The organism is Acinetobacter lwoffii, assembly GCF_022967985.1.
Lineage (GTDB): Bacteria > Pseudomonadota > Gammaproteobacteria > Pseudomonadales > Moraxellaceae > Acinetobacter.
Genome location: NZ_JALJVC010000026.1, coordinates 1 through 51177, shown reverse-complemented (window position 1 = coordinate 51177; position 51177 = coordinate 1). Strand labels below are relative to the sequence as shown.

General features: G+C 45.0%; 50 protein-coding genes and 1 rRNA gene. 23 read left to right on the top strand and 28 right to left on the bottom strand.

Features of this window, described 5'->3' with window-relative positions; translation table 11 throughout:
* The first annotated feature begins 133 nt into the window (after window positions 1–133).
* From rrf to MWG72_RS13720, 3 genes are all read left to right on the top strand, one after another.
* Window positions 134–248, top strand: a 5S ribosomal RNA gene (rrf, locus tag MWG72_RS13730).
* Between the two features lie 191 nt (window positions 249–439).
* Window positions 440–1612 (top strand): PQQ-dependent sugar dehydrogenase, encoded by a 1173-nt coding sequence (locus MWG72_RS13725; RefSeq protein WP_247144284.1) that lies wholly within the window; start codon window positions 440–442, stop codon window positions 1610–1612.
* A gap of 460 nt (window positions 1613–2072) precedes the next feature.
* The gene (locus MWG72_RS13720) at window positions 2073–2468 is read left to right on the top strand and encodes a tautomerase family protein (RefSeq protein WP_039902475.1); all 396 of its coding nucleotides are present in this window, start codon (window positions 2073–2075) and stop codon (window positions 2466–2468) included.
* Window positions 2469–2737: 269 nt separating this feature from the next.
* On the opposite strand, the gene MWG72_RS13715 is transcribed toward MWG72_RS13720, so the two are convergent.
* The 5 genes from MWG72_RS13715 to ribF all read right to left on the bottom strand — a co-directional run bounded on the left by MWG72_RS13715 (window position 2738) and on the right by ribF (window position 8330).
* On the bottom strand, window positions 2738–3280 hold the full coding sequence (locus MWG72_RS13715) for an NADPH-dependent FMN reductase (protein ID WP_004281216.1): 543 nt from the start codon (window positions 3278–3280) through the stop codon (window positions 2738–2740).
* 130 nt (window positions 3281–3410) lie between these two features.
* Window positions 3411–3893 (bottom strand): FKBP-type peptidyl-prolyl cis-trans isomerase, encoded by a 483-nt coding sequence (locus MWG72_RS13710; RefSeq protein ID WP_004281217.1) that lies wholly within the window; start codon window positions 3891–3893, stop codon window positions 3411–3413.
* The gene (gene lspA, locus MWG72_RS13705) at window positions 3886–4425 is read right to left on the bottom strand and encodes a signal peptidase II (RefSeq protein WP_004281218.1); all 540 of its coding nucleotides are present in this window, start codon (window positions 4423–4425) and stop codon (window positions 3886–3888) included. The genes MWG72_RS13710 and lspA overlap by 8 nt, the downstream gene beginning before the upstream one ends.
* On the bottom strand, window positions 4418–7264 hold the full coding sequence (gene ileS / locus MWG72_RS13700; protein ID WP_247144283.1) for an isoleucine--tRNA ligase: 2847 nt from the start codon (window positions 7262–7264) through the stop codon (window positions 4418–4420). The genes lspA and ileS overlap by 8 nt, the downstream gene beginning before the upstream one ends.
* Window positions 7265–7328: 64 nt before the next feature.
* Window positions 7329–8330 carry a bifunctional riboflavin kinase/FAD synthetase gene (gene ribF, locus MWG72_RS13695; protein WP_247144282.1) on the bottom strand — a complete coding sequence of 334 codons (1002 nt, stop codon included), beginning with the start codon at window positions 8328–8330 and terminating at the stop codon, window positions 7329–7331.
* 231 nt (window positions 8331–8561) lie between these two features.
* Between ribF and MWG72_RS13690 the strand changes: the two genes are divergently transcribed.
* Entirely contained in the window at window positions 8562–9125 is a 564-nt protein-coding gene (locus MWG72_RS13690; RefSeq protein ID WP_247144281.1) for a 5'-methylthioadenosine/S-adenosylhomocysteine nucleosidase family protein, read from the top strand.
* Between the two features lie 66 nt (window positions 9126–9191).
* Here the strand turns inward: MWG72_RS13690 and MWG72_RS13685 are convergent, their stop codons facing one another.
* From MWG72_RS13685 to ubiG, 14 genes are all read right to left on the bottom strand, one after another.
* Window positions 9192–9812 (bottom strand): TetR family transcriptional regulator C-terminal domain-containing protein, encoded by a 621-nt coding sequence (locus MWG72_RS13685; protein ID WP_004281222.1) that lies wholly within the window; start codon window positions 9810–9812, stop codon window positions 9192–9194.
* 323 nt (window positions 9813–10135) lie between these two features.
* Window positions 10136–10942 (bottom strand): ABC transporter ATP-binding protein, encoded by an 807-nt coding sequence (locus tag MWG72_RS13680; protein WP_247144280.1) that lies wholly within the window; start codon window positions 10940–10942, stop codon window positions 10136–10138.
* A 21-nt stretch (window positions 10943–10963) separates the two neighbouring features.
* Window positions 10964–11779: an aliphatic sulfonate ABC transporter permease SsuC gene (gene ssuC / locus MWG72_RS13675; protein ID WP_180038088.1), complete on the bottom strand. Its 816-nt coding sequence runs from the start codon at window positions 11777–11779 to the stop codon at window positions 10964–10966.
* A complete protein-coding gene (gene ssuD, locus MWG72_RS13670) occupies window positions 11779–12954 on the bottom strand; it encodes an FMNH2-dependent alkanesulfonate monooxygenase (RefSeq protein ID WP_114542062.1) in 1176 nt (391 codons plus the stop codon). Before ssuD ends, ssuC begins: the two co-directional genes overlap by 1 nt.
* A gap of 36 nt (window positions 12955–12990) precedes the next feature.
* Entirely contained in the window at window positions 12991–13986 is a 996-nt protein-coding gene (locus MWG72_RS13665) for an aliphatic sulfonate ABC transporter substrate-binding protein (protein WP_247144279.1), read from the bottom strand.
* Window positions 13987–14010: 24 nt separating this feature from the next.
* The gene (locus MWG72_RS13660; RefSeq protein WP_247144278.1) at window positions 14011–14967 is read right to left on the bottom strand and encodes a sulfonate ABC transporter substrate-binding protein; all 957 of its coding nucleotides are present in this window, start codon (window positions 14965–14967) and stop codon (window positions 14011–14013) included.
* Window positions 14968–15300: 333 nt separating this feature from the next.
* Window positions 15301–16644, bottom strand: a complete 1344-nt coding sequence (gene argA, locus MWG72_RS13655) for an amino-acid N-acetyltransferase (protein WP_247144277.1) — start codon at window positions 16642–16644, stop codon at window positions 15301–15303.
* A 132-nt stretch (window positions 16645–16776) separates the two neighbouring features.
* The gene (locus MWG72_RS13650) at window positions 16777–17163 is read right to left on the bottom strand and encodes an RcnB family protein (RefSeq protein WP_247144276.1); all 387 of its coding nucleotides are present in this window, start codon (window positions 17161–17163) and stop codon (window positions 16777–16779) included.
* Between the two features lie 242 nt (window positions 17164–17405).
* Entirely contained in the window at window positions 17406–17792 is a 387-nt protein-coding gene (locus tag MWG72_RS13645; RefSeq protein WP_004281230.1) for an RcnB family protein, read from the bottom strand.
* A 315-nt stretch (window positions 17793–18107) separates the two neighbouring features.
* On the bottom strand, window positions 18108–18263 hold the full coding sequence (locus tag MWG72_RS13640; RefSeq protein WP_004281231.1) for a hypothetical protein: 156 nt from the start codon (window positions 18261–18263) through the stop codon (window positions 18108–18110).
* Window positions 18264–18447: 184 nt separating this feature from the next.
* On the bottom strand, window positions 18448–18867 hold the full coding sequence (locus MWG72_RS13635) for a hypothetical protein (RefSeq protein WP_004281232.1): 420 nt from the start codon (window positions 18865–18867) through the stop codon (window positions 18448–18450).
* Between the two features lie 156 nt (window positions 18868–19023).
* Window positions 19024–19770: a YciK family oxidoreductase gene (locus MWG72_RS13630; protein ID WP_005094903.1), complete on the bottom strand. Its 747-nt coding sequence runs from the start codon at window positions 19768–19770 to the stop codon at window positions 19024–19026.
* A gap of 39 nt (window positions 19771–19809) precedes the next feature.
* Window positions 19810–20499, bottom strand: coding sequence for an HAD family hydrolase (locus MWG72_RS13625; RefSeq protein ID WP_247144275.1), 690 nt, complete (start codon window positions 20497–20499; stop codon window positions 19810–19812).
* The gene (gene ubiG, locus MWG72_RS13620; RefSeq protein WP_004729050.1) at window positions 20496–21224 is read right to left on the bottom strand and encodes a bifunctional 2-polyprenyl-6-hydroxyphenol methylase/3-demethylubiquinol 3-O-methyltransferase UbiG; all 729 of its coding nucleotides are present in this window, start codon (window positions 21222–21224) and stop codon (window positions 20496–20498) included. The genes MWG72_RS13625 and ubiG overlap by 4 nt, the downstream gene beginning before the upstream one ends.
* Before the next feature lie 227 nt (window positions 21225–21451).
* On the opposite strand from ubiG, the gene MWG72_RS13615 reads away from it, so the two are divergent.
* Window positions 21452–22066 (top strand): thiol:disulfide interchange protein DsbA/DsbL, encoded by a 615-nt coding sequence (locus MWG72_RS13615; RefSeq protein WP_004281236.1) that lies wholly within the window; start codon window positions 21452–21454, stop codon window positions 22064–22066.
* 53 nt (window positions 22067–22119) lie between these two features.
* Here MWG72_RS13615 and MWG72_RS13610 read toward each other — a convergent pair whose 3' ends face one another.
* Window positions 22120–22821 (bottom strand): TetR family transcriptional regulator, encoded by a 702-nt coding sequence (locus MWG72_RS13610; RefSeq protein WP_247144274.1) that lies wholly within the window; start codon window positions 22819–22821, stop codon window positions 22120–22122.
* Window positions 22822–23031: 210 nt separating this feature from the next.
* On the opposite strand from MWG72_RS13610, the gene rph reads away from it, so the two are divergent.
* Window positions 23032–23748: a ribonuclease PH gene (rph, locus tag MWG72_RS13605; RefSeq protein ID WP_004281238.1), complete on the top strand. Its 717-nt coding sequence runs from the start codon at window positions 23032–23034 to the stop codon at window positions 23746–23748.
* Window positions 23749–23928: 180 nt separating this feature from the next.
* A complete protein-coding gene (locus MWG72_RS13600) occupies window positions 23929–24129 on the top strand; it encodes a hypothetical protein (protein ID WP_004729054.1) in 201 nt (66 codons plus the stop codon).
* Window positions 24130–24228: 99 nt separating this feature from the next.
* Here the strand turns inward: MWG72_RS13600 and nadC are convergent, their stop codons facing one another.
* The gene (gene nadC / locus MWG72_RS13595) at window positions 24229–25074 is read right to left on the bottom strand and encodes a carboxylating nicotinate-nucleotide diphosphorylase (protein ID WP_247144273.1); all 846 of its coding nucleotides are present in this window, start codon (window positions 25072–25074) and stop codon (window positions 24229–24231) included.
* A gap of 182 nt (window positions 25075–25256) precedes the next feature.
* Between nadC and ampD the strand changes: the two genes are divergently transcribed.
* Both ampD and murJ read left to right on the top strand, forming a co-directional pair.
* The gene (gene ampD, locus MWG72_RS13590; RefSeq protein ID WP_247144272.1) at window positions 25257–25847 is read left to right on the top strand and encodes a 1,6-anhydro-N-acetylmuramyl-L-alanine amidase AmpD; all 591 of its coding nucleotides are present in this window, start codon (window positions 25257–25259) and stop codon (window positions 25845–25847) included.
* A 60-nt stretch (window positions 25848–25907) separates the two neighbouring features.
* Window positions 25908–27458 carry a murein biosynthesis integral membrane protein MurJ gene (gene murJ / locus MWG72_RS13585; protein WP_247144271.1) on the top strand — a complete coding sequence of 517 codons (1551 nt, stop codon included), beginning with the start codon at window positions 25908–25910 and terminating at the stop codon, window positions 27456–27458.
* Window positions 27459–27583: 125 nt separating this feature from the next.
* Here murJ and MWG72_RS13580 read toward each other — a convergent pair whose 3' ends face one another.
* Window positions 27584–27742 carry a DUF1328 domain-containing protein gene (locus tag MWG72_RS13580; protein ID WP_004647174.1) on the bottom strand — a complete coding sequence of 53 codons (159 nt, stop codon included), beginning with the start codon at window positions 27740–27742 and terminating at the stop codon, window positions 27584–27586.
* A 192-nt stretch (window positions 27743–27934) separates the two neighbouring features.
* On the opposite strand from MWG72_RS13580, the gene MWG72_RS13575 reads away from it, so the two are divergent.
* Window positions 27935–28387 carry a YcgN family cysteine cluster protein gene (locus MWG72_RS13575; protein ID WP_247144270.1) on the top strand — a complete coding sequence of 151 codons (453 nt, stop codon included), beginning with the start codon at window positions 27935–27937 and terminating at the stop codon, window positions 28385–28387.
* A 19-nt stretch (window positions 28388–28406) separates the two neighbouring features.
* On the opposite strand, the gene MWG72_RS13570 is transcribed toward MWG72_RS13575, so the two are convergent.
* Window positions 28407–30542: a putative bifunctional diguanylate cyclase/phosphodiesterase gene (locus MWG72_RS13570; protein WP_247144269.1), complete on the bottom strand. Its 2136-nt coding sequence runs from the start codon at window positions 30540–30542 to the stop codon at window positions 28407–28409.
* Window positions 30543–30805: 263 nt separating this feature from the next.
* On the opposite strand from MWG72_RS13570, the gene MWG72_RS13565 reads away from it, so the two are divergent.
* The gene (locus tag MWG72_RS13565; RefSeq protein WP_004281246.1) at window positions 30806–32080 is read left to right on the top strand and encodes a replication-associated recombination protein A; all 1275 of its coding nucleotides are present in this window, start codon (window positions 30806–30808) and stop codon (window positions 32078–32080) included.
* Window positions 32081–32383: 303 nt separating this feature from the next.
* Here the strand turns inward: MWG72_RS13565 and purC are convergent, their stop codons facing one another.
* From purC to dapA, 3 genes are read right to left on the bottom strand one after another with little or no spacing between them, the layout of a single operon-like run.
* Window positions 32384–33103 (bottom strand): phosphoribosylaminoimidazolesuccinocarboxamide synthase, encoded by a 720-nt coding sequence (gene purC / locus MWG72_RS13560; protein ID WP_004281247.1) that lies wholly within the window; start codon window positions 33101–33103, stop codon window positions 32384–32386.
* Window positions 33104–33138: 35 nt separating this feature from the next.
* Complete coding sequence (locus tag MWG72_RS13555) at window positions 33139–33744, bottom strand: hypothetical protein (protein ID WP_004647178.1); 606 nt, start codon at window positions 33742–33744, stop codon at window positions 33139–33141.
* A 14-nt stretch (window positions 33745–33758) separates the two neighbouring features.
* Window positions 33759–34658 (bottom strand): 4-hydroxy-tetrahydrodipicolinate synthase, encoded by a 900-nt coding sequence (gene dapA, locus MWG72_RS13550; RefSeq protein ID WP_247144268.1) that lies wholly within the window; start codon window positions 34656–34658, stop codon window positions 33759–33761.
* A gap of 724 nt (window positions 34659–35382) precedes the next feature.
* Between dapA and mhpT the strand changes: the two genes are divergently transcribed.
* From mhpT to ppk1, 4 genes are all read left to right on the top strand, one after another.
* Window positions 35383–36588, top strand: coding sequence for a 3-(3-hydroxy-phenyl)propionate transporter MhpT (gene mhpT / locus MWG72_RS13545; protein WP_247144267.1), 1206 nt, complete (start codon window positions 35383–35385; stop codon window positions 36586–36588).
* Between the two features lie 308 nt (window positions 36589–36896).
* Entirely contained in the window at window positions 36897–37526 is a 630-nt protein-coding gene (pncA, locus tag MWG72_RS13540) for a bifunctional nicotinamidase/pyrazinamidase (protein WP_247144266.1), read from the top strand.
* A gap of 126 nt (window positions 37527–37652) precedes the next feature.
* The gene (locus MWG72_RS13535) at window positions 37653–38600 is read left to right on the top strand and encodes a bile acid:sodium symporter family protein (RefSeq protein ID WP_005108188.1); all 948 of its coding nucleotides are present in this window, start codon (window positions 37653–37655) and stop codon (window positions 38598–38600) included.
* Between the two features lie 177 nt (window positions 38601–38777).
* Window positions 38778–40841, top strand: a complete 2064-nt coding sequence (gene ppk1 / locus MWG72_RS13530; protein WP_247144265.1) for a polyphosphate kinase 1 — start codon at window positions 38778–38780, stop codon at window positions 40839–40841.
* 94 nt (window positions 40842–40935) lie between these two features.
* On the opposite strand, the gene MWG72_RS13525 is transcribed toward ppk1, so the two are convergent.
* A complete protein-coding gene (locus tag MWG72_RS13525) occupies window positions 40936–42189 on the bottom strand; it encodes a hypothetical protein (protein WP_247144264.1) in 1254 nt (417 codons plus the stop codon).
* Window positions 42190–42266: 77 nt separating this feature from the next.
* Between MWG72_RS13525 and serB the strand changes: the two genes are divergently transcribed.
* The 3 genes from serB to MWG72_RS13510 all read left to right on the top strand — a co-directional run bounded on the left by serB (window position 42267) and on the right by MWG72_RS13510 (window position 44858).
* A complete protein-coding gene (serB, locus tag MWG72_RS13520) occupies window positions 42267–43487 on the top strand; it encodes a phosphoserine phosphatase SerB (RefSeq protein ID WP_005108185.1) in 1221 nt (406 codons plus the stop codon).
* Window positions 43488–43901: 414 nt separating this feature from the next.
* Window positions 43902–44237 (top strand): ciprofloxacin tolerance protein AciT, encoded by a 336-nt coding sequence (aciT, locus tag MWG72_RS13515; RefSeq protein ID WP_004647188.1) that lies wholly within the window; start codon window positions 43902–43904, stop codon window positions 44235–44237.
* Window positions 44238–44378: 141 nt separating this feature from the next.
* A complete protein-coding gene (locus MWG72_RS13510; protein ID WP_243474475.1) occupies window positions 44379–44858 on the top strand; it encodes an SCP-2 sterol transfer family protein in 480 nt (159 codons plus the stop codon).
* 93 nt (window positions 44859–44951) lie between these two features.
* On the opposite strand, the gene dtd is transcribed toward MWG72_RS13510, so the two are convergent.
* On the bottom strand, window positions 44952–45392 hold the full coding sequence (gene dtd / locus MWG72_RS13505; protein ID WP_247144263.1) for a D-aminoacyl-tRNA deacylase: 441 nt from the start codon (window positions 45390–45392) through the stop codon (window positions 44952–44954).
* Between the two features lie 227 nt (window positions 45393–45619).
* Here dtd and MWG72_RS13500 point away from each other — a divergent pair, with 227 nt between their 5' ends.
* From MWG72_RS13500 to asd, 5 genes are all read left to right on the top strand, one after another.
* Entirely contained in the window at window positions 45620–47134 is a 1515-nt protein-coding gene (locus MWG72_RS13500) for a catalase (protein ID WP_247144262.1), read from the top strand.
* 185 nt (window positions 47135–47319) lie between these two features.
* The gene (locus MWG72_RS13495; RefSeq protein WP_247144261.1) at window positions 47320–47850 is read left to right on the top strand and encodes an ankyrin repeat domain-containing protein; all 531 of its coding nucleotides are present in this window, start codon (window positions 47320–47322) and stop codon (window positions 47848–47850) included.
* Between the two features lie 119 nt (window positions 47851–47969).
* Window positions 47970–49175 carry a nicotinate phosphoribosyltransferase gene (gene pncB / locus MWG72_RS13490; RefSeq protein ID WP_004281262.1) on the top strand — a complete coding sequence of 402 codons (1206 nt, stop codon included), beginning with the start codon at window positions 47970–47972 and terminating at the stop codon, window positions 49173–49175.
* A 184-nt stretch (window positions 49176–49359) separates the two neighbouring features.
* Window positions 49360–50208, top strand: coding sequence for a sulfurtransferase (locus MWG72_RS13485; protein ID WP_224216512.1), 849 nt, complete (start codon window positions 49360–49362; stop codon window positions 50206–50208).
* On the top strand, window positions 50205–51056 hold the full coding sequence (gene asd, locus MWG72_RS13480) for an archaetidylserine decarboxylase (RefSeq protein WP_004729088.1): 852 nt from the start codon (window positions 50205–50207) through the stop codon (window positions 51054–51056). The genes MWG72_RS13485 and asd overlap by 4 nt, the downstream gene beginning before the upstream one ends.
* Window positions 51057–51177: the final 121 nt, after the last annotated feature.

Genomic DNA, 51177 nt, shown 5'->3' with positions numbered 1-51177 from the left:
ATTAAACAAAGTGACTTGATTTAGTTACGCTAAACGAACAAACTATCCAACTCAGATAAATCTGTTAATGAATTCTATTTGGTAGAAAGCAAGGCATCTCAATAAGACCTAGCAAGTATCCATAAACAGTTGTGCTGGCGACCATAGCAAGAGTGAACCACCTGATCCCTTCCCGAACTCAGAAGTGAAACCTCTTAGCGCTGATGGTAGTGTGGGATTACCCATGTGAGAGTAAGTCATCGCCAGCTCATTATTCCAAAATCCCCCTCTGCCTTGGCGGAGGGGGATTTTTTTATGTGTAAAAAATATAAATAAAACTTCAAAATTAAATCGTTTTATAGCTTTTAAAATGTATCTATTTACCTTTCTCTGCTGAATTTACATCAGGAATTCTGTATCTTGATTTTAATTTGAACAATAAATCAGTATGGAGAAGATAATGTTGTCGCAATTTAAAATAAAAATTCTACTCAGTTGTTGTGCTTTAGCGTTTACTGCCTGTCATGCAGAGAATTCATCTTCTAGAAGTACTCAAGAGACCTCTACATCAGCTGCCAAATCGGATGCAGTCTCTTCAAACTTGCAAAAATATAAGACCGAACAGGTTGCTCAATTTAATGAACCATGGGCGATTACTACTTTAAATGATGGCCGGCTATTGGTTACTGAGCGTAAAGGAAAATTGCAGCTCTTTGATCCAAACACCAAGAAAAAAATTGAAGTTAAAGGCATACCTCAAGTCGCATATGGAGGCCAGGGTGGTTTAGGTGAAGTGGCCTTACATCCAGATTTTGCAAAGAATCGGTGGGTATATCTGAGTTATGCCGAACAAGGCCAGGGTGGATATGGTGCAGTGGTAATCCGTGGCAAACTGGATTTAAATCAAGCCACCCCTCAACTGACACAAATTAAACGGATCTGGACGCAAGTGCCGAAATTTTCTGGCCAGGGACATTATGCCCATCGGATTGTATTTGGGTCGGATGGTAAGTTATGGATCAGTTCAGGAGAACGTCAGCAATTCAACCCTGCACAGGACATGCAATCTAATGCCGGTAAGATTATTCGCCTGAATGATGATGGCTCAATCCCTGCCGATAATCCGTTTATGACTCAGGGTAAAATTGCTCAGCAGGTCTGGAGTCTTGGACACCGTAATCCTCTAGGCATGGCTTTTGATCCGAAAGGGCAGCTTTGGGTGATCGAAATGGGACCGAAAGGCGGCGATGAACTGAACAAGATTGTCAAAGCTAAAAATTATGGTTATCCGTTAGTGTCTAATGGCAATCATTATGATGGCAAGCCCATTCCTGATCACAGTACCCGACCTGAATTTGAAGCCCCGGCACTGGATTGGACTCCGGTAATTTCTCCTTCAGATTTAATATTTTATACGGCTAATGTCTTCCCGCAATGGAAAAATAAGGCGATTGCGACCGGTCTGTCTTCCAAGGCGATTGTGATTGTGGATACGAACCAGACCCCAGTGAAAGAAGTTCAGCGTCTGGATATGAAAGAGCGGATTCGCGGGGTTGCTCAGGCACAGGATGGTTCACTGTGGGTGATTCAAGATGGTCCGCAAGCAGCTCTGTTAAAAATGACAGCACCTTAATCCTCTGCTTTTAGGATGCTTATCTAAATATGAAATATTGAATAAGCTGACCATCTGAATAAAAATTTTTTTAAGCTGATGCTGGCATGAAAGAAAAAGGCCTCTACATCCTGTGAAGGCCTTTTCATATTCTGTTAAAGGTATAATGTCTGTTATACCGATCAGCATCCTGCTACGTGAATTTTTTTATTTTTCTTACAAGACTTCCTGTCTTGGTATGATCTGAATATAGCCTGAAGCGATACAACGCAATAGGGCAGTTTAACTGCATGGATTGTGGGTCAAAGCCGACAGCCGAATTTTAAAAGATAATTTTAAAAATACTGTTTCAAAATGATCATCTGACCAAATCATAAACTGCGGTGATGATTTTGCTGTATGTTAGCGAGAGAAAACTCTTTTGATATGCATCAACTGATATAAATAAAAACGTCCATAAAATAATAAAAAGGAAACTCCTATGCCTACGATTCAAATTGAAGTTCGGCAACAATATCCTCAAGCAGTTGAGGAACAATTGCTTAACAGCGTATTTCATTGTGTGAAAACTGCCTTTCAGCTGCCTGAATATGATCGTAATATTCGTCTGGTCGTGCATGAAGCGCATCGTTTTCATTATATGAGCCATTTAGCTCAGCCTGAATATTTTACCTTGATCAGTATTGACTGTTTTGCTGGCCGCAGTCTGGAGACCAAGCGCAATTTGTATCAGCAGATGGTCAAAAGTCTCGGAGAAATCGGCATTCCTGCAGATCATATTCTGATTCATCTGAGAGAAAGTGCACTAGAAAATTGGGAGATCCGGGGAGGGCAGGCCGCCTGTGATGTTGATCTCGGCTTTAAGGTTGATGTTTGATGAATTCCGATCACTACTCTAGTTAAACCTAAAGTTTAAACAGAAAAGCCTCAACATCCTGTCGAGGCTTTTCTGGATTTGCTTTTCAGATCTGACTCCTGTCTAATCTGTCAACGTCCTGTTGATTGGCGCTTTTTATTGTTGTCGTATCGCTTAGCAGACTTCCTGTCTGTCTATGTACTTGACTATAGCCTCGCATAAAACGACCGCATAGCGGCTAAACTCTGCGCTGCATGTAGGCTAAAACGTACAGGGCTGTCGTCCAGTTATTAAGCACTGACATATTGAATCAGTCTATCCACTACAGCTTTTAAGTTTTTATTATCAAATTCATTGCCTTGGAAGGAATAATCTTTGTTGCGTGCAAAGATGTCACGGATTTCGATCACGGCATTGGTATCTACCAGTCCAAGTTGAGTGCCGACTTGACGAATCTGGTCAATCGAACGTGATCCGTTGGTCGCACCATAACCAATATAAGCTGCCGGTTTGCCTTGCCATTCCTTGCCGAGATAATCCAGGGCATTTTTCAGGGCAGGGCTATAGCCATGATTGTATTCAGGCGTGACAAAAATAAAGGCATCGCCAAGCGCAATCTTGTCGGCCCAATCTTGCTGTTTGGGCTGATCATAAATCCCGGTCAATGGGGGATGGGCACCAGAAAATAGCGGAAGATCCCATTCTTTTAGATCGACAATTTCAGTTTCCAAAGTGCTAAAGGCATAACTTTTAATTTCCTGCAGTACCCAGTGCGCCACTTTAATCGCAGTACGTCCCTCACGAACACTCCCAACCACAATATAAATTTTCATGTTTCATCCTTTCTTCGGGTCTGATCATCAAATTAATCAGATTTCAGGAAGGTGACTAGAGATGATTTGTATCCGGAAAATAAAAAGCTCCCGAAGGAGCTTTTTTAAAATCAGTTAATTAGCTGAGGTTTTACATCAGTTTAATGCCTTGCTGACCCGCAGGTGTCACTTTAAAGATTTCCACTTCAAAGGTGATGTTTTTGCCTGCCAATGGATGGTTAAAGTCCACTTCAGTGATGTCATCATTCACCGATCTCACCACGCCATACAGGGTGGCTTTGGCTTTGTCTTCAAACTCGATCATGTGACCTTCGATCGGACGTTCTCCGAACTTCACCGTATCAAATTTCTGGATGTTTTCTGGATTCCATGGACCAAAAGCATCTTCTGGCGGCAGGCTCACCGTACGACGGTCACCGGCACGTAAACCAAACAATGCTTTTTCAAAACCAGGCAGTAAATTGCCATCACCAATCACCAGGCTGACCGGTTCTTCACGGCTACGGGTATTGTCAATTTCCACGCCATTTTCGATTGCGACAGAAAAGTGCAGCTCGACTTTAGAACCGTCTGCAACCCGGGTTTCTTCGTTAGGATGAATAAAATCAGTCATGTTGTGCTTGCGCCCGTTGAATTCGATGTTTTTCTAAGAAAAAGGTATCAATCAGCATCAGAATAGTGCCTACAGTAATAGCACTATCTGCGATATTGAACGCAGGGAAGTGGCTGTTCTGGTAATACACATGAATAAAATCGACTACATAGCCAAGGCTGACCCGGTCGATTAAATTACCGATGGCACCACCCAGAATCAGGGCAATCGCCAATGGTAAAATTTTCATGTCTTTTGGCATGCGCATCAGCCAAAACACAAAGATTACAGACACTAAACCTGCCAGTGAAGTAAAGAAATAGCGTTGCCAACCACCGGCATCGGACAGAAAACTAAAGGCAGCGCCATAGTTATGTAGCAATGTCCAATTTAAAAAGGGCAGCACAGGAACAGGATCTGCATAGTTCAGATTTGTCACTGCAATCCATTTGGTCCATTGATCCAGAATGATCGCCAGAATGGCCAGTCCAACCCACCATAAATTATGTGGATAGAACTGGAATAAGCCCTTTTTGGTGTGGGTATTAGGCATATTTTCTCTCTTCGCCTTGGCCTGTAGGAAGGTTGATAATACAACGACCGCATAGACCAGGATGTGCAGAATGTGTATTTACATCTGGTAATACATGCCAGCAACGTACGCATTTTTCGCCATCAGCTGCTGAAACTTTCACATTCAAGCCTTCAAGATCAGACGCTTCACCTTGTGCCGCATCAAACTCATTCACCAGCACTTGTGATGTGATCAGGACGAAACGAAGCTCATCACTTAACTTATCTAGCACTGCTTTTAATTCAGCATTTGCCCAAAGTTCAACTTTGGCAGACAAGTTAGAACCGACAGTTTTTGCTGTACGTGCAGTTTCAATGAATTTGTTTACTGCAGATTTCACAGCAATGAGCGTTTGCCATTCAGCTTCAGATATTACATTTGCAGTTGAAGCCACAGGAATGTCATACCATTCAGCCGTGAACACGTATTTCTCTGATTGTTCAGGGATTAACGGCCAAGCTTCTTGTGCAGTGAAGCTTAAGATTGGTGACATCCAACGCACGAATGCCTGTACCAGGTGATACAACGCAGTTTGTGCAGAATGACGTGCTTGCGAATCCGCTTTCGTGGTGTATTGACGATCTTTGATAATGTCTAAGTAGAAACTACCCAAGTCATTGATACAGAAATTAGTCAGAGCAGTCGTTACGATATGGAAGTTCATATCTTCGTATGCTTTCTTAATGGTTTCTTGCACTTCAGATGCACGTTGCAGAATGTATTGATCCAGCGCGATCAATTGATCTACAGGAAGCGCATCTGTTGATGGTTTGAAGCCATTCAGGTTAGCAAGCAAGAAACGAAGCGTGTTACGGATACGACGATAACCGTCAGAGGCACGGCTAAAGATTTCTTTACCAGCGGTCATTTCATAACGGTAATCCGCAGAGGCGATCCAGAAACGTAAACCATCCGCACCCATATCTTTAATGATGTCTTGCGGCGTGATCACGTTACCGATCGACTTGGACATCTTGCGGCCTTTTTCATCCACGACGAAACCGTGAGTCAATAGACCTTTATATGGCGCACGTTCGTTAATCGCAATCGAGGTCAATAACGACGACTGGAACCAGCCACGGTGCTGGTCTGAACCTTCAAGGTACAAATCAGCAGGATCAGTCAGTTCTTCACGTTCACGCAGTACCGCATAGTGCGTTGTACCAGAGTCAAACCAGACATCTAAGGTGTCACGAACTGCATTATATTGCTCAGCATCCGCACCGATAAACTCAGATGCATCACGGTTGTACCAGCCATCAATGCCTTCTTGTTCAATCAGTTTGGCAACTTCTTCGATCAGTTCAGGCGTACGCGGATGCAATTCATTGGTGTCTTTGTGTACGAAGAACGGAATTGGCACACCCCAAGTACGTTGACGTGAAATACACCAGTCCGGACGACCTTCAATCATCGCCTGGATACGGTTTTTACCCCAGTCCGGTACAAAGCTGATATCGTTTTCAATCGCATTCAGTGCATTTTGACGCAGACCTTTGGCATCCATGCTGATGAACCATTGTGGGGTCGCACGGAAGATAATCGGGGTTTTATGGCGCCAGCAATGCGGGTAGCTATGCTTGATCACTACATGTGCCCAAAGCTTGGTTGTTTCAGTTAATGCTGCAATAATTTTTGGATTGGCTTTGTAGATATGCTCGCCCGGGAAGATTGGCGAAGTTGGTAAATACACACCATTACCACCGACTGGGTTTTCGACTTTGAGGTTGTACTGTAAGCCAACTTTATAGTCGTCCACACCGTGACCCGGTGCAGTATGTACAGCACCTGTACCGCTCGCATCGGTGACATGTTCACCCAAAATCACTGGCACTTGGCGTTCAGCAATTAAAGGATGTCGAAGAACTAAATTCTCAAGTTTTGCACCTGTGAATTCAGCAAGCACTTCAAACGCAGTAAAGCCATAACGCTGAGTCGCAGACTCAACCAATGATTTCGCCAAAATGAAGTTTTGTGCAGCTTTATCTTCGGCTGTTGCTTTCACCAGTTGGTATTCAAGCTCAGCATGTAATGCAACCGCTTGGTTGGCAGGCATCGTCCAAGGTGTTGTGGTCCAGATCACGATATCGGTACGATCAGCAACGTCTACGCCTAAACGAGCAGACAAATCAGCTAAATCAACAACAGTGAAACCGACATCAATTGCATCCGATTTTTTATCTTCATATTCAACTTCAGCTTCAGCCAATGATGAACCACAGTCCAGACACCAGTTGACTGGTTTAAGACCTGGCTCGATATGACCTGCTTTCGCGATTGCACCCAGTGAACGTACGATGTCGGCTTCTTGTTTGAAGTTCATCGTTAGGTAAGGATTGTCCCAATCACCGAACACACCCATACGTACGAAGTCTTTCTTTTGAAGCTCAACTTGGGTGTAGGCATATTCACGACACGCTTTACGGAAAGTTGAAGCATCAACTTTTACGCCGACTTTACCGACTTTTTCTTCGACTTTCAGTTCGATTGGCAAACCGTGACAGTCCCAACCCGGTACATATGGCGCATCAAAACCATCCATGACACGGCTTTTGATAATGATGTCTTTGAGTACTTTGTTGACCGCATGACCCAAATGGATTTGACCATTGGCATAAGGAGGGCCGTCATGAAGCACGTATTTTTTCTTGCCAATACGCGATTCACGAATCTGCTGATAAATGTTGTCGGCATACCACTCTTCTAACCATTTCGCTTCACGTACTGCCAAATTTGCTTTCATTGCAAAGTCAGTACCTGGGAGGTTTAGCGTGGCTTTATAGTCCACTGCATTTTCAGGAGTTTGCTTATCGCTCATGCAAGTCGTCTTCCAATCTAATCAGTTATGTCACTGACACGTTTTACAATAAAAATATGGGATATTAAAAGGGAAATGTGGGGTGATTTCGACGAAACTCAAGCAGTTTCTCGACATCATCATCAATTCCGGCTTTTAGCGCTTCAAGCGAAGGATAGTCCTTTTCGCCATGTAAATAGTTTAAGAACGTCACCCGCATCAACAGGCCATACAGATTAGCAGAAACATCTGGAAAATGTACTTCTAATCGCCACTCTGGGTGTGCTTGTTTGATGGCTGGACGTGTGCCGACATGACCTGCCCCAAACAGGGCAGTCGGGTCATAACCCGCAATACCGGTTTGCGTTGCAGAGTCGGCTTTTACTTTGTCTTTTAAGGATTGGGTTTCACAAATGACTTCCACCCCATAAATTCCTTTCAGGCAGGGCTTATGACGGTTGAGCCGTACATTAATGGTCGGGAAATCAATGGTTCGACCAATCTGATTGCCATATTGCACCCGCCCAGTAATGCTATAAGGACGACCCAGCAATTGTGCGGCCAAGGCTAAATCACCAGCTTGCAAGGTCTGGCGAATCCGGGTGGAACTGACCCGTTCACCATCTAGAGCAATGGTATTTAAATTGGTCACTTCAAACCCGTAATTGCGCAGGAATTCGCTGTTGCCTTGGCGGTTTTTACCAAAGTGAAAATCATCGCCTAAGACCAGATGCCGGGCATTCAGTTTTTCTTTTAAAATGTCGGCAAAAGCTTCTGCAGTCAGGCTGCGAAAAGTATGGTCAAATTTCGCCACTGCGATATAGTCCACACCCAGTTCAGTCAGATATTCAACTTTTTCACGCAATGATGAAATACGCGGTGGAGCATCATAACCCTGAAAGTATTCAAGTGGTTGCGGCTCGAAAATCATCACTACAGATTTTAAACCCTGTGCTTTGGCCACCTGTTGCAGCTGACGGATCATCGCCTGATGGCCTAAATGCACGCCGTCAAAATTACCGATGGTCACGGCAGTTTTGGGTAATTCAGAATGAGAGGCTAAAGCATTTAGACGGAGCAGCTGCATGGGCAAATCAAGTGCTTAGAAATATCGAGAGGCTATATATTGCCATAATCTCGCGCTTTCGTCTTGCTGTTGTGTTTTTATGCAATATTTTTCTTGAAAATTCATCTTACTTGGAATTGAGTCGGCTGGTTTTTCTACGCACTAAGTATGTTTGATCAGAGCACTGGTGCTTTTCATTCAGCCGGTTTTGTTTTCTAATGTCAGGGTTTTTTTTGATATCAGGTGTTTCGAATGTCCGATCTGGCGCTCATCATGGCTCTACCCAATGAATCCAAAGGCTTGTTTGAAGCAGAAGGCATTCAGGTGCATTACAGCGGGATTGGTAAAGTCAACGCGGCCTTTAAAGCCTTTGAGGTGATTCAGAATACTGGTTGCAATACCTTGCTGAATTTGGGTAGCGCGGGGAGTTCGCATTTCAATGCGCATGAACTGGTTGAAGTCACGCAATTTGTACAGCGTGATATGGATGTTTCACCCCTCGGCTTTGAGGTCGGTATGACCCCGATGGATCAGCATTTCCCGGGTGCGATTGAGCTGGAGTCTTACTTTGACCATTTGCCGAAAGGGATTTGTGGCACAGGCGACAGCTTTGAAACCGGTATTTCAAAAGTGGCGTGTAATTTGGTCGATATGGAAGGCTATGCCTTGGCCAAAGTCTGTAAAAAGCTGGGCGTTCGGCTGATTTCAGTGAAATACATTAGTGATGGAGCCAATGAGACTGCGCATCTGGATTGGGAAGAAAATCTGTTATTGGGTGCGAAAAAATTATTAGATTTATATCAAATGGTAAAATAAATAGGAAGGTCAAGTTTGCTCGGCGACCATAGCAGCTATGGTCGTGTGCCAATCAGAAGCGCTTGCTTATTTATCCGTGCGTGGAATCACGCCGTATAACATCATGTGTACCGTATGCTGGATAATGCGTTGCTGCATGCTGCGGTTACGCAAAGTTTTACCCGTGACCATTTCCATTTGAGTGGCAAAGTCTGCATAGTTCTGGGTAATCGCCCAAATATTCAGAATCAGTAACTCAGGATCAATATCTGCAGAAATCTTGCCTTGCTCTTGCCAGTTGGAAATTACTTTGGCTTTACGCTTGACCAGTTTTTTCAGCGGACCTTTTAAAATTTCCAGAATATGCGGTGCACCTTGAATCACCTCCAAAGCAAATAAACGAGATGCTTTAGGCTGGGTACGCGACACTTCAATTTTTTGCATCAAATAATTGGTGATCGCTTCTTCAGGTTCAAGTTCAGCTTCCAGGGTTTGTAAAGGCGCCAGCCATTTTTGTAGAACGGTGGTTAATACCTCGACATACAGGGCTTCTTTATTTTCATAATAATAGAAAATATTCGACTTATGCATTTCTGCAATTTGTGCGATTTCATCCAGACTTGCCCCATTAAAACCATATAGGGAAAATACGTCTAGTGCAGCATTTAGCAGCTGATTGCGTTTTTGAGTACTCTTTTTTTGTTCCATTAGCAAATATAAAAAACAATGAAAAAGGGAATCCTCAATTGTACGGCAAATCATCAGATTTGTGCACACAGTCACAGGCTAATTTTTTGAATAATGATGATTTATTCTCTAGATCAATATTTTAAACAGGCTAAATGCATCTATACCAGGAGAAAAATTCAAGTTTCTGAAAATACTTCATTTATTCATCTTTTTTCTTCATCAATTGAAGAGAAGAATAATACTGAAATGAATCTGATGAAAATGTATTCTTATGGAGATAAAAGTATTTTTTATAAAAATAAGACCCAAAACCATGCGCGATTTTGGGTTGGATTGGGTATTCAGGTCGCTAAAACTGCCTGCAAGACCTGCTGTTCCAGTTCTGCAAATGTCACACTTTTTTGCCGGGGACGAGGTAAGTCGACCCGAAATTCTTTGGCAATATGGCCTTTGTCCAGCAAGATAATCCGGTCTGCCAATTGCACTGCTTCACTGACATCATGCGTGACCAGAATGGCGGTAAAGCCTTGCTCGGTCCAGAGACGTTCAATCAGGTTCTGCATTTCCAGACGTGTCAGGGCATCCAGGGCGCCGAGTGGCTCATCCAGTAGCAGAATACGCGGCTGATGCGATAATGCCCGCGCCAAGGCGGTACGTTGCCGTTGTCCTCCAGAAAGCTGTGAAGGCCACAGTCCGGCTTTTTCTTTGAGTCCGACCTTTTCCAGCATTTGCGAGGCTTTGGCATGCTGCTCTTTGCCCAAGCCTAACTGTACATTCTGTTCGATGCTACGCCAAGGCAGCAGGCGTGGGTCCTGAAACATCACTCGGATATCATCGGCAGTAATGCCTTCACGGATATGCCGGGCTGACTTGAACTTGATTTCGCCGTAGCTTTGCTGTTCCAGATCGGCAATCAGGCGCAATAAGGTACTTTTACCACAACCGCTGCGACCGACAATTGCCAGAAATTCACCCGGCTGGATATGCAGTTCCAGATCTTCCAAAACCTTGACCGAACCGTAAAACTTGTGCAGCTGTTCAATGATAATTTCGGCACCGATCACTGCAGCAGGATTGATCTCTGCCGCAGGTTGGTCCAGTGGCACAATCGGGTCATTGGCATGACGCCCTAAACTGAGATCAGTCATCACATGCTCCTCATTTATTCTTTATTTTTGATAGCCGGCATGCCAGCGCAGCAGGAATCGCTCTAAGGCCACGGCCAGAACATCGGCCAGTTTGCCGAGCAGGGCATACAATAAAATACCTACCAGAACCACGTCAGTTTGCAAAAATTCACGTGCATTCATGGTCATATAACCAATACCAGACTGGGCGGAAATGGTTTCGGCCACGATTAACAATACCCAGACCAGACCTAGAGAAAAACGCAGTCCGACCAGAATTGACGGCATCGCACCCGGCAGAATAATTTCTTTATACAGTTGCCAGCGAGTTAAGCCATAGCTTTTGCCCATCTCGATCAATTGCGGATCGACGGAACGAATCCCATGATAGGTATTGATATAAATCGGGAAAAATACCCCAATCGCCACCAGAAACAATTTGGCAGATTCATCAATCCCGAACCATAAGATGACTAGGGGAATGAGTGCCAGTGCAGGAATATTGCGGATCATCTGCAAGGTGGTGTCGAGCAGGGTAGAGGCAGTTTTGGATGAACCATTTAACAGACCCAGCAATAGGCCCAAACCACCACCTACCAATAATCCGCTGATGGCACGTCCTGCACTGACTTGCACATGCGTCCACAGTTCACCGCTGAGCAATAAATTCCAGAAGGCTAAAACCACGGCACTCGGTGCAGGCAGAATCCGGCTTTCCAGCAGGCCTGTGCTAGAGGCAATTTGCCAAACTGCAATCAAAAAAATTGGAACCAGCCAGGGCAGCAGATGCTGCCCCAGAATTGTTCCACGTGAAACCTGCTTTTGGGTCAAGGTTTCAACGAAAACGACTTTTGACATTAAGCAAACTCCTTAATTTTCTCAGCCTGCTTGTTCTCGTCCGGTGTGTAGTTGTTCGCCACGATTTCGCCAAATGGACCGGTCAAGTTTGGTTGAGTGAGTTTTTGCTGGGTTTCCAGTGGAAGTAAAGGGAATACCAGTTCTGCAAAACGGATGGATTCTTCCAGATGTGGATAGCCTGAGAAAATAAAGGTGCTGATCCCCAGATCGGCATATTCCTGGATACGTGCAGCGACAGTTTCCGGATCGCCGACCAGTGCCGTACCTGCACCACCACGAACCAGACCCACACCTGCCCAGAGGTTTGGAGAAACTTCGAGTTTGCTGCGATCGCCATTGTGCAGTTCTGCCATACGGCGCTGACCGACCGAGTCCATGGATTTGAACTTGGCTTGGGCTGCAGCGATAGTGGCATCATCCACATATTGAATCAGTTCTTCAGCCGCCGCCCAGGCCTGCTCATTGGTTTCGCGTACGATCACGTGTAAACGGATCCCGTAATTCAGTTCACGACCTTTAGCTGCAGCCTTGGCTTTTACCACTGCAATTTTTTCTTTGACTGCTGCCGGTGGCTCGCCCCAGGTCAAGTAAGTATCGACCTGATCCGTGGCCAGCTCAATGGCATCATCCGATGAGCCACCAAACCATAAAGGCGGATGCGGCTGCTGAATGGGTGGATACAGCAATTTTGCATCATCGACACTTAAGCGTTCGCCATGGAAACTAAAGCTTTCACCGGTATGTGAGCGTTTTAAAATTTCACGCCAGATGGTGGTGTATTCGGTCGCCGTTTTATAACGGGTTGTGTGATCTTCATAGACGCCATCACCTTTTAGCTCCTGCTCGTCACCGCCAGTCACCAGATTCAGCAGTACTCGGCCATTAGACAAGCGGTCAAAGGTCGCGGCCATACGTGCAGCCAGTGCCGGCGTGGTCACGCCTGGACGCAATGCCACCAGGAATTTTAATTTTTTGGTCGCATCAATCAGGCTGGCTGCAGTTAACCATGGATCTTCACAAGAACGGCCAGTCGGAATCAGGACACCTTCATAACCAAGATTATCCACGGCAACGGCAATCTGCTTCATGTAGGCATGATCTACAACACGTGCGCCCTTGCTGGTGCCTAAGTAACGACTGTCGCCATGAGTGGGGATAAACCAGAAAATTTTCATGTAATATTCCTTAAATTAAATGATCTTGTTTGCTCATCAATGTGTGGCCGCTGGCGACCAGATCTGTTGCTGGACGCTGATGGTTTTGGGAATCAGTTGAACCTGCTGGAAGAGATCGGCAATATTCTGTTGAGCTTTGATCACTTCCGTCGTTAATGGTTGTACCGGCGAAGGTTTAAGACGACGCTCAAATGCAATCTTCGCTACATCCGGTTTCAGACCGGTACTTTTCTGATAAATATCTAGAGCTACAGCCTGGTTTTTAAGAATCCACTGGTCAGATGCATTTAAAGCCTGGATAAACTTCCCGGGGCTATCCGGATGCTTCTGAATAAATTCGGGATTGCCGATATAAAAGGAGTAGGTTTGTGGAAAGTCACTAGATTCAATCAGCACCTTAACCTTGCTGTCGAACTCGGCTGCACCCAGGAAGGGATCCCAGATTGCCCAGGCATCAATGGCTTTTTTGTCAAAAGCAGCACGTGCATCCGCAGGGGGAAGCCAAATGGCTTGAATCTCTGACCACTCCAATCCTGCTTTTTCCAGAGTTTTGGCCAGAAGTTCATGGGCACTTGAACCTTTTTGAACCGCGATCCGTTTTCCTTTCAACTGTTGAATGTTTTGAATCGCACTGTCTTTCGGCACGACCACGGCCAAAGAATTTCCCGCCACTTTTTCAAAGGCCACGTAGCTCAGGGTTTTGTCTGCCGCCTGTGCAAAAATAGGCGGAGTATTTCCCACATAGCCATAATCCACTGCACCGACCGCTAAGGCTTCCAGCATTTGTGGACCTGCCGGAAACTCTTTCCATTCAATTTTGGCATTCGGGAATTGTTGTTCTAATAGCTTTTCATCGCGTGCCACCAGCAGATTCAAGGCTGATTTCTGAAAGCCAATCGCAATGGTTTTTACCGGTTGTGTTGCTTTGGTGTCTGCAGCAGTCTTTTGCTGTGCTTCCTGTTTCTGACAGCCAGTCAGACTAAAGCTCAATAACGCTAAACTGATATAAGAAACTGTTTTTAAATGACTCATCTTTATTCTCGAATTATTCTGCTGTTATTTAATAATTGCTGCATCAATATTCAGCTTTTGTGGAATCAGCTGCTGCGCATAAAATGCATCGGCGACTTGTTGCTGTTTTTGAATCACGTCAGTGCTGAGAGGTTTAACGCCAAAGCCCATGCGTGAAATAGAGGTTTTCAAGACATCGACGGCCAGACCTGTCGGTTTTTGCAGGAGCTGAGCGGCAGCGTCCTGATTTTTTGCCACCCAGTCCGTGGTCAGATTCAGTTCGTTGACCACCGCCTGTACCACCTGAGGATGGCTTTCTGCGAACTTGCGATCTGCCAGATAGAACTGATGATTGCTCACCACATTTTCACCGCTGGCAATGACACGCGCACCAATTTGATGTTCAGCAGCTGCAAAGAACGGATCCCAGATCACCCAAGCATCGACTGCACCACGTTCAAATGCAGCACGTGCATCGGAAGGTGGTAAATAGATCACTTCGATATTATCAAGGCCAAGCTGGTTGGCTTCCAGAACTTTTAATAGTAAGTAATGCACGTTTGAACCTTTGTTCAGGGCTACCCGTTTGCCTTTCAGATCTTGAATAGACTGAATCGGCGAATCTTTCGGTACAATTAAGGCTTCTGCCTTAGGCGCTTGCGGCTGATTGGCCACATAGACCAGATTTGAGTTGGCCGCCTGGGCAAAAATTGGCGGTGCTTCACCGGCTTCACCAAAAGAGACGCTGCCAACATTCAGGCCCTCAAGCAGTTGTGGGCCGGCCGGAAATTCTACCCATTTCACATTGACCCCTTGCTGTTTTAAGCTGGTTTCCAGCGTGCCGCGTTCTTTTAAAATAGGTAATATGCCGTATTTTTGGAAACCGATATTCAGGGTAATGGTCTCTTCTTTTTTCGAGCAGCCTGAAAGCATCATGACACCAGCCATCGCGGTACCGAGTACCGCAGTCTTTGTTAAAAACTGAACATGAGATTGGCGCATGAATCAAAACTCCCGAAAGTGAAAAGCTAGTGAATGAAAACTTAGACACACGCTAATCGTTTTTGTTTTTCTAAAAAAATAACTATTCAGGAATTTCTAATGAAGAAAAAAGATAAATAAAAAAGCGCAAAACTTATGCAGAAAAGTGATTTATATAAAAATGAAGATTTAATATTTAAATTAATCAAACTTATGAAATTTATAGTTATTTTTTTAAATCTAATCTATTGATATGTTTAGCTAAAAACCAGTAATAGAATTTTAAAATTTAAAGCGAGATTGCCAGATATCTTTATCTAAAATTAAGCTAAAGCACTGAAAGAAAAAGCCACTTTAAAGTGACTTTTTGCAAACAATTGAATTACGTTGATAATTGTAAAATGCCTGACGGGCATCCGGCAGGTCATCGACTGAAGCCGGTTCAAAGCCTTGTTCCAGAAACCAGTGCGCGGTGCGGGTAGTTAAAATAAACAGTCGCTGAATCTGCATGCTTTTGGCTTTTTCTTCTAGATAATGCAGGATCTGGCTACCCCGATTAGACTTGCGATAACTGGGATGTACCGCAACACAGGCAATTTCTGCAGAACGCAATTCATCACCCGTAGTCGGAATCGGATAAAGGGCGGCACAGGCCAGAATCATGCCGTCCCGTTCGATTACGGCAAACTGGTTGATTTCATTTTCCAGACGTTCACGCGAACGATAAACCAGAATGCCTTCTTCTTCCAGTGGACGCAGCAAACCGATCAGACCGCCTACATCCTGAATATCGGCCATCCGCACTTCTTCATAATGCGCGTCAGTGACCAGAGTGCCGGAACCATCACGGGTGAAAAGTTCTTCCAGCAGGGCACCATCATAGGCATAAGAAATCAGATGCACCCGATGTACGCCGTTCATGGAGGCTTCCTGTGCGGCTTTTAATTGTAATCCTCTTTCCAGTGCATCTTGCTCGACCGGAATAAAATCATCCAGCTGTTGCGGTGTCACTTCACGTTTGAGCTGACCGTTACTGTCCATCAGGCCATGCTGCTTACCGAGAAAAATCAGTTTATCTGCCTTGAGGCGAATCGCAGTTTTGGTAGCAACTTCTTCAGCCAGCAGATTAAAGACTTCTCCTGTTGTGGAATAACCAGTCGGGCCAAGCACCACAATATTATGACTGTCCAGATGGCGCTGAATCGCGTCAGTATCAACTGCACGCACTTCACCGGTCAGTTGAAAATCAATACCATCACGAATCCCATACGGCTTGGCAGTGATAAAATTCCCTGAAACGGTATCAATCCGGGCGCCATACATCGGCGAGTTGGCCAGTCCCATAGACAGCAGTGCTTCAATTTGTAGGCGGATCGAACCGACGGCATTCATCACACAGCTTAAAGATTCACGTGTGGTGACCCGACGCTGCTGGTAAAAAGGCGTCGTAATCTGGCTTTGAGCCAGATTCTGGTTAATTTGCGGACGTGCACCATGTACCAGAATCAGCCGAATCCCCAAAGAATGTAATAAGGCGATATCGTGAATAATATGCTGAAAGTTATCATTTAAGACGGCTTCGCCATCAAACATGATTACAAAGGTTTTGTTGCGGTGCGCATTGATATAAGGCGCAGAATGGCGAAACCAGTGCACATATTGCAAAGTTGTGCTTTGTGACGTTTCTGCTGAAGTCATGCTGTGCCCATTTCAATGATTGAAGATCCAGCTTTGATTCTAATGAAAAAAAATGCAAGTGGAAGTGTAGATATAAAAAAACACCTGAAGGGGGCTTCAGGTGTCTGCAAGACGAGCAGTAATGGAGAAAGCTTAGTTAATGATTCGTACAATTTTGCTGGTACGTTCATTCACTAGAACATAGTCATTGTTGACTTTGTACCATTGCTGGAAACGGCCGGTATTTGGTAAACGACGTGCTTCGCGATCACTGACTTCAAAACGGTTGTTGTCATATTGACGAGGTAAAGTTTGTCCTACGCGCCAGTCACGGCTTGGGTTGACCATACGGTTGTTATGACGGCGGTCATCATTCCAGCGACGGTCGTCATTCCATTTCTTGCTATCTTTGGCATTCCAGTGTGGCGCTGATTTATGCGAATTATGGTCATAACGCGAGTCATGCTGTGGTGCTGCCATTGCAGAAGTAGCTAACAAAGCACTTAGAGATAACGCGATTGTAGTTAAGACTTTTTTCATGGCTCTCACCTTAAGATGTATATCTAATTTCGATGAGACTAAATTAGCGAACAAGTACATAGAAAGCGTGAGGGCTATTTAGTTAAATTGTTAAATTCATGAAGAAATTTAGTAGATGAATCACGCAGTTTGAAAACTGGAAAAGCCGCGAGATTTTGGGTTAAAAATTTTCAGCCAGTGAAATAAAAAAGCCCAAACATCGTTGGGCCTTAAAGAAGATTAACTTTGAATGCACTTATGAACTAGTCACCCACAATCCGGATAATGCTGTTGTTTTCAGAATCCACCAGAATATAGTCATTATTGACTTTGTACCATTGCTGCTTGCGGTCAGGTCGAGGCAGGCGATGGTCTTTATATTCAACTTTATAGCCATTGCCACGATAATGCTGCGGCATCACATAACCCGGCTGCCAGCGTAACTGTTGCAGGCGTTTCACCCCGCGTTCTTCACGCATACGGCGGTTATCCTGCTGATCTTCCTCTCGGAACTCACGGGCTTTCTTCTTGTCATGACCATGACGTGAATCCATACGGGATTCATCATTGAAATGAGGGGCAGCGATGACGACATTGCTCAGCATGAATGTACTGCAAGAAATTGCCAGTGCCACCAAAACCTTTTTCATGTTGAACCCTCATTAAATTGTTCATCTTCTACAGCACCTAATGTACGGAAAAATTGCAGAGAAACTGTGAAGAACAGGCACAATTTTTATAACAAATGCAGAGATATTATGATGATGTCATGTTTTTACATGACTATATGCGACGGCATCACTTCTATAAAGTAGCCTACCGAGCCATGTCCTTATCTCATCAAAGCAAGGGCCAACATGCAAGCGAAAATCGATGATTTAGCTCAAAAAAACAGCATTGAGTCAGCGAGAAAAAAGTTCATGATTTAATGAAACGACAAAGAATTTTGCCGGTTTAGTTTGAGATTAATTCCATTGCTCTGCCAAACCTTGCAAGGACTGAATCGCGTCAGCCACGGATTCAGCTTGTAGGGCGTCATCGAGTGCCACAATCAATGCTTCAGATAACTGCAACTGTTCAATCCGGTGAATTGTTTCAATTTTACGTTTTTGGTCAGCCATGCTGCGCTCCTGATTTGATCTATCTGTGATTCAAGAAAGCATAGTCCAATCAGTTTAATTTGGAAAACCGTATAATTTTATATATTTAATATGTAAATCCGATTTATTGTTATTTTTTGCAGGATTTTAAGAAAAAAAGGGCACTTTATCGAAAAGTGCCCAAGATTATTCAATGACCCGACTTTTAATAAGCGTAGTTCAGGTCAGTATAATCGTTGAGTGATTTCTGCACATGCGCCTGAATAAAGGCACGTACATCCTCGGCCGTCATGGCTTTGCCCTGATTGCTGATGACATGTTCGATTTCTGGCTGACCTTCAATTTTAATGCGATAAACAAAATGCTTGGCCAGACGATAACTGTCGTCTAATTTTTCAATGCCAGTCACATAATAATAGGCATGTTCAAAATTCAGATCCTGATGTGAAAATACAAATTGCTCGAACAATTTGAGTTTCTGAGCATTTTCGAGTGCTTTGATGTCATCCACGATACTGGCTTCAAACTTGGTGCCGTATTTCTCTGAAATAGGCTGTTGATCAATCAGCAGCGACACCATGCCATCGTCTAAATGGGTCACCGTAATATTGTTTAATTCAGTCATGATGCACTCGAGTGAAATATAGTGGGGCTTAGTATGCTGTTATTTTAATGAAACTCAATGCGAGCGGGGTGAACTTACTTAAGATTTATGCGCTGAATATGACTAAAAATGAAATAAAAAGGGAGCGATTGCTCCCTGAATGACAGACAGAATAATTTAATCCTGTGCATCAATACTCTGGCCATTCATATGCAGGCTGTCATTACCCATCAAATATAGATAAGCCGGCATGATTGAATCGGGGGTAGGCAGGGTTTTCGGATCTTCATTCGGATAGGCCTTGGCGCGCATGGCAGTCCGCGTTGCCCCGGGATTGATGCAGTTATAACGGATATTCGGATGTACCTGCTCTTTGGCAAATAACTGACTTACCGCTTCAATAGCAATTTTAGAAACCGAATACGCACCCCAGCGTTCGCGGGCTTCGCGGCCTACACCTGAGCTGGCAAAAACCACAGAAGCATGTTCGGATTTGGATAATAACGGTAACAGCGCTTGGGTCATGACAAAGGGTGCACGCAGATTGACCGCCATCACATCATCCCAGACATTGACCGGATAATCCGCCAAGGGAACCCGTTCGCCTAAAATGCCGGCATTGTGCAGAATGCCGTCCAGACGACCAAACTGACGGTCTAGCGTATCGAGCAAAAGCTCATAATCACGTTCTGACGCACTCGATAGTTGTAGCGGCAAGATGGCAGGTTGCGGCGCACCCAAACTTTCAATTTCATCATAAATGACTTCGAGTTTGTTTAAGGTACGCCCATGCAGCACCACAGTTGCGCCATGTAAGGCATAACTGATTGCTGCTGCACGTCCAATGCCATCGCCCGCACCTGTGATTAGGATGATACGATCCTTGAGCAGATCGGGGCGAGGTTGATATGCTGAATATTTCATTATCTACCTCCTCACTTCTTATTATTTAGTGTTAAGCGTTCAAGATACCGCAGTATGCTGCTTCAGTACTAGTGTCTGAATCAATTGATGTAATTCTGTCACAGTATGCACGATATGGTCGGCCTGCCAGGCGTTTAAATCGTCTTTGTATTGCAACGGCAAATAACCATAAGCAGCCAGAATGGTCAGCATCTGGGCATGACGGCCGGCATCAATATCTCGGGGATGATCTCCGACATAGATACAGTCTTCCGCGGCAAGATTCAGTTGCTGGGCTGCCAGATACATTGGTTCAGGATCAGGTTTAGTGCGTGTCACATCTTCCGGGCACACCAGCACCGCACAGCGTTCACTCAGATTCAGCGCTTGCAATAAAGCTTCACTGAGCCAGCGCGGTTTATTGGTCACAATGCCCCAAGGAATATCGTGGGCTTCAAGCTGTTCCAACAAAGGATACATGCCGTCAAACAGATCGGTATCGACCGCAATATCTGCGCCATACATGTCCAGAAAGCGCTGACGGTGTTGCAGAAAGACCGGATCTTCTAGTTGCAGTTCCGGATAAACCAGTTTCACCATAGCGCGAGCGCCTTCGGAGACCTGGGTACGAATCAGCTCGGGTGCAACCAGTGGGCGGCCTTCTTCACGGCACATCTGCTGGATAATTCGGATAAAATCGGCAGCGGTATCAATCAGGGTTCCATCTAGGTCAAATAAAACGGCTTTCATGCTGTGGTCTCTGCTGCGCTATCTTTCACGGTATAAACCATGTAGTTCACATCAACATTCGGTGCCAGCCAATAACGCTTGGTCAGCGGATTATAGTGCAGACCGGTCATGTCTTTGAGCTTTAAACCAGCGTTACGAATATCATGTGCCAGTTCAGACGGCTTGATAAATTTGCTGTAATCATGGGTGCCTTTGGCCAGCATGCGCAAGACATATTCTGCCCCGATAATCGCAAATAAATAGGACTTTGGATTACGGTTAATGGTCGAGAAGAATACATGACCACCTGGCTTGACCAGCTTGTGACAGGCCTGAATAATCGATGCCGGATCTGGCACATGCTCTAGCATTTCCATGCAGGTCACGATGTCATATTGGCCAGCCTGTTCCTCTGCCAGTTGCTCAACCGGCACCTGACGATATTCAATATTGTTCACACCTTCCTGTTCGGCATGGATGCGTGCCACATTTAAAGGGGCTGCGCCCATATCAATCCCGAGTACATCGGCACCGCGTCGCGCCATGCTTTCGGCCAGAATACCGCCACCACAGCCGACATCCAGCACTTTTTTGCCGCTCAGGCCTCCGGCATGTTCATCAATCCAGTTTAAACGCAGTGGATTAATCATGTGCAAGGGGCGGAACTCGGAATGCTGATCCCACCATATAGCTGCAAATGCTTCAAACTTGGCAATTTCTTGTGGATCAACATTCAATTGCGACATCGGTGTCACCTCAATCAGTCATGATTAGCTAAAAATATATATGTGCCGAATGGCCAGAGAAACTGATTTAAAACCTTGAAAATCAGTCCGATGGTTTAGTGTAGCGATTCTGGCAGAAAAAGCGATAAAAGCAGCAAAAAAGTTCACAGAATGAAAACGAAACCGGCATAATTGATTTATAGTGAACACATAAACTAAGCATAATGATTTAGAGGACGATAATCCGAATGAAAAAATTCCTTTTAGGCGCTGTTGCCGCATCTGTTTTGGCCTTTTCAGGCAATGCTATGGCCAATTTTGTGGCAGGTCAGGACTATCAGGTGGTTGCAAAACCAGTCAAAGTCGAAAAACCGGGCAGAATTGAGGTACGTGAATTCTTCTGGTACGGCTGTGGTCACTGTTTCGCGCTTGAACCACATATGCAGGGCTGGTTGAAAAAATTACCAAAAGATGTACGTTTTGTACGTACGCCGGCTGCAATGAATCCACTCTGGGAACAGGCAGCACGTGCTTATTATGTGTCTGAAGCATTGGGTGTGCGTCAAAAAGCACATTTACAATTATTCCATGATATTCATGACAAGCAACGTCCAATTTTAGAACAGGCACAACTGGCTAAGTTCTATACTCGCTATGGTATTCCTGAAGCAAAATTTAACAGCACCTATAAATCTTTCCCGATCACTTCGAAAATTGCCCAAGCCAAAAATCTGGCTGCTCAGTATCAGTTAAGTGGTGTTCCGGCAGTGACCGTGAATGGTAAATATATTGTGCAAGGTAATGATGCCAAAGTCATTCAGGTGGTGAATTACCTGATCGAAAAAGAGCGTAAAGCCAAATAAGTCTGAACTGACGATCAGTAAAAAACCTGCATCATGATGCAGGTTTTTTTTATTTAGACCGGAGGAGTGACCGCTTCATTGAACACAGGGCTTGCGGTTTCAACTGTTTCGGCAGGTCGCCGGTACCAGTGCAAAATGCCACGCAGCAAGAGCTGCATCTGTAATAGGCTTTGGGTTTTAAAGGCATTGGATTGGGCGCGGCGCAGCTCTGGATCAGCCTGATGCTGCAGATGAATCCAGCCCATGGCCCAGTTCAGGGACAGCTCAATCAGCATCTGTGCCAGAGCCTGCAAGTCCTGTGGCGCCTGAATATGTCGGGTAGATTGCATCTTGGCCAGTTCATGCATGACATCTTCAGCCAGAAAATGAATTTCCCGTTCAATGCCGGCACGTAATACGTCCGAACCGCCCCAACGTTCTGCCACAAAAAAAATCCAGGGTTCAGGATGGTATTCGACGCCCTGAAAAAATAGTTCCAGCCCGGTGTGGGTTCGGGTATTCGGCTGATACAAATAAGCCTGTCCCAGCTGATTGAGTACGCCCTTGATATGAATCGCAACCTGATCCAGCAATTCCAGACCCAACTGGTTCATATCCTGAAAATGCCGATAGAATGCCGTCGGCACCAGTCCGACTGCATTCGCAACTTCACGTAGGCTGATCGTGCTGAAAGCGCGGCCCTGACTGCTGAATGCCAGTGTCGCATCGAGTAACGCCTGATGACTTTGCTGCTTGCGATCTTCACGTAAGGACATAAATGGGTTTCCTATCACCGGCTTCCCTTATCGGGAGTTTTAGTCTAGCAAAAATTAAATTAAATCGTAGTGCCACAGATCGGCAGAATTTCGACAACTCGTAGCGAGCTGATGCATTGATTTTGTAAATGAATCGCCCGGCTGCCTAATCTTGGCAAAGGCTTCTGCTATACTGAGCCGCAATTATTTTGAACCCATACAGGACTTATTATGCGTATCGACCAACGAGCATTAGATCAATTACGTGAAGTGAAAATTACCCGTAACTATACACGTTATGCGGAAGGCTCTGTATTGGTTGAATTTGGTCATACCAAAGTACTCTGTACCGCTAGTGTGGATAGTTCTGTACCGCGTTTCCTCAAAGGTCAGGGCCAGGGCTGGGTGACGGCTGAATATGGCATGTTGCCACGTTCAACCCATACCCGTAGTGACCGTGAAGCGGCACGTGGCAAACAGAGTGGCCGTACCCAGGAAATTCAGCGTCTGATTGGTCGTAGCTTGCGCTCAATGGTCGATCTGAAAAAACTCGGTGAAAATACCATTACTATCGACTGTGACGTGATTCAGGCTGATGGCGGTACCCGTACTGCAGCGATTACGGGTGCTGCGGTGGCTTTGGTCGATGCCATGAACGTCTTGCTGGAAAGAAAAAAAATCAAACATGATCCATTAAAAGGTTTGGTGGCTGCAGTTTCTGTGGGCATTTTTAAAGATGAAGTATTACTGGATCTTTGCTATGAAGAAGATTCAAACTGTCAAACCGATTTGAACGTGGTGATGACTCAGGCCGGTGAATTTATTGAAATTCAAGGTACTGCAGAAGATAAGCCATTTACCCGCGCACAATCGAATGCCATGCTGGAAATGGCTGAGAAAGGCATTCAGGAACTGGTGAAAAAACAGCAAGAAGCTTTAGGCTGGTAATTCATCCCATGTTGAGAAACGCATCTACGGATGCGTTTTTTTATGCCTGAAATTTCAGCAATTACTGTATGAGAAACTGCATCACAAAGCTTCATCACAAAAATCCGACATGAATCGGCTATATCTGAACCGGTTTTGCATCGATATTGGATCAGGCGAGATCAAAATGAGGAATGCGGCATGAAACAGTGGCTTTGTGCAATTTCATTGCTGGGCGTGTTTGGATTAACTGCTGCCTGTGACTGGGGCAATAATCGTGAAGATGACGAGCGTTCAGTGTTAAATCAGGATCGTGATGAGGATAACGGAAGATATAACGACCGTGATGGTGACGATGATGACCGCGATCGCCGAGATAATCGGGACGACGATGATGATTAAGGTCTAAAATAGAAAATTGAGCAAAATATACGCAAAAAAATTTTCTAAAAATAAAAAAGGGTGCTTCGCACCCTCTACGGTCATCTATCCCATTTAGGTTTAAGCATTGAAACGCATCGACAGATCAATGGCTTTGATATCTTTGGTCAATACACCCATAGAAATATAATCTACGCCGGTACTCGCGACTTCACGTAAATTATCAATGGTGATGTTGCCAGAGGCTTCCAGTTTGCAGCGACCAGCTACGTGTTGCACTGCATCAATCATTTGCTGCTGACTGAAATTATCCAGCATTACAATATCAGCCTGGGCTTCGAGTGCCTGATTTAGTTCATCCCAGGTTTCAACTTCAACTTCGACAGGCTTACCCGGTGCAATTTGATGGGCCTTGGCAATCGCCTGCGCAATACCACCCGCTGCCATAATATGATTTTCTTTAATTAAAAAGGCATCGAACAGGCCCAGACGATGGTTCTGACCACCACCAATGGCTACGGCATATTTTTGTGCGATACGCAGGCCCGGCAGCGTCTTACGGGTATCTAATAATTTGGTGTTTAAACCTTGCAGCTCTTTGACATAATGGGAGGTTTTAGTCGCAACCGCAGACAGCGTCTGGACAAAGTTTAGCGCAGGGCGCTCCACGGTGAGTAAGCTGCGCGCAGATCCGGCCAGTTTTAAAAATGCTTCATTGGCTTGAACATGATCGCCATCATTTTTCAGCCAGCTCACTTCAATGCTTGGATCATAGGCCTGAATCAAGGCATTCACCCAAGGCTGACCAGCCAAGACCATGTCTTCACGGCTGATGATGGTGGCAGTGGCCTGTTCATCTTCAGGGGTCAGCAGGGCGGTAATATCGCCTTCACCGATATCTTCTGAAAGTGCTTGTTGAATATTGATCTGAATGGACTGGTCTAGCAAAGCTTGAGATATGCGCATGAGTATTTCCGTATCTTTTTTAAGCCGTGAAAATTGCGCCTTATCTTAGCACCGTTACATAAAAGATGAGCGATTTTTCATCCAGTTTGCTGGGATGAATTGAGATTTCTCCTTGAAAGTTTTAGCATGAAGCCGGCTGCAATGCTGATCTTGCAGATTTTATTTTTGGGGAGAACGGTTTTATGCAACAGGCAGCTGAGTTTCAGGTCAAGGACGGGCAACTAATCGGTGCACGTCAAATCCCGTCTCCCAATTTTGATCAGCGGCCAGAACAGACCGAGATTCAATTGCTGGTGATTCACAATATCAGCCTGCCACCTTCACAGTTTGGCGGTGGTTATATTGAACAGTTTTTTCAGAATCAGCTGGACTGGTCCGTACATCCTTATTTTCAAACCATTGAAGGGATGCAGGTGTCGACCCATCTGCTAATTTTAAGAACGGGAGAAGTACTGCAATTTGTTAATTTCAATGACCGTGCCTGGCATGCCGGCCGCTCGAGCTATTTGGGCAAAAAAGAATGTAATGATTATTCGATCGGGATCGAACTGGAAGGTAGTGATGACTTGCCTTTTGCAGCTGAACAATATCAGGCCTTGGTAAAAGTCACGGCCTGTCTGCAACAGCATTATTCCAAGATTCAGCAGCATATTGCCGGACATTCGGATATTGCACCGGGCCGCAAGACCGATCCGGGACCATATTTTAACTGGGCTGATTTTCGTGCACAGTTACAGCATTATAAAAACACCTCAAGCTCGCTTGAGCGATGAAATTAAGCAATGAACTTCTGACAAAAGTTTCATTACAATAACCACAAATTTATACATTAGGTGAAGAGGATGGCGCTTTGGCGTTCGACCGTCATTGTCAGTGCGATGACCATGTTGTCACGCGTACTGGGATTGGTTCGAGATATTGTTTTACTGAATGTCTTTGGTGCTGGTAAAGACTTCGATACCTTCGTAGTCGCATTTCGTATTCCAAACTTTTTCAGGCGTTTATTTGCCGAAGGCGCATTTTCACAGGCATTTATTCCGGTACTGACTGAATATAAAACCAGTCGCACGCATACCGAAGTCCAGATCCTGATTAGCCGGGTGTTTGGCTGTCTGGCCACGGTCATGACCACGCTGACCATGGTCGCGATCATTGCTGCGCCATTGATTATGTATATCTATGCGCCCGGTTTCCATAGCGATCCTGAAAAGTTCGCTCTGGCGACCGACATGTTCCGCCTGACCATTCCTTATTTGCTGTTCATGTCACTGACGGCTTTTGCCAGCAGTATTCTGAACAGTTATGGCTCTTTTAGTACCCCGGCATTTGCGCCGGTCTTGCTGAATGTGGCGATGATTGCCGGGGCGCTCTGGCTTACGCCTTATATGGCCGAGCCGATTATGGCGCTGGGCTGGGCTGTGATCATTGCCGGTATTTTACAGCTGGCGATCCAAATTCCTGAATTGTGGCGTAAAAATCTGCTGATTCCACCGAAAATTGACTTCAAGCATGAAGGCGTTGATCGCATCATGAAGTTGATGCTGCCGGCATTATTTGGTGTATCTGTCACGCAAATTAACCTGCTGTTAAATACCATCTGGGCCTCATTCATGCAGGATGGTTCGGTGTCCTGGCTGTACAGTGCCGAGCGTATGACCGAATTGCCGCTGGGTCTGATCGGTGTTGCAATTGGTACCGTGATTTTGCCGTCCTTATCGGCACGGCATACTGAGCAAAATCCGGAAAAATTCCGTGGCATGATGGACTGGGCAGCCAAAGTTATTGTGATGGCAGGCCTACCCGCCAGTGTTGCACTGTTTATGCTGTCGACCCCGATTATTCAAGCCCTGTTTGAACGTGGCCAGTTCACCTTTGAAGATACTCAAATGACGGCTTTGGCGCTGCAATGTATGAGCGGTGGTGTGATTGCCTTTATGCTGATTAAAGTCTTTGCTCCCGGTTTTTATGCAAAGCAGGATACCAGAACCCCGGTGCGTGTCGGTTTGATGGCTGTGGCGGCCAATGCGATTCTGAACGTGATTTTTATTGGTTTCTTCAAGCTGATTGACTGGGAAGCAGAGCATATGGCGCTTGCACTGGCATCGACGGGTTCAGCGATGGTCAATGCCGGTTTGCTTTATTATTATCTGCATAAGCGTGATATTTTCCGTTTTGGTTCGCACTGGAAAAAAATCTTCCTGCAATTCATGTTTGCCAATGTGGTGATGATTGCGGCTCTGGCCTATGCCCTGAGTTGGTATAACGCAGATGTATCACAATGGATGCGTGTTTTAGAAGTCGTGATCCTATGTGTCGTGGGTGTGGTGGCGTATGTTGCAGCCTTGCTGGTGGCAGGTTTTAGACCACGTCATTTAAAACCTTAAGTTCATATTGAAAGAAGTATTTTTGATCAAAACAGAGCATTAAAATACCCATAAAAAAACAAGAGCCAGAAGGCTCTTGTTTTTTTTGAAAGCTAACACTTGCTTTGAAAAGGTCTAGCGTAAATCTAGACCTTGCCGCGCGAAAGAAAACCAACGATCGCAAGAATCACCGCAATTACCAACAAGATAATCGCAAAATCCTTAGACAAGCCTGCGACGCCACCGAAACCAAGTAGACTCGCAATTAATGCAATAACAGCAAAAATAATAGCCCAGCGAAACATATATATTCTCCATGTGTTTTTATTTTCAAATTTAGTATAGAAATAAACGATTCCAGCGACTGTTAGTGTTTTGTTGATGAACTGTCTATGATTTAACAATAGTTTACGTGATAGTAATAAGAATTTGAGGCGGTAGGTCTGCAGGGTTCTGGCTGCTATAATAAGCTGATTTTTGAATGTGCCGACCTGATCATGAGCGATACTTTACGTCCCGAATTCTGGAAAAACTATTCACTTGCTGAACTGACGCAAGTCGAGTGGGAGGCCTTGTGTGATGGTTGCGGATTATGTTGTCTGATTAAACTGGAAGATGAAGATACTCAGGAAGTCGCATATACCAAAGTGGCCTGCAAATTACTGGATTGTAGCACTGCGCGTTGTTCCAATTATCCGGATCGCCTGCAATATGTGCCGGACTGTATTCAGCTCACGCCAGAGAAGCTGGAAACGATTCACTGGTTGCCTTCGAGTTGTGCCTATCGTCGGGTAGAGCAGGGTAAAAGCCTGCCATCTTGGCATTATCTGATTAGCGGTTCACGGGAAAGTGTGATTCAGGCACGCAAGTCGGCAGCAGGGCGCTGCCTGAGTGAAAGTGACATTCATGAAGATGACATCGAAGACTATATTGTACGCTGGGTGCGTTAAATCTGCCTGCGTGATTCGTTTATTGATCTGCCGGATGGAGTAGGGCCTGGGCCAAAGCACCGGCCATCGGGCGATAGAAATAGAATCCTTGTCCTATCCGACAGTCACAATGGATCAGGGTATCCAGCTGTTCTGTATTCTCAATCCCTTCCACCAGAACATCCAGTGCAATACTGGAGCCAATCTGAGTAATGGCTTTGACAATAGCCAGGGCAGATGGCTCACTGTTCATGCGCTCTACAAAGTTTCGGTCAATCTTGATGCAATCGACCGGATAGTCCTGCAAGCGGGTCAGCGAAGAATGTCCGGTGCCGAAATCATCCAGTGAGATCTGGATTCCGGCCTGTTTCAGCAGGTTCAGGGCACGGACCACATAATTGGCGCCATGTTCGGACAGGCTCTGTTCGGTAATTTCCAGTTCAACTTTGTGGGCCGGAATATCGAAATTGGACAGGCGTGCCAACAGTTTTTCGGCATAGTCATCGCGCAGGAATTCAACTGGTGCAGCATTGATTGAAATCGGTAACAGATCCAGACCTTGTGCCTGCCAGCGGCTCATATCTGCAAAGACTTTTAGCTGCATGGTCTCACTGATGCGTGAGGCCAGCTCATAGTCCTGAAAGGCACCAAAAATTTCGGAAGGTAACTGAATGTTCTGATTCTGATCTTGCCAGCGTAATAGCGCTTCAAAACCGATCACTGCACCATCAGAAAGACGGACCTTAGGCTGGTAATAGGGAATGATCTGATCGGCGAGAATAATCTTGCGAGCCAGAGTCAGCTGCTTGGTTATATTTTCCAGTGAACCGCACATTTCCTGATTAAACATGCGGATGCCACCACGACCACTATTTTTCAGGTCATTTAAGGCGATATCAGCACATTTCAACAGATTAGAGGTGTTGAGCGCATCTCGTGGATAGATGGCACAGCCAATACTCATGGCACTATTGAGGCTATTGCCAACATAATTGATCGGCTGATCCAGCTGGGCATAGGCCATTTGCGCCGTTGCCAGCAGTTGCTCTTCACTTTCCAGATTTTTCACCAGTACGGCAAATTCATCACCACCCAAACGGGCGATGATGGTATTCGGACCAAAACAGGTCTGGAAGCGTTTGCCTAAGACATGTAACAGATGATCGCCAGCAATATGGCCCAAGGTGTCATTAATATGCCGGAAATAGTCCAGATCAATCAGCAGTAAACCTGCCATGGTCTGTTGCTGTTTGGCTTTTAACAGTACCTGTTTAAAGGTTTTATAGAAGGTACTGCGATTATACAGGCCAGTCAATTCATCGCGTTTAATCACTTCTTTTAAACGGGTTTCTGCAATTTTTTGCTGACTGATATTGCGTGATACACAGAGGATATTTTGGGTAATATTCTGCTGATCCAGAATTGGCGTCAGCAGATGATCCCAATATTGGATCGGTTGATCTTCGATCTGGACTTTGCTGGAAAAACGGCTGTTTAAGCCTTGGGCCGCCTGTTTTAAAGCACGCTGCCCGGATTTTCGGGCTTCAGGGCTTAAACGATTTAGCCAGCACAATGAATGATCCTGATCTTGTTCTGCGGTCTGATTGGCTTGTGCCAGACAGCCAGAGTTACTATGCCGAATCTCGCCTTCAGGGCTGATAATGTTAATGCAGTCTGCGCTGGCATCCAGCATGTTTTCCTGGGTTGAAACAATCTGAGAAAGTTGCTGCTGGATTTCAAAATAATCATGCACATCGGTCAGGGAAACGGCCCATTGCAGCAAATGTTCAGGTTCATGATGAAATTTTACGGCTAGGGTACACATGCGATAATGGGTATCACTGCGTTTAATCCGGCACTGGGTTTCAAAATTCTGATGCTGATCCAGCGCAGCATGCCACTGCGCTAAAAATAGCTGCAAGTCCTCGGCATGGATAAAACTCTGCCATTGTGGATGACCCTGTTCATTCAGGTTCACGCCAAGATAATCAGTCAAGGCATCGTTAAAATATTGCAGATGTTGTTTGTTGCTGACCCACAAGGGTTGCGGTAAGGCATCGATCAGATTTTTTAATAAAACCGATTCAGACAAGTGAACGTGGGGTGCAATCAGTGATGATGACGTCAGTGGCTTAGACCGACTCAGAGCTCCATGTTCAAATTTATCATGCTTCATGCATTCACCACTACAACCCCAAAGTGCCCAAGGGGCGAGATAAGTTTCTTTTAATTAGAATAAACAATATGAAAATTACACTGTAATTAATTCACAATTAATCATGTTCAAATTATTCGCTTTTATAGAGATTAATTCATTCAGAATTAAAAAAATAGAGGATATCTCCATAAATTAATTTTTTATGCTTGATGTTTGCATTTTTGGAATCAAAACTGCTGGTGTTAGAATGAGATCAGAATTTAGTTTGAGCCAATAATAACATGTCAGATAGTCATATCCCGCTTCCAGAACGCTTACGGCCACGCGACCTTACACAGATTATCGGGCAGGAACATTTGCTGGGTGAGCAGGCGCCCTTACGCCAGATGATTGATCAGGGGCATCTACCTTCGATCATTTTCTGGGGACCTCCCGGAGTCGGAAAAACCACCATTGCCTTGCTGCTGGCTCAAGCGGTAGACCGGCCTTTTATCAGCCTGTCTGCACTGAATACCGGCGTGAAAGAGCTGCGTGAAATCATTGCAGAAGGTGGCGATTTGCTGACGCCAGTGGTGTTTATTGACGAAATTCATCGCTTTAATAAATCCCAGCAGGATGCTTTATTAAATGCGGTCGAGAAAGGGAAAATTACCTTAATTGGTGCTACCACGGAAAACCCGTCTTTTGAAGTGAATAGTGCCTTATTGTCACGTTGTCAGGTGTATAGCCTGAATGCATTGAGCGCTGAATCGATTCAGACTTTGTTGACACAAGCCTTGCAAAATGACTCTTTCTTGCAGGAAAGACATATCCTGATTGAAGAATTTGATGCCCTGATCCAGTTCGCAGCAGGAGATGCCCGCAAGGCACTGAATTTGCTGGATCTGATTGCCAGTACCTTTGAAGCGGATATGGAAAATATCATCACCAATGCGGTGGTGGTCAAAGTCGCACAGCAGAATATCGCCCGTTATGACAAGTCCGGTGAGCAGCACTATGATCTGGTCTCGGCCTTTATCAAGTCGATTCGCGGCAGTGATCCGGATGCAGCCCTGTACTGGATGGCACGCATGCTCAAAGGCGGCGAAGACCCGGTATTTATTGCACGCCGTATGCTGATTGCCGCATCCGAAGATATCGGCAACTCTAATCCAAATGCCTTGCTGTTGGCTGGTGAATGTTTCCGTTCGGTACAGGCGGTAGGAATGCCGGAATGTCGGATTATCCTAGGACAATGTGCGGTTTATCTGGCGACCAGTGCTAAAAGTAACAGTACTTATCTGGCGATTAACAAGGCGATGGAACTCGCAGATAAAACTTCAAATTTGCCAGTGCCTTTGCATTTAAGAAATGCACCAACCAAGCTGATGAAAGAGCAGGGCTATGGCGTGGATTATCTGTATCCGCATAACTATCCTGAGCATTTTGTGCTACAAGAATATATGCCGCCAGAACTGAAAGATACCAAACTGTATGAATCAGCACGTAATAAACGTGAAGTTGAAGGGGAGCGTTTACAGCAACGCCGTTGGCAACAGCAACAACAGCAGCAATAAAGCTGGGTATCTCAACCGATTGAACAAAGAAAAAAAAGCCCAATTCAAGGCGAATTGGGCTGAAAGTAGGATGTTTTTTGAGGGAGATAACATCCTAGAGGGTAGAGAAGAAATCTGGTCGGCAAATATGGAGTGAAGTGCATCAACTCACTGATTTGCCTGGTATGAGATGATATTAATGCATGTAGTTTTTGATGTAAAAACGATCATTTTAATAATAAAAATTTATTTTTCCGATTAAAAGCCGGAAATAAAAGAACCGAGCTAAAAAGCTCGGTTTTTTCGAATCTGTGCATTTACAGATTAGATGTTGTCTAGATTGATACCTAAACGGCCAGCCACTTCTTCATAGGCTTCAACCACGCCGCCTAAACCTTGACGGAAACGGTCTTTATCCAGTTTTTTCTTGGTGTCTTTGTCCCATAGACGGCAACCATCTGGAGAGAATTCATCACCAAGTACGATACGGTCGTGGAACACACCAAATTCAAGTTTGAAATCGACCAGAATCATGTTGCCTGCGTCAAACAATGCTTTAAGCACATCGTTCACTTGGTAAGTCAATTCTTTCATTTTCGCCAATTGTTCAGCAGTTGCCCAACCTAAAGCAATGGCTTGTGATTCATTGACCATTGGATCGCCAAGCGCATCATCTTTAAAGAACAATTCGAATGTTGGAGGCGTCAGTTCCTTGCCTTCTTCCACACCCAGGCGGCGGCATAAAGAACCTGCTGCATAGTTACGGATTACACATTCAACCGGGATCATATCCAGTTTTTTTACCAGCACTTCATTTGGAGTCAGCAGCTTTTCAAAGTGGGTCTCAATTCCTGCTTCTGCCAGTTTTTCCATGATGAAGGCGTTAAAACGGTTGTTCACCTTGCCTTTACGATCTAGTTGCTCAATTTTTTCGCCATTGAATGCTGAGGCATCATCGCGAAAGACTAAAATCAGATGGTCTGAACTGTCTGTGGTGTAGACAGATTTCGCTTTACCAGTATAGAGCAAGGTTTGTTTTAACATGAGGGAACCTTTTACAAAAAAATGCCTAGAAATGTCTAGGCTGGCCAATTTTGGTAAATCTGGTTGAGCAGTTCTGCGGCTTTTTCACGGTCGGCAAAACTGTTATCGGCATTGAACACAGCGAGGTTATTACTTGAACCGACAGAAGATAATCTTAATACATAGGTCTGCTGGTCGACTTTAATCGTGACTTCATAACGATTTTTGCTCTGCGCAACGATGCTATGATTCAGACTGCTGAGGGTGGCAAGTGTATATTGCCAAATTGTAGCAGAATTTCCCTCAATTTTAAGCAGCGGATTAAGATTTCCGTCAGTGACCAACTGTGGTTGACCCACCGTATTGGTTTCGGTTAGATCAGCTGTATTTGAGTTTTCAGTCTGGGCTTGTGGGCGTGGCAAGGCAAAACGGTTGCCACGCTGGTTTTCAAGCTTCGGTGCATGTTCAATTGCAAGCGGATCAACTGTTGGAGCAGGATACAATGGCGTTGCAGGACGAACCATGGCGCCTTCAGGATATTGTAAAGCTTCCAGGGTAGTAGTCTCTTTATAGTCTAAAGTGCCATTATTAAAGGCCATTGAACTACAACCTGCCAAACTGAATACTGAAAGTGTAAGGCTAAGTCCTAAACGTAATTGCATAATCTTGTGCTCTTTTATTTAATAACGCCCGCTTCGACCAGTGCTTCATGAAGTGGAGCGCGATATTGTTCTGCAAGTGGTGTTAATGGAAGGCGAATACCTGTACCAATTAAGCCCATATCATGGAGTGCCCATTTCACAGGAATTGGGTTCGATTCGCAAAATAAAATATTGTGTAAATTTGCAACCTGAGCATTTAACTGTTCAGCTGTAGCTGCATCACCGGCAATGGCAGCAGCACACACTTCGCTCATGGCTTTCGGAGCAACGTTCGCTGTCACCGAGATATTACCTTTGGCGCCATGACTGATCAGTTGATAGGCAGTTGCATCATCACCTGAATAAACAGTCATGTCTTTGCCTACAAGGCCTTGCAGCAGTTCAGCACCGCGCGGTACATCGCCAGTCGCATCCTTAATACCGATAATTTGTGGAATATCCGCCAGACGAATCACGGTTTCATTGGCCATATCCACACCGGTACGGCCTGGAACATTATAAAGAATCTGAGGAAGATCAACAGCTTCAGCAATGGCTTTATAATGTTGGTATAAGCCTTCCTGAGTCGGTTTGTTATAATATGGCGTTACTAGTAAAGCGGCATCTGCCCCCAGCTCTTTGGCTTCGCGGGTCAGTTCGATCGCTTCACGGGTCGAGTTCGCACCTGTGCCGGCAATAATAGGAATACGTTTGTTGGCCACACGAATGATTTCTTTGATCACCTGGGTGTGTTCACTCATGCTGAGAGTAGAGGCTTCGCCTGTCGTTCCAACGGCGACAATACTGTTGGTGCCCTCTGCAATATGCCATTCAACCAGCTTCTCGAGACCCTTCCAATCTACGCTGCCATCTTCAAACATAGGGGTGACGATTGCGACTATGGAACCTTGAATGGTCTGTGCTTGCTGAGTCATTTTAAAAAACTATCCTATTTGTCCATCCGAAAGGAATGAGAAAACATAAATTGGGATGGATTTGTATTTTGATTTATAGCAAATTCAATAGATTTGCATTGAATTGAATATTGCTTATGCAAATTATGACTGATCAAACGCATAAGAACAATATGCTTTAGTAAAAGCTACTGAATTCTTTATACAAAGCCTTTTGGAAACAATCAAGTAATAAATAAGATGATTTATAAAGCAAAATCCTGGGACCAAAGTTATGCCTCCAGTCTAGACAAAGGAGGATATTGCCCCAAATGAACCCGATAATGATAAGGCTTGTGCAAAAAGATCAGCTGAAAACTGCGATTTTTATGCCTTTTGATTTTTGATTAATAGTTATATTGGATAAATTGAGATCTCGTACATCTTGATCGCACTCTCGCACCAAAACAAATAAAGCCAAAAATGACTAAGACTAATCTTTTTTAAATATCAATAAATTGAGAATTTTTTTTCTTATCGGTTAATTTTTTAACTTGATGTATAAGCCTTAAAGTCTAAGTCTTGAACTTTATGGTGTTCTGATTAAGTGTTTTTGCGACTTTATCTGGTCTTATCCTATTTTTATCTGCCTCTACTCCTTTGGGAATATCTAAGCAAAACGTTCAACTTGTTGATAGTTATTTCTGCAATCAGGCTCATAGATGATGGCTGTCTTTTGTAACGCTGATTGAACAAGGATAATCCAATGGAAAAATCAGACAATAAGCATGCTATCGTCACGGTCGCGATCTGTTTTCTGATTGCGGTGATTGAAGGCTTAGATATTCAGGCAGCCGGAATTGCTGCTGCAGGTATTCGTGAGCATTTTGGTCTCGATAGTTCCCAGTTGGGTGTGTTTTTTAGTGCAGGGATTCTGGGTTTATTACCGGGTGCACTGGTTGGTGGGCGATTTGCGGACCGCATTGGCCGTAAGAAAGTCTTGATCTGGTCGACAGCAGTATTTGCTGTATTTACCTTATGTACCGTCTGGGTCAATAGCTTTAACAGCTTGCTGGCAGTGCGTTTCCTGGCTGGAGCAGGTCTGGGCGGCGCGATGCCAATTCTGATCACACTTGCTTCTGAAGCAGTCTCTCCACAAAATCGTGGCCGTGCAGTGGGCTTGATGTACTGCGGTATGCCAGTCGGTGCAGCGATTTTGTCTTTAATTGCAGCGACTGAATTTGGTGCTAACTGGAATAATGTTTTTTATCTCGGAGGTCTGTTACCGATTCTTGCCATTCCGCTGATGATGTTATTTTTGCCTGAATCGAAGGAATACCTGAAAGCACAGAACAAAACGGCTGCAGAACTTGCTGTTGCACCGCAGGGTTCATTCAAGGACCTGTTTAATTCGGACAACCTGTTACGTACGCTATGTATCTGGGTGAGCTACTTCTTTACCTTGATGGTGGTTTACATCATGTTGAGCTGGTTGCCATCATTGTTTATGGAACTTGGCTTCACACGTAAGGATGGTTCAACCGCACAGTTCTACTTCATGGTGACAGCGACGATTGGTACGATTATTTTGGGTATGCTGACCGACCGCTGGAAGAAAGCCTATGTGATCCTGTTGATGTACGGCGGTATTCTGGCAGGTCTACTGGCGCTGAATGGTGCAAGCTCGCTGAACCAGATGTATATGGCAGCAGCATTGGCCGGTGCCTTCGTGATTGGCTGTCAGGGTGTACTGTATGCCTTCGGTAGTATCGTTTATCCGACTGAGGTGCGTGGTACTGGTGTTGGTGTTGCATCTGCAGTTGGCCGTATCGGTGCCATGCTGGGGCCAGTCATTGCCGGTCAGTTATTGACAGCAGGTTTCGGTGCTGCGGGGGTCATTACTGCTGCGATCCCATGTATCATCATCTCTGCATTATGTATGCTGTTCCTGGTGAACCGCACTAAAGTGTAAGGTTCAACGATTTAAAAAAGCCTGCTCTTGCAGGCTTTTTTATTTTCAGAATTTAAGAATTAAATACACTGTTTTATTATTAAAAAGACTCATCACTTTATCTTAAAACTTATTTTTTTTGCAGAGATCTAGCTTGATACAAGCCCGGAACTCATCTCATATTTGTCAAAAACAATGAATCTATTGATCTGCTCATATACACATGCCGAGAATACACAGTCATGCCATTTTTAACCGTAGAGCTAAAAATCCTGAGGTATTTTGCGCTATGCTTGGGCATAAATCGAGATTTCAATGGATGAAAACAGATGCAGAATAATGTCGCTTTACTGGTCGTGGATGTACAGAGAGGATTTACCCGGGGAGGCAATCTGGCTGTAGCCAATGCTGACCAGATTATTCCAAATATTAATCTATTGGGGCAGCATTTTAAGCATATTATCCTGACCCAAGACTGGCATCCGGACAACCATATCTCTTTTGCAGACAACCATCCCGGCAAAGCAGCCTATGACAGCATTCAGCTGGATTATGGCAGTCAGGTTTTATGGCCAAAGCATTGCGTGCAAGGGACACGCGATGCCGAACTGCATCCGGATTTAAATTTACCGCAAGCACAACTCATCATTCGCAAGGGCTTTCATTCCCAGATCGACAGTTACTCGGCCTTTATGGAAGCCGACCAGAAAACCACTACCGGTCTTGCTGGTTATCTGCGTGAACGTGGGATTGATACCGTATTTGTGGTCGGGATTGCTACGGACTTTTGTGTGGCCTGGACTGCAATCGATGCCTGCAAACTGGGCTTTAAGACCTATGTGATTGCCGATGCCACCAAGGGCATTGACCTGAATGGTTCCTTGCAACATGCTTGGCAGGATATGCTGTCGCATGGCGTAAAACGTATCTATGTGAAAGATATTGTTCAAGCAGCTTAAAGCTGAATAGGGATAGAACTTAAATATTCCTTTGATCTTATTTATATTTAAATATAAAAATTCAGGCGTCAACGGGTGCCTGTTTTATCTTACTTTTTCTCCCTTAATGTCATCTGGATGAAACCCATGTCAGCCTTGCTCCAGTTTAGCCAATTTGTCCAAAAAACCTTTGCTTTATGGGTCGTATTTTTTTCCGGTATTGCCTTGATGATCCCTGATGCTTTTGTCTGGTTACGGGCTTATATTCCGTGGATGTTGGGCATCATTATGTTTGGCATGGGCATGACCATGACCGTGGGAGATTTTAAAAGTGTCTTGCAAAGTCCGAAAGCTGTGGCAATTGGTGTCGTCGCCCAGTTTATGGTGATGCCGGGTTTGGCCTTTTTGCTGTGCAAGCTGTTCCAGCTGCCACCAGAGATTGCCATCGGGGTAATCTTGGTGGGTTGCTGTCCGGGCGGAACTGCATCCAATGTGATTACCTATATGGCCAAGGGCAATACTGCCTTGTCTGTCGCCTGTACCTCGGTTTCTACGTTACTGGCGCCCATTCTAACTCCGGCCATTTTCTACTTGTTGGCCAGTCAGTGGATTGAAATCAATGCCTGGTCGATGCTGGTGTCGATCTTACAGGTGGTGTTATTCCCGATTATTCTGGGCTTAATCGTACGGGCGCTACTCAAGCAAAAAGTCACGGCCTATATTCAGGTAATGCCGTTAATTTCTGTAATTGCGATTGTGGCAATTGTCGCGGCGATTATTGCCGGCAGCAAAACCCAGATTCTGGAGTCCGGTTTAATGATTTTAGGAATCGTGGCCTTACACAATGGTATGGGCTATTTACTGGGTTATTGGGCCAGTCGTATATTTCACTTGGCAGAAATAGACTGTCGTGCAGTATCCATTGAAGTGGGAATGCAGAATTCTGGTCTGGGTGTGGCCTTGGCGGCAACCCATTTTGCCGCATCACCACTTACCGCTTTACCAAGTGCCATTTTCAGTCTGTGGCATAATATTTCAGGGCCAGCTTTAGCCACTTATTGGGCTGCCAGACAAACTGAAAAAACAGACACCTAATTGCAGTTTGAGGACAGCGCACAACAAGCCAGAGCATGATGTTTTATAATTTTAAAAATTAAAATATTAATTTATATGGATTTATCGAGCTTTGTAACATAAGTGTCATGAAGTCTGCCTAAGATCGCCCCTCAATGATGTGAAACAACAGACTGTAATCAGCAGCATTGAGAGGGCATGGAACAATTTCAGCATTCGTCAGCGACCTATTTTAATCGGGAACTTTCCTTATTTGAATTTCAGCGTCGTGTCTTGGCACAAGCACTCGATCCGAATTTACCGATTTTAGAGCGCTTAAACTTCCTGATTATTTTTTCCCGTAACCTGGATGAGTTCTTTGAAATCAGGATTGCCGGGCTGATGAAACAGCAAGACCTGAATGCGACTACCCGGACGCCTGATGCTGTACCCACCGAGCTGATTCTACAAGAACTGTCCCAGTCCATTCATGCCACAGTTAACAAGCAGTATGAGGTGCTGAATCATGCGATTTTGCCTGAACTTCAGGCGCAGGGTATCCAGTTTCTTCAATATCAGGATCTTCTGGAAAAAAACAAGGCGTGGATTGCAGCCTTTTTTGCCAAAGAAGTACAACCGGTACTGACCCCGATCAGCCTGGATCCTTCACATCCTTTTCCACGTTTGGTGAATAAAAGTCTGAACTTTATTATTAGCCTAGAAGGTAAAGATGCCTTTGGCCGTGAAATCGAGATGGCGATTGTGCCGGCACCACGTTCCTTACCCTGCCTGATTAAAATTCCGGAAGACGTCACCGGAAACAATACCACCCAGATTTTTCTGACTGCGATCATCCAGCAGCATATCAGTGATTTGTTCCCGGGCATGAAAGCGACCGGATGTTATGCTTTTCGGGTCACCCGCAACGCCGATCTGGTACTGTCAGAAGATGTTGATGATCTGGCAGTGGCTTTAAAAGACGAACTGTGTTCGCGCCGCTTTGGTCGTGCAGTACGTCTGGAAATTGAAAATGACTCTCCACAGAATATCATCGACTATTTGCTAGATGAATTTGATTTGACGGAACAGGAACTGTACCGGATTGATGGACCGATCAATTTGTCCCGTCTGAGTACCAGCTTTGAGCGTCCGGAATTAAAGTATCCGCATTTTAGTCCGGTCATTCCCAAAATTTTCCGTAAACAGAAAAGTATTTTTGAAATTTTAAAGGCACAGGATGTACTGCTGCATCATCCTTTTGATTCATTCCAGCCGGTGATTACTTTACTGCGCGAAGCGGCCAAGGACCCGGCGGTGCTGGCGATCAAGCAGACGCTGTACCGTAGTGGGCCAGACTCGGAAATCGTTCAGGTGCTGGCAGAGGCTGCACGGAATGGCAAGGAAGTCACGGCTGTGATTGAACTGCGGGCGCGTTTTGATGAAGAATCTAACATCATGGTGGCCAATATCCTGCAAGAAGCCGGCGCGGTTGTGGTCTATGGCATTGTCGGTTATAAAACCCATGCCAAAATGATTCTGATTGTCCGGCGTGAAAATCAGGAATTACTGCGTTATGCGCATCTGGGTACCGGAAACTATCATGCCGGTAATGCCCGCATGTACACCGATTATGGCCTGATGACCACACAGCCGGATATCTGTGAAGATGTGCACCGCATGTTCCAGGAACTGACTGGTATGGGGAAAATGGCCAAACTGAAAGCCTTGCTGCATGCACCGTTTACCCTGCATAGCGAATTGCTGAAACTGATTGAACAGGAAAAGGCATTTGCCCTGGCCGGCAGAGCCGCGCATATCATCATCAAAGTGAATGCACTTACCGAACCGCAATTGATTGCTGCCCTGTATCAGGCTTCGCAGGCTGGGGTAAAAATTGACCTGATTGTGCGTTCAATCTGCTGTCTGATTCCACAAGTTACCGGTATGTCTGAAAATATCCAGGTCCGTTCAATCGTAGGACGTTTCCTGGAACATACCCGGGTTTATTATTTTGAACATGGCGGTGCCAAGAAACTGTATTGTGCCAGTGCCGACTGGATGGGCCGTAACCTGTTTTCCCGGGTGGAAACCTGTTTCCCGGTGCTGGATCCAGAGCTGAAAAAACGGATTTATAAAGATGGCCTGATCAGCTATTTAAAAGATTGTCACAATGCATGGGAGTTAGATGCCGAGGGTCAGTGGCATAAAGTCCCCTGTCAGGATCCGGCCCAGCCTTATAATGTCCAGCAATATCTGCTGGAACAAAAACAGTTAAAAATTTAAAGGGTAGGCCAAGATACGCTGGCGTATTTGTTTTGTACCCATCAAAAAGCCAGATATTGAATCCGGCTTTTTTAATTGCAATATTCAGTGATATTTATGAGGCTTTGGACTGTTTGGATTTTAGAATTTCGGTTCTAAAAGTCTGTGCCAGCTCGGCGCTTTCAGCATCCATCCCATTCACCACAAAAGCATGACGGGTCAGGACATTGGTTGGATTCGGCATGCTGACCAGCTGGAAGTGATCACTCACATCTTTCAGCAAGCTATTCGGTACATGTAAGGCACTTTCTTTCGCGACCAGATGCTGAGTCAGACGCTCAGCGGCCTGTACCGAACTGAGCTGCATCTCCTCGACTTTAGAGGCAATCGCGCTGCGGGTTTGTAGCACAAAACGTTTTTCTTCACGATAACGTTTATACAGCACTTCCGAAAGCAGCTGGAACACGGCACTGATCATGGTCAGGCAGGCCAGGGCATTCGGTTTGTCTGCTGCGATACTGATGGTGGCACCTTTTTCATCAAATTTATGTACGGTACAAATATCAGAACTATTTAACTTATAGCGTTGCACACAGAGTTCAGTGGCTTTATTCAGGAAAATTTGACAGAGATTGAAATAAGGCACCGAAACGGTTTTATTCACGCTATCCAGTAACTGTTTTGGATCGTAGAACTGGATGTTTAAGCTCAGGCTATCGCTTTCCAGTATTGCCGGCTTATGTTCTTTTTCTTTGGCTTTGTTTTTCACTGCCTGTTGGGCTTGGGCAATCGCCAGTGCCGCATTATGCTTTTCCTGTTCCAATGCCTGGGTCAGGGTCTGAATCTCGAATTTCAGTCGCGATTCGTTATTGATGCGCGCCAGATATTCGGTTCGGCTTGGACGTGCCACGGCACGATAAGCGACCCAGAGCAGACCATGAATGATGAACGAGAACAGAATTGCCAGCCATTGTGTCCGCAGAATTTCACCAATACTTGGTTCAATCAGAGTGATTTCAATCACACCGACTTTTTTCTCATTTTGCAGCGCATCACGGACAAAAACTTCACCCTCGCGGGTTTTGGTCAGTCCGCCAGTGGCTAAAACCTGAGCTTTCGCATCTAGAATCCGGATGGAAGCGACACTTGGATTGGTGGCATAACGATTTGCCAGCAACGCCAGAGAAACGCGGTTGGGTGGTTCAAGCTCAGACAGGCTGTCTGTCACCAGTTGACTGGTGATCAGCTGTCCCTGATTGGCACGGTTTTCATTCAGTTGGTGAGTGGTTGCCAATACCAGTAAAAAGGTATGCAGAGCAAAACTTACAATCAATAGGCTAGCAAATAGCCCTTGTCTAGGCGCATTCAACGTAAACTTCCAAGGCAATTCTGTTCAATTTCGATTATGATTCTAACAATAGTTGTAGCTCAGACCCGAGTCAATTCATGCGAGAAATCATTCTTATATCATTCTTAGGACCTGACCAGCCTAATCAATTTACACGATTAATGCAGGTTTTGTCCGCCCATTCCCTACAGATTTTAGATGTAGGGCAAGCGGTTATTCATAATCAGTTAACCTTAGGTATTGTTGTAGCCTCTGAAGACCAGACAGCGACAGCATTAGCCATGAAGGAGATCCTGATTCTAGCACATGATATCGGGTTAACTGTGCGCTTTAAACCGATCTCTGCGACTGAATATGATCAGTGGGTCAAAGAGGGTGGACGCACACGTTATATCGTAACGGCATTGGCCCCTGAATTAAATGCCTCTCATCTGCAAGCCGTGACCCAGATTGTCTCGGGTCAGGGCTTTAATATTGAAACCGTGACCCGTCTGTCTGGTCGCCCCGCTTTAGATGGCCAGAGCAGCGGGCCAAAACGTGCCTGTGTCCAGTTCGGTTTAAGTGGACAAATGCTAGATGCAGCTGCCATGCGTGAGGCCTGTTTGCGTTTATCCACTGAACTTAATGTCGATGTCGCGGTACAGGAAGATAATGCCTATCGCCGTAACCGCCGTCTGGTTTGCTTTGATATGGACTCGACCTTGATCGAGCAGGAAGTTATTGACGAACTGGCAATTGAAGCCGGCGTCGGTGAACAGGTCGCAGAAATTACCGAACGTGCCATGCAAGGCGAGCTGGATTTCCAGCAAAGCTTCCGTGCCCGTGTCGCTTTATTAAAAGGCATGGATGCATCGGTACTTCCGAAAATTGCCGAGCGCCTGACCATTACCGAAGGGGCTGAACGCCTGATTTCGACTTTAAAAGCATTGGGTTACCGTACCGCAATCCTTTCAGGTGGTTTTCAGTATTTTGCGGAATATCTGCAAACTAAACTGGATATTGATGAAGTGCATGCCAACGCGCTCGATGTGCAGGATGGGGTCGTTACCGGTGAAGTCAAAGGCCATATCGTCGATGGCGCACGCAAAGCCTTCTTGCTCGGTGAAATCGCCCAAGAAATGGGGATTTCCCTGGAACAAACCATCGCAGTCGGTGATGGCGCCAATGACTTGCCAATGTTATCCATTGCAGGACTCGGTGTGGCTTTCCGTGCCAAACCATTGGTACGCCAAAATGCCAATCAGGCGATTTCTAGCGTCGGTCTGGATGGGGTGCTGTATCTGCTCGGCGTACATGATAAAGACCTGAACCGTGCATAAGTACAGGCTTTGATTGATTTTAAATGCGACCTTTGGGTCGCGTTTTTTATTGCTTATGATGTGAGTGATATAAGGAATATCTGAAATATGGCTACAAAAACATCGATCATCTTAAACGGAAAAATAATTTTTTCACTTAAAAAAACTACTGATAATTTTGTAATGACACGCCAACATTGGCGCAGTCATTGATCCACAAAAATGTGAAAAGCAAAAAATGTAATGACAATATAATATCGCGACAAAGTATGTCGTTAGGCTGGATGACAGGACTTTTTTTATGCAAAAAACTCAGCATAATGCAGGCATAGAGATACAAATCAACAGATTCCACTTTATTGATTTAACGAAATTCAATAGATAGAAGCGTTGCAATATCAAGCGGAAACTATCTATCTGGATGGAGGGGGTTATATGGTAACAGCGAATTTAGCAACGATTGTGGGCTTCAGTTTAGTCGCTGTAGCTGTGCTTGCTGTGTTCTTCTCGCCTTATCGTCGCTGGTTAAGCTTTATGGCGGCCGGGATGCTGGTATGGGGCCTGATCGAGGTGATTCGTGTAGGAACTCAAACTTGGTTTGAGCTACCAATGACGTATAGTTATCTGAGCGCGTTAACTGCGGTCATGATGGTGGTAACTGGCCTGTTGTTGCGTGAAGATCGTCGTGCTGAGCGTGCTTTGGCAAAACGCCGTTGCATCGAACATACGCCAGTGTATGAAGACGACCAGCAGCAGCTTTCAAGCCGTTAATTCTACAAGTTGCAATGAAAAAAATGCACCCACGGGTGCATTTTTCAATTTGGAAATATGATACAAACTGCATAATCCACCTAGCCCAGAACTATGCTAGGATATTTGTCAATTTTCGTACAATTAGAATAGGCATCCTCCATGAAACTGTCGTCCATTCCTGTGTTAAAACTTCCTCTTATTGATATGAGTACAGATCCGCTGGACTTACTGGTCGCAGGTTTAGCTTTACGTATGAAGCAGTTGGCACGTACCAGCCCAAAATTCATTGAACTGGTACATGGACGTCAATTCCGTATCCAGATTGGTACGGATGAAGGTATGGCTCGTCAGATCATTGTGGATAACGGTCATATCGATACCGTTTCTGGTGATGCTGAAAAAGCCGATTTTGTGTTGCAGTTTGCTGACAGTGAACAGGGTGTAAAAACATTGCTTAAAGGTGATCCAACTGCATTCATGACTGGTATGCAAAGTGGCACGATTAAAATGGAAGGCGATTTTGGTCTGCTGGTCTGGTTTAACCAGGTCGCGAAAATGATTCCGCCTAAACTGCCAAAACCGGTCAAAGAAAAAGTGAAAATGGTACGCCAGTTTATTAAAGAAAAAACTGGTAAATAAGAAACTTCCGCTTAGTTCCCCCTCCTTTTTAAAGGAGGGGCTAGGGGAGGATTAAATAGAAAAAGCCCTCAATTCGAGGGCTTTTTTACTGAATCATTCTACTTCCAGATTAAATGTCACCGGCCCATCATTGACCAGATGCACTTTCATGTCGGCGGCAAAAATACCGGTTTGTACATGTTCAAACTGGCTTTGGGCATACTCCACCAGTTGCTCATAAAGGGCTTTAGCCTCGGCAGGTGACATAGCTGGGCCAAAATCCGGACGTAAGCCTTTCTGGGTTTGCGCCACCAAGGTAAATTGGGACACCAGTAGTAAACCGCCACCGGCCTGACTGACATTCCAGCCCATCTTGCCTTGCTCATCATCAAAGAAGCGATATTTCAATATTTTATTAATAAGTTTTTTGCCCTTTTCCAGATTGTCTTCTTTACCGAGGCCCAGAAAAACTAAAATACCTTTGCCAATTTCTCCGGTGGTTTCACCATCGACCACTACTTTGGCTTCCAGTACCCGTTGTAATAATGCACGCATAATTAATTTCAGTCAGATTCAAAATTGCCGCCATTGTAGCAAGATCAGACTCATCTATTATTAAGTTTATGTCTAAAAAATGAGCTTAATTTATTGATTAGCATTGATAATATTTTAAACTATCTAAAAACACGATCATAATCATAAAAATTATCTGTTTTATCTATTTTTTGCTCTCAAGTATCTTAGCTGCATGCAGGAAAGGTATTAAATTGAGAGATTTAGAAATGTTTAAGCGTTCATTACTTGTTGCAATGCTTGCAACGGTGACAGCTGCACAAGCTGCACCATTAACCAAAGATAACGGGGCACCAGTTGGCGACAACCAGAACTCGATCACTGCGGGTCCACAAGGTCCAACTTTGCTGCAAGATGTGCAACTGGTTCAAAAACTACAACGTTTTGGTCGTGAGCGTATTCCTGAACGTGTGGTTCACGCACGTGGTACAGGGGCTTATGGTGAATTCGTTACTACGAAAGATCTGTCTGATTTAACAATTGCTTCTTTATTCAAGGCCGGTACCAAAACTCCAGTTTTTGTGCGTATGTCTACCGTCATTCATGGTAAAAGTTCACCAGAAACCCTACGTGACCCTCATGGTTTCGCCATCAAATTCTATACCCAGGAAGGTAACTGGGACTTAGTCGGTAACCAGACGCCAGTCTTCTTTATCCGTGATGCGATCAAATTCCCGGATTTCATCCATGCGATGAAACCAAGCCCGGTCACCAATGTACAAGATGCCAACCGTGTATTTGACTTCCTGTCTAGCCAGCCTTGGGCAACCAACATGCTGACTTATGTTTATGGCAAGCAAGGTGTCCCAACCAGCTACCGCGAACAGGACGGTTTCGGTGTACATGCCTACAAACTGTATAACGACAAAGGCGAATACAAGTACGTGAAATTCAACTTCCGCTCTAAACAGGGTGTGAAGGGCTTGAACGTCAAAGAAGCGGCTGTACAACAAGGTAAAGATTTCAATCACTTGACCAATGATCTTTATAACAACATCTATGCAGGTAATTTCCCGAAATGGGATCTGTATATTCAGGTGCTTGATCCTAAAGATCTGAACAGCTTTGATTTCGATCCGCTAGATCCAACCAAAATCTGGCCAACCAATCTGGTTCCAGAAGTGAAAGTCGGTACATTGACGCTGAACCGTATGCCGAAGAACTTCTTCAACGAGACTGAACAGTCGGCATTTGCGCCAGGTAACCTGGTACCAGGCATCGAGCCATCAGAAGACCGTCTGTTACAAGGCCGTATCTTCTCTTACTCAGATACGCAAATGTACCGTTTAGGCGCCAACCACCAGCAAATTCCGGTGAACCGTCCAGTGGTAAATGTGAACAACAATAACCAAGATGGCTACATGAATATCTCTGAGCATGACTCGGATGTGAACTATGAGCCAAGCCGTAAAGAGCCAAAAGCTGCAACTGAAAAAGCACGTGCGGTTCAAACTCCATTATCTGGTCATGTACAGCAAATTGGCGTGAAAGAGCAGAACTTCAAACAGGCAGGTGAGCTGTACCGTTCATACACGGCCAAAGAGAAAGATGACCTGATCATGAACCTTACTGCTGACTTAGGTGCAGTGAAAGATTCAGAAACCAAGCACATCATGTTGTCTTACTTCTACAAGGCAGATGCTGACTACGGTATGCGCATGACTAAAGCTGTAAATGGCGACATCTCAATCGTTAAAGCAAAAGCTGCAAAATTAAAAGACTAATCCCGATTGGTCTTGAGGAATTGGTGACTAGGGCATAGCGCATCACCTCCAAAAAGTCCTGTAATACTCCAAACCTTTCCTGCACCCTAGGGGGAGTTTTACAGGCACTCCGTTTTTCATCTCATCTCAGGATAATTCAGTTTTTCAGGACTTAAATTTCCCTTCGATTTCTGCTGGAGTTCATCATGAAAGTTATGTCATCTGTGTTTTTAGCCAGTATTCTCACGATAGGTTCCGCATTCGCAAACGTGACTGTCGCGAAGGAGATCTCCCCCGCTAAAACTGTGAACCATGTTCAGATGAACTCACAACAGGAATTGGTCAACCTGTTCTTTGCTGCTGCCAAAATTGGCAATAGCGAAGTTATCAACGAATTTTTAAAACATGGCTTTCCGGTCGATGTACGCAATAAAGACGGTTATACACCACTGATAATGGCGACTTATTATGGTCATCAGGATATTGTCACCCGCTTGCTTAAACATGGTGCCGACCGCTGTGCTCGAGACAATCGAGGCAATACAGCCTTGATGGGGGCTTTATTCAAGATGGAATTTGCGATTGCCAAGCAGCTGCGTCAGGTGGATTGTGATGCCCAGGCGAAAAAAACCGGACAAAAGACCACAGCCGAATTTGCTAAGGTCATTGGTCAGGAAAAACAGTTGCAGAAACTGATTCAGGAACAGGAAAAAGCTCAGTTCAAATCACAGAAATAAACCGGGTTATGCTTCTGATACTTTTGTCGCAAATACAGCCAGCTGTACGTAAATCCTGCATTATTGCACGACTTTTTATGCTTTAATGCAGAGATAAGCACAGCGATATTCCCTTAGTTATGGCTCCAATTATCCATTCTCTGTTAGATACTGACTTGTACAAATTCACCATGTTACAAGTGGTCTTACACAAGTTTCCGCAAACGCATAGTGTCTACCATTTCCGTTGTCGTAATCTGGAAGATACAGTCTATCCACTGACGGATATTCTGGATGACCTGAATCATCAACTGGACCTGCTGTGTCAGCTCAAATTCAAAGAAGATGAACTGCAATATTTAAGAAGCTTACGTTTTATCAAAAGCGACTTTGTCGATTATCTGGAACTGTTCCAGCTCAAGCGCCGTTTCATCAAGGCCAGTATCGACAGTCAAGGCCGTCTGGATATTGTTGTGGAAGGCCCGATGGTTCAGGCGATGATGTTTGAGATATTCGTTCTCGCTATTGTCAATGAACTGTATTTCAGCCGCATTCGCACGCCTGAAGTATTGGCAGAAGGCGAGCGCCGTTTAAAAGCCAAAATCGAGCTGTTAAAACAGTATGACGCTGCGCAAAACCCCAATGATCCACCATTCTTGGTGTCAGATTTTGGTACGCGTCGCCGTTACAGTTTCGATTGGCAAAAGCATGTGGTCGAAGAATTTCACAAAGCCGCACCGCATGTGTTCCGTGGGACCAGTAATGTACTGTTAGCCAAAGAGCTGGGCATTACCCCGATTGGTACCATGGCGCATGAATTCCTGCAAGCTTTTCAGGCGCTGGACGTACGTTTACGTAATTTCCAGAAATCTGCACTGGAAAGCTGGGTACAGGAATATCGTGGTGACTTGGGCATTGCCTTGACCGATGTAGTCGGGATGGATGCGTTCTTGCGTGACTTTGACCTGTACTTTGCCAAACTGTTTGATGGCTTGCGTCATGATAGTGGCGACCCTTATGAATGGGGTGACAAGGCCTATGCACACTACAAAAAGCTGAAAATAGACAGCAAAACTAAGATGCTGACCTTTAGTGATGGCCTGAATCTGGAAAAAGCCTGGAAATTGCATCAGTACTTTAAAGACCGTTTTCAGGTCAGTTTCGGCATTGGCACCAATCTGACCAATGATATGGGGCAAACCCCACTCAATATTGTGCTGAAACTGGTGGAATGTAACCGTCAGTCAGTAGCCAAAATCTCGGATAGTCCGGGCAAAACCATGACCGATAATGATACGTTCCTGGCCTATTTACGTCAGGTTTTTGAGATCAATGAACCTGCCTAAGTCAGTTTGAACAATTCATAATTTTAAAGAACCGTGTCTATGCAGATGCGGTTTTTTTATGCAAGAGTATTTAAGACTAGGGTTTAGCTAAAATCTTGCTAATCATCTGCAAAGAAAGCGCATAAGTCTAAAAACCAGCTGTGCTAAGATCAACAGGATTTGACCAATAATAGCCATGATAACGATGACCGCTGCAGCTTTTAATTTTGGCCTGCTGATTGAGGCAGAAGATTTAGTTCCCTATTTGGGCCATGAAAAACTTCGTATTGTCGACCTGAGCCGCGCCTCTGTGTATGAGCAGCTGCATATTCCGCATGCCTTGCATTTAAAGCCTAAACTTCTGGTGCGTCAGGAAGAAACGGCAATGGGACTGTTGCCGGACGCGGAAGGCTTGCAGACTCTCATTGATTATCTGAATATTTCTCCTGAACATCATGTGGTGGCTTATGATGATGAGGGCGGGGCATGGGCAGGGCGTTTGCTCTGGAACCTGCATTGTCTGGGCTTTGAAAATACCAGCTTATTGAATGGTGGGATTCATGCCTGGCTCGGTGCAGGCTTGCCGACTTCTTCCAGTCAGGAACAGTTTGCACCAGTGAAGAACGTGTTGCAGGTCAATCTTGAGCATCAGGCGAATTTTCAGATTGGCTATGATGAACTGCGCCAACAGGTTGAAAATCAACAGGTTCAAATTTGGGATTGCCGTACACAAGATGAATATACTGGCCTACGTTTAGCGGCTCGACGCGGCGGTCACATTCCGGGAGCACGTCATTTTGAATGGAGTACTGCCCTTAATCGTGAAAATCATTTAAAATTACAGCCTTTACCACGTACTCAGCAGCGTCTGGAACAACTGGGCTTTGATTTGAATCAACCCGTTGTGGTGTACTGCCAGTCCCATCACCGCTCAGGTTTGGCCTATATTCTGGGTCGTTTACTGGGCTGGAAAATTCGAGCCTATGATGGTGCGTGGAGTGAATGGGGCAACCGCCTCGATAGTCCAATCGCTACAGGGGAGCTGCCATCTTGAGCATCACATCACGTTTAAAACAACAGTTTTTTATTAAAGCTCAACGATTAGTACCGCAACATCGCTTGTCTCGGGTGGTGGGTAAAATTGCCGCCAGCGAAAACCCGATTATCAAAACTGCTGCAATTACTGCCTTTAAGGCGCAGTATGGTATTGATATGTCGATTGCTGAACAGGCCAATGCCCTGAAATTCAAATCATTTAATGAATTTTTTACCCGTGCCCTAAAAGAAGGTATCCGTGCAGTTGATCCAGATGCTACGAGCATTGTTTCGCCTGCAGATGGTGCGATTTCCCAGCTGGGTAAAATTGAAAATGGCGATGTGTTTCAGGCCAAAGGCCAGAAATTTACCGTTGAAGCCCTGATTGCTGATCCGCAACTGGCTGAGCCATTCAAAAATGGTGAATTCGCGACCGTATATTTGTCGCCACGTGATTATCATCGGGTGCATATGCCATTTGCCGGAACATTAACTGAAACGCTATATGTTCCAGGCGAGCTGTTCTCGGTAAACCAGGTGACCGCAGAAAACATTCCAGGCCTGTTTGCACGCAACGAACGTATGGTCTGCCTGTTTGATACTGAAATCGGCCGTATGGCGGTGGTATTGGTCGGCGCGATGATTGTGGCGGGTATTGAAACCGTGGCAACTGGCAAAGTGAAGCCTTCAGGACGAATCGAACTTAATCAGCATGATCTGTTCCTGGAAAAAGGGGCGGAGCTGGGGCGTTTCTACCTCGGTTCAACTGCAGTGATTTTATTTGAAGAAAATAAAATGCAGTGGGATGCCGCATTCAAGGCCAATTCTTTGGTGAATATGGGTGAAGCGCTGGGGCATACAGTTTAAAGATTTTAGCCTCCCTTTATTAAAGGGAGGTTGGAGGAATTAAATATTTTCTCGTTTAGAATAAATAAAAATCCCCCTCAGTCCCCCTTTTGAAAAAGGGGGATTTCCTCTCCTTATAGGA

Bases quoted from the DNA above. Each gene is read 5' to 3' on its own strand.
- MWG72_RS13725 (WP_247144284.1), top strand. From the start codon at position 440: ATGTTGTCGCAATTTAAAATAAAAATTCTACTCAGTTGTTGTGCTTTA.
- MWG72_RS13720 (WP_039902475.1), top strand. From the start codon at position 2,073: ATGCCTACGATTCAAATTGAAGTTCGGCAACAATATCCTCAAGCAGTT.
- MWG72_RS13715 (WP_004281216.1), bottom strand. From the start codon at position 3,280: ATGAAAATTTATATTGTGGTTGGGAGTGTTCGTGAGGGACGTACTGCG.
- MWG72_RS13710 (WP_004281217.1), bottom strand. From the start codon at position 3,893: ATGACTGATTTTATTCATCCTAACGAAGAAACCCGGGTTGCAGACGGT.
- lspA (WP_004281218.1), bottom strand. From the start codon at position 4,425: ATGCCTAATACCCACACCAAAAAGGGCTTATTCCAGTTCTATCCACAT.
- ileS (WP_247144283.1), bottom strand. From the start codon at position 7,264: ATGAGCGATAAGCAAACTCCTGAAAATGCAGTGGACTATAAAGCCACG.
- ribF (WP_247144282.1), bottom strand. From the start codon at position 8,330: ATGCAGCTGCTCCGTCTAAATGCTTTAGCCTCTCATTCTGAATTACCC.
- MWG72_RS13690 (WP_247144281.1), top strand. From the start codon at position 8,562: ATGTCCGATCTGGCGCTCATCATGGCTCTACCCAATGAATCCAAAGGC.
- MWG72_RS13685 (WP_004281222.1), bottom strand. From the start codon at position 9,812: ATGGAACAAAAAAAGAGTACTCAAAAACGCAATCAGCTGCTAAATGCT.
- MWG72_RS13680 (WP_247144280.1), bottom strand. From the start codon at position 10,942: ATGACTGATCTCAGTTTAGGGCGTCATGCCAATGACCCGATTGTGCCA.
- ssuC (WP_180038088.1), bottom strand. From the start codon at position 11,779: ATGTCAAAAGTCGTTTTCGTTGAAACCTTGACCCAAAAGCAGGTTTCA.
- ssuD (WP_114542062.1), bottom strand. From the start codon at position 12,954: ATGAAAATTTTCTGGTTTATCCCCACTCATGGCGACAGTCGTTACTTA.
- MWG72_RS13665 (WP_247144279.1), bottom strand. From the start codon at position 13,986: ATGAGTCATTTAAAAACAGTTTCTTATATCAGTTTAGCGTTATTGAGC.
- MWG72_RS13660 (WP_247144278.1), bottom strand. From the start codon at position 14,967: ATGCGCCAATCTCATGTTCAGTTTTTAACAAAGACTGCGGTACTCGGT.
- argA (WP_247144277.1), bottom strand. From the start codon at position 16,644: ATGACTTCAGCAGAAACGTCACAAAGCACAACTTTGCAATATGTGCAC.
- MWG72_RS13650 (WP_247144276.1), bottom strand. From the start codon at position 17,163: ATGAAAAAAGTCTTAACTACAATCGCGTTATCTCTAAGTGCTTTGTTA.
- MWG72_RS13645 (WP_004281230.1), bottom strand. From the start codon at position 17,792: ATGAAAAAGGTTTTGGTGGCACTGGCAATTTCTTGCAGTACATTCATG.
- MWG72_RS13640 (WP_004281231.1), bottom strand. From the start codon at position 18,263: ATGGCTGACCAAAAACGTAAAATTGAAACAATTCACCGGATTGAACAG.
- MWG72_RS13635 (WP_004281232.1), bottom strand. From the start codon at position 18,867: ATGACTGAATTAAACAATATTACGGTGACCCATTTAGACGATGGCATG.
- MWG72_RS13630 (WP_005094903.1), bottom strand. From the start codon at position 19,770: ATGAAATATTCAGCATATCAACCTCGCCCCGATCTGCTCAAGGATCGT.
- MWG72_RS13625 (WP_247144275.1), bottom strand. From the start codon at position 20,499: ATGAAAGCCGTTTTATTTGACCTAGATGGAACCCTGATTGATACCGCT.
- ubiG (WP_004729050.1), bottom strand. From the start codon at position 21,224: ATGTCGCAATTGAATGTTGATCCACAAGAAATTGCCAAGTTTGAAGCA.
- MWG72_RS13615 (WP_004281236.1), top strand. From the start codon at position 21,452: ATGAAAAAATTCCTTTTAGGCGCTGTTGCCGCATCTGTTTTGGCCTTT.
- MWG72_RS13610 (WP_247144274.1), bottom strand. From the start codon at position 22,821: ATGTCCTTACGTGAAGATCGCAAGCAGCAAAGTCATCAGGCGTTACTC.
- rph (WP_004281238.1), top strand. From the start codon at position 23,032: ATGCGTATCGACCAACGAGCATTAGATCAATTACGTGAAGTGAAAATT.
- MWG72_RS13600 (WP_004729054.1), top strand. From the start codon at position 23,929: ATGAAACAGTGGCTTTGTGCAATTTCATTGCTGGGCGTGTTTGGATTA.
- nadC (WP_247144273.1), bottom strand. From the start codon at position 25,074: ATGCGCATATCTCAAGCTTTGCTAGACCAGTCCATTCAGATCAATATT.
- ampD (WP_247144272.1), top strand. From the start codon at position 25,257: ATGCAACAGGCAGCTGAGTTTCAGGTCAAGGACGGGCAACTAATCGGT.
- MWG72_RS13580 (WP_004647174.1), bottom strand. From the start codon at position 27,742: ATGTTTCGCTGGGCTATTATTTTTGCTGTTATTGCATTAATTGCGAGT.
- MWG72_RS13575 (WP_247144270.1), top strand. From the start codon at position 27,935: ATGAGCGATACTTTACGTCCCGAATTCTGGAAAAACTATTCACTTGCT.
- MWG72_RS13570 (WP_247144269.1), bottom strand. From the start codon at position 30,542: ATGAAGCATGATAAATTTGAACATGGAGCTCTGAGTCGGTCTAAGCCA.
- MWG72_RS13565 (WP_004281246.1), top strand. From the start codon at position 30,806: ATGTCAGATAGTCATATCCCGCTTCCAGAACGCTTACGGCCACGCGAC.
- purC (WP_004281247.1), bottom strand. From the start codon at position 33,103: ATGTTAAAACAAACCTTGCTCTATACTGGTAAAGCGAAATCTGTCTAC.
- MWG72_RS13555 (WP_004647178.1), bottom strand. From the start codon at position 33,744: ATGCAATTACGTTTAGGACTTAGCCTTACACTTTCAGTATTCAGTTTG.
- dapA (WP_247144268.1), bottom strand. From the start codon at position 34,658: ATGACTCAGCAAGCACAGACCATTCAAGGTTCCATAGTCGCAATCGTC.
- mhpT (WP_247144267.1), top strand. From the start codon at position 35,383: ATGGAAAAATCAGACAATAAGCATGCTATCGTCACGGTCGCGATCTGT.
- pncA (WP_247144266.1), top strand. From the start codon at position 36,897: ATGCAGAATAATGTCGCTTTACTGGTCGTGGATGTACAGAGAGGATTT.
- MWG72_RS13535 (WP_005108188.1), top strand. From the start codon at position 37,653: ATGTCAGCCTTGCTCCAGTTTAGCCAATTTGTCCAAAAAACCTTTGCT.
- ppk1 (WP_247144265.1), top strand. From the start codon at position 38,778: ATGGAACAATTTCAGCATTCGTCAGCGACCTATTTTAATCGGGAACTT.
- serB (WP_005108185.1), top strand. From the start codon at position 42,267: ATGCGAGAAATCATTCTTATATCATTCTTAGGACCTGACCAGCCTAAT.
- aciT (WP_004647188.1), top strand. From the start codon at position 43,902: ATGGTAACAGCGAATTTAGCAACGATTGTGGGCTTCAGTTTAGTCGCT.
- MWG72_RS13510 (WP_243474475.1), top strand. From the start codon at position 44,379: ATGAAACTGTCGTCCATTCCTGTGTTAAAACTTCCTCTTATTGATATG.
- dtd (WP_247144263.1), bottom strand. From the start codon at position 45,392: ATGCGTGCATTATTACAACGGGTACTGGAAGCCAAAGTAGTGGTCGAT.
- MWG72_RS13500 (WP_247144262.1), top strand. From the start codon at position 45,620: ATGTTTAAGCGTTCATTACTTGTTGCAATGCTTGCAACGGTGACAGCT.
- MWG72_RS13495 (WP_247144261.1), top strand. From the start codon at position 47,320: ATGAAAGTTATGTCATCTGTGTTTTTAGCCAGTATTCTCACGATAGGT.
- pncB (WP_004281262.1), top strand. From the start codon at position 47,970: ATGGCTCCAATTATCCATTCTCTGTTAGATACTGACTTGTACAAATTC.
- MWG72_RS13485 (WP_224216512.1), top strand. From the start codon at position 49,360: ATGACCGCTGCAGCTTTTAATTTTGGCCTGCTGATTGAGGCAGAAGAT.